The 49,982-nt window shown below is 41.0% G+C and carries 45 protein-coding genes, 1 rRNA gene, 1 pseudogene and 2 other annotated features; of the genes and pseudogenes, 22 read left to right on the top strand and 25 right to left on the bottom strand.

Annotated elements, in window-relative coordinates:
* Positions 1-145, top strand: a sequence feature (23S ribosomal RNA rRNA prediction is too short).
* A gap of 102 nt (positions 146-247) precedes the next feature.
* Positions 248-2,608 (top strand) — a sequence feature (most likely nonfunctional fraction of RNA operon).
* A gap of 192 nt (positions 2,609-2,800) precedes the next feature.
* Together rrf and HMPREF0014_RS21015 are read left to right on the top strand one after the other, a co-directional pair.
* A 5S ribosomal RNA gene (gene rrf, locus HMPREF0014_RS21020) occupies positions 2,801-2,915 on the top strand.
* Between the two features lie 105 nt (positions 2,916-3,020).
* Positions 3,021-3,434 (top strand): SRPBCC domain-containing protein, encoded by a 414-nt coding sequence (locus HMPREF0014_RS21015; RefSeq protein ID WP_004711284.1) that lies wholly within the window; start codon positions 3,021-3,023, stop codon positions 3,432-3,434.
* 28 nt (positions 3,435-3,462) lie between these two features.
* Here HMPREF0014_RS21015 and HMPREF0014_RS21010 read toward each other — a convergent pair whose 3' ends face one another.
* The gene (locus HMPREF0014_RS21010; protein WP_020992341.1) at positions 3,463-4,155 is read right to left on the bottom strand and encodes a TIGR04219 family outer membrane beta-barrel protein; all 693 of its coding nucleotides are present in this window, start codon (positions 4,153-4,155) and stop codon (positions 3,463-3,465) included.
* A gap of 629 nt (positions 4,156-4,784) precedes the next feature.
* Here HMPREF0014_RS21010 and HMPREF0014_RS21005 point away from each other — a divergent pair.
* Positions 4,785-6,263, top strand: coding sequence for a sodium-dependent transporter (locus HMPREF0014_RS21005; RefSeq protein WP_002053942.1), 1,479 nt, complete (start codon positions 4,785-4,787; stop codon positions 6,261-6,263).
* Between the two features lie 12 nt (positions 6,264-6,275).
* Positions 6,276-6,419 (top strand): methionine/alanine import family NSS transporter small subunit, encoded by a 144-nt coding sequence (locus tag HMPREF0014_RS21000; protein WP_002053803.1) that lies wholly within the window; start codon positions 6,276-6,278, stop codon positions 6,417-6,419.
* 40 nt (positions 6,420-6,459) lie between these two features.
* On the opposite strand, the gene rsmB is transcribed toward HMPREF0014_RS21000, so the two are convergent.
* Positions 6,460-7,764 carry a 16S rRNA (cytosine(967)-C(5))-methyltransferase RsmB gene (rsmB, locus tag HMPREF0014_RS20995; RefSeq protein ID WP_006581522.1) on the bottom strand — a complete coding sequence of 435 codons (1,305 nt, stop codon included), beginning with the start codon at positions 7,762-7,764 and terminating at the stop codon, positions 6,460-6,462.
* A complete protein-coding gene (fmt, locus tag HMPREF0014_RS20990) occupies positions 7,761-8,723 on the bottom strand; it encodes a methionyl-tRNA formyltransferase (RefSeq protein WP_006581523.1) in 963 nt (320 codons plus the stop codon). The genes rsmB and fmt overlap by 4 nt, the downstream gene beginning before the upstream one ends.
* 348 nt (positions 8,724-9,071) lie before the next feature.
* Between fmt and ilvD the strand changes: the two genes are divergently transcribed.
* The 3 genes from ilvD to HMPREF0014_RS20975 all read left to right on the top strand — a co-directional run bounded on the left by ilvD (position 9,072) and on the right by HMPREF0014_RS20975 (position 13,314).
* A complete protein-coding gene (gene ilvD, locus HMPREF0014_RS20985) occupies positions 9,072-10,901 on the top strand; it encodes a dihydroxy-acid dehydratase (protein WP_004885081.1) in 1,830 nt (609 codons plus the stop codon).
* Positions 10,902-11,214: 313 nt separating this feature from the next.
* Positions 11,215-12,504, top strand: a complete 1,290-nt coding sequence (locus tag HMPREF0014_RS20980) for a hypothetical protein (protein ID WP_006581524.1) — start codon at positions 11,215-11,217, stop codon at positions 12,502-12,504.
* A 78-nt stretch (positions 12,505-12,582) separates the two neighbouring features.
* Entirely contained in the window at positions 12,583-13,314 is a 732-nt protein-coding gene (locus HMPREF0014_RS20975; RefSeq protein WP_006581525.1) for a sulfite exporter TauE/SafE family protein, read from the top strand.
* A 9-nt stretch (positions 13,315-13,323) separates the two neighbouring features.
* On the opposite strand, the gene HMPREF0014_RS20970 is transcribed toward HMPREF0014_RS20975, so the two are convergent.
* The 4 genes from HMPREF0014_RS20970 to HMPREF0014_RS20955 form a co-directional block, all read right to left on the bottom strand.
* A complete protein-coding gene (locus HMPREF0014_RS20970; RefSeq protein ID WP_006581526.1) occupies positions 13,324-14,214 on the bottom strand; it encodes a LysR family transcriptional regulator in 891 nt (296 codons plus the stop codon).
* A gap of 79 nt (positions 14,215-14,293) precedes the next feature.
* The gene (locus tag HMPREF0014_RS20965; protein WP_006581527.1) at positions 14,294-15,589 is read right to left on the bottom strand and encodes a solute carrier family 23 protein; all 1,296 of its coding nucleotides are present in this window, start codon (positions 15,587-15,589) and stop codon (positions 14,294-14,296) included.
* A gap of 298 nt (positions 15,590-15,887) precedes the next feature.
* On the bottom strand, positions 15,888-18,572 hold the full coding sequence (gene ppc, locus HMPREF0014_RS20960) for a phosphoenolpyruvate carboxylase (RefSeq protein ID WP_006581528.1): 2,685 nt from the start codon (positions 18,570-18,572) through the stop codon (positions 15,888-15,890).
* A gap of 170 nt (positions 18,573-18,742) precedes the next feature.
* Positions 18,743-19,366 (bottom strand): TetR/AcrR family transcriptional regulator, encoded by a 624-nt coding sequence (locus HMPREF0014_RS20955; protein WP_004885068.1) that lies wholly within the window; start codon positions 19,364-19,366, stop codon positions 18,743-18,745.
* Between the two features lie 148 nt (positions 19,367-19,514).
* Here HMPREF0014_RS20955 and HMPREF0014_RS20950 point away from each other — a divergent pair, with 148 nt between their 5' ends.
* The 4 genes from HMPREF0014_RS20950 (at position 19,515) to dnaJ (ending at position 25,477) form a co-directional block, all read left to right on the top strand.
* Positions 19,515-20,621: an efflux RND transporter periplasmic adaptor subunit gene (locus HMPREF0014_RS20950; protein ID WP_004885065.1), complete on the top strand. Its 1,107-nt coding sequence runs from the start codon at positions 19,515-19,517 to the stop codon at positions 20,619-20,621.
* Positions 20,618-23,743 (top strand): efflux RND transporter permease subunit, encoded by a 3,126-nt coding sequence (locus HMPREF0014_RS20945; protein ID WP_006581529.1) that lies wholly within the window; start codon positions 20,618-20,620, stop codon positions 23,741-23,743. Before HMPREF0014_RS20950 ends, HMPREF0014_RS20945 begins: the two co-directional genes overlap by 4 nt.
* A 139-nt stretch (positions 23,744-23,882) precedes the next feature.
* Complete coding sequence (locus HMPREF0014_RS20940) at positions 23,883-24,260, top strand: hypothetical protein (protein ID WP_002053984.1); 378 nt, start codon at positions 23,883-23,885, stop codon at positions 24,258-24,260.
* A gap of 104 nt (positions 24,261-24,364) precedes the next feature.
* Positions 24,365-25,477, top strand: a complete 1,113-nt coding sequence (dnaJ, locus tag HMPREF0014_RS20935) for a molecular chaperone DnaJ (protein ID WP_001119029.1) — start codon at positions 24,365-24,367, stop codon at positions 25,475-25,477.
* Between the two features lie 113 nt (positions 25,478-25,590).
* Here dnaJ and HMPREF0014_RS20930 read toward each other — a convergent pair whose 3' ends face one another.
* Positions 25,591-25,956, bottom strand: coding sequence for a hypothetical protein (locus HMPREF0014_RS20930; RefSeq protein ID WP_006581530.1), 366 nt, complete (start codon positions 25,954-25,956; stop codon positions 25,591-25,593).
* Positions 25,957-26,140: 184 nt separating this feature from the next.
* Here HMPREF0014_RS20930 and dapB point away from each other — a divergent pair, with 184 nt between their 5' ends.
* Both dapB and HMPREF0014_RS20920 read left to right on the top strand, forming a co-directional pair.
* A complete protein-coding gene (dapB, locus tag HMPREF0014_RS20925; RefSeq protein ID WP_002053870.1) occupies positions 26,141-26,962 on the top strand; it encodes a 4-hydroxy-tetrahydrodipicolinate reductase in 822 nt (273 codons plus the stop codon).
* A gap of 51 nt (positions 26,963-27,013) precedes the next feature.
* Positions 27,014-27,667 (top strand): START domain-containing protein, encoded by a 654-nt coding sequence (locus tag HMPREF0014_RS20920; protein ID WP_002054056.1) that lies wholly within the window; start codon positions 27,014-27,016, stop codon positions 27,665-27,667.
* 40 nt (positions 27,668-27,707) lie between these two features.
* On the opposite strand, the gene HMPREF0014_RS20915 is transcribed toward HMPREF0014_RS20920, so the two are convergent.
* Together HMPREF0014_RS20915 and dkgB are read right to left on the bottom strand one after the other, a co-directional pair.
* Complete coding sequence (locus HMPREF0014_RS20915; protein WP_016804288.1) at positions 27,708-28,898, bottom strand: MFS transporter; 1,191 nt, start codon at positions 28,896-28,898, stop codon at positions 27,708-27,710.
* Positions 28,899-28,902: 4 nt separating this feature from the next.
* Positions 28,903-29,706 (bottom strand): 2,5-didehydrogluconate reductase DkgB, encoded by an 804-nt coding sequence (gene dkgB / locus HMPREF0014_RS20910; protein WP_020992340.1) that lies wholly within the window; start codon positions 29,704-29,706, stop codon positions 28,903-28,905.
* 120 nt (positions 29,707-29,826) lie between these two features.
* On the opposite strand from dkgB, the gene HMPREF0014_RS20905 reads away from it, so the two are divergent.
* Positions 29,827-30,729: a LysR family transcriptional regulator gene (locus tag HMPREF0014_RS20905; RefSeq protein WP_006581533.1), complete on the top strand. Its 903-nt coding sequence runs from the start codon at positions 29,827-29,829 to the stop codon at positions 30,727-30,729.
* Here the strand turns inward: HMPREF0014_RS20905 and HMPREF0014_RS20900 are convergent.
* Positions 30,713-31,087: a hypothetical protein gene (locus HMPREF0014_RS20900; protein WP_004711322.1), complete on the bottom strand. Its 375-nt coding sequence runs from the start codon at positions 31,085-31,087 to the stop codon at positions 30,713-30,715. The two genes, HMPREF0014_RS20905 and HMPREF0014_RS20900, sit on opposite strands and share 17 nt — an antisense overlap.
* Before the next feature lie 90 nt (positions 31,088-31,177).
* Between HMPREF0014_RS20900 and HMPREF0014_RS20895 the strand changes: the two genes are divergently transcribed.
* Entirely contained in the window at positions 31,178-32,602 is a 1,425-nt protein-coding gene (locus HMPREF0014_RS20895) for a PLP-dependent aminotransferase family protein (RefSeq protein WP_006581535.1), read from the top strand.
* 2 nt (positions 32,603-32,604) lie between these two features.
* On the opposite strand, the gene HMPREF0014_RS20890 is transcribed toward HMPREF0014_RS20895, so the two are convergent.
* From HMPREF0014_RS20890 to HMPREF0014_RS20855, 8 genes are all read right to left on the bottom strand, one after another.
* Complete coding sequence (locus tag HMPREF0014_RS20890) at positions 32,605-33,633, bottom strand: NAD(P)-dependent alcohol dehydrogenase (protein WP_004885048.1); 1,029 nt, start codon at positions 33,631-33,633, stop codon at positions 32,605-32,607.
* A 38-nt stretch (positions 33,634-33,671) separates the two neighbouring features.
* Positions 33,672-34,232 (bottom strand): DNA-3-methyladenine glycosylase I, encoded by a 561-nt coding sequence (locus HMPREF0014_RS20885; protein WP_006581536.1) that lies wholly within the window; start codon positions 34,230-34,232, stop codon positions 33,672-33,674.
* A gap of 30 nt (positions 34,233-34,262) precedes the next feature.
* On the bottom strand, positions 34,263-34,508 hold the full coding sequence (locus HMPREF0014_RS20880) for a hypothetical protein (RefSeq protein WP_001287365.1): 246 nt from the start codon (positions 34,506-34,508) through the stop codon (positions 34,263-34,265).
* A gap of 9 nt (positions 34,509-34,517) precedes the next feature.
* Positions 34,518-35,054 (bottom strand): M23 family metallopeptidase, encoded by a 537-nt coding sequence (locus HMPREF0014_RS20875; protein WP_006581537.1) that lies wholly within the window; start codon positions 35,052-35,054, stop codon positions 34,518-34,520.
* A 47-nt stretch (positions 35,055-35,101) separates the two neighbouring features.
* On the bottom strand, positions 35,102-36,136 hold the full coding sequence (gene mutY, locus HMPREF0014_RS20870; protein ID WP_006581538.1) for an A/G-specific adenine glycosylase: 1,035 nt from the start codon (positions 36,134-36,136) through the stop codon (positions 35,102-35,104).
* Positions 36,137-36,278: 142 nt separating this feature from the next.
* A complete protein-coding gene (locus tag HMPREF0014_RS20865; RefSeq protein ID WP_002053765.1) occupies positions 36,279-36,641 on the bottom strand; it encodes an HIT family protein in 363 nt (120 codons plus the stop codon).
* A 187-nt stretch (positions 36,642-36,828) separates the two neighbouring features.
* Complete coding sequence (locus HMPREF0014_RS20860; protein WP_000100775.1) at positions 36,829-37,566, bottom strand: dienelactone hydrolase family protein; 738 nt, start codon at positions 37,564-37,566, stop codon at positions 36,829-36,831.
* A gap of 170 nt (positions 37,567-37,736) precedes the next feature.
* A complete protein-coding gene (locus tag HMPREF0014_RS20855) occupies positions 37,737-37,895 on the bottom strand; it encodes a DUF1328 domain-containing protein (RefSeq protein ID WP_002053759.1) in 159 nt (52 codons plus the stop codon).
* 193 nt (positions 37,896-38,088) lie between these two features.
* On the opposite strand from HMPREF0014_RS20855, the gene HMPREF0014_RS20850 reads away from it, so the two are divergent.
* The 3 genes from HMPREF0014_RS20850 (at position 38,089) to HMPREF0014_RS20840 (ending at position 41,200) form a co-directional block, all read left to right on the top strand.
* Entirely contained in the window at positions 38,089-38,547 is a 459-nt protein-coding gene (locus HMPREF0014_RS20850) for a YcgN family cysteine cluster protein (RefSeq protein WP_006581539.1), read from the top strand.
* 109 nt (positions 38,548-38,656) lie between these two features.
* Complete coding sequence (locus tag HMPREF0014_RS20845; protein ID WP_020992339.1) at positions 38,657-39,829, top strand: PQQ-dependent sugar dehydrogenase; 1,173 nt, start codon at positions 38,657-38,659, stop codon at positions 39,827-39,829.
* A 105-nt stretch (positions 39,830-39,934) separates the two neighbouring features.
* Positions 39,935-41,200, top strand: coding sequence for a replication-associated recombination protein A (locus tag HMPREF0014_RS20840; protein WP_006581541.1), 1,266 nt, complete (start codon positions 39,935-39,937; stop codon positions 41,198-41,200).
* A 17-nt stretch (positions 41,201-41,217) separates the two neighbouring features.
* Here the strand turns inward: HMPREF0014_RS20840 and HMPREF0014_RS20835 are convergent, their stop codons facing one another.
* From HMPREF0014_RS20835 to dapA, 5 genes are all read right to left on the bottom strand, one after another.
* Positions 41,218-42,054 carry a formate/nitrite transporter family protein gene (locus tag HMPREF0014_RS20835; protein WP_002054022.1) on the bottom strand — a complete coding sequence of 279 codons (837 nt, stop codon included), beginning with the start codon at positions 42,052-42,054 and terminating at the stop codon, positions 41,218-41,220.
* A 298-nt stretch (positions 42,055-42,352) separates the two neighbouring features.
* A complete protein-coding gene (locus HMPREF0014_RS20830) occupies positions 42,353-42,556 on the bottom strand; it encodes a hypothetical protein (protein WP_002053827.1) in 204 nt (67 codons plus the stop codon).
* Between the two features lie 193 nt (positions 42,557-42,749).
* Positions 42,750-43,469 (bottom strand): phosphoribosylaminoimidazolesuccinocarboxamide synthase, encoded by a 720-nt coding sequence (gene purC, locus HMPREF0014_RS20825; RefSeq protein WP_000917863.1) that lies wholly within the window; start codon positions 43,467-43,469, stop codon positions 42,750-42,752.
* Positions 43,470-43,505: 36 nt separating this feature from the next.
* Positions 43,506-44,105 carry a hypothetical protein gene (locus HMPREF0014_RS20820; RefSeq protein ID WP_002053789.1) on the bottom strand — a complete coding sequence of 200 codons (600 nt, stop codon included), beginning with the start codon at positions 44,103-44,105 and terminating at the stop codon, positions 43,506-43,508.
* 15 nt (positions 44,106-44,120) lie between these two features.
* Positions 44,121-45,014 (bottom strand): 4-hydroxy-tetrahydrodipicolinate synthase, encoded by an 894-nt coding sequence (gene dapA, locus HMPREF0014_RS20815; RefSeq protein ID WP_006581543.1) that lies wholly within the window; start codon positions 45,012-45,014, stop codon positions 44,121-44,123.
* Positions 45,015-45,343: 329 nt separating this feature from the next.
* Between dapA and pncA the strand changes: the two genes are divergently transcribed.
* From pncA to HMPREF0014_RS20800, 3 genes are all read left to right on the top strand, one after another.
* Positions 45,344-45,988, top strand: coding sequence for a bifunctional nicotinamidase/pyrazinamidase (gene pncA / locus HMPREF0014_RS20810; RefSeq protein WP_006581544.1), 645 nt, complete (start codon positions 45,344-45,346; stop codon positions 45,986-45,988).
* Positions 45,989-46,042: 54 nt separating this feature from the next.
* Positions 46,043-46,981, top strand: coding sequence for a bile acid:sodium symporter family protein (locus HMPREF0014_RS20805; protein WP_020992338.1), 939 nt, complete (start codon positions 46,043-46,045; stop codon positions 46,979-46,981).
* A gap of 174 nt (positions 46,982-47,155) precedes the next feature.
* Positions 47,156-48,499, top strand: a complete 1,344-nt coding sequence (locus HMPREF0014_RS20800) for an MATE family efflux transporter (protein ID WP_020992337.1) — start codon at positions 47,156-47,158, stop codon at positions 48,497-48,499.
* A 20-nt stretch (positions 48,500-48,519) separates the two neighbouring features.
* On the opposite strand, the gene HMPREF0014_RS20795 is transcribed toward HMPREF0014_RS20800, so the two are convergent.
* Positions 48,520-48,990 carry a DUF523 domain-containing protein gene (locus tag HMPREF0014_RS20795; protein WP_006581547.1) on the bottom strand — a complete coding sequence of 157 codons (471 nt, stop codon included), beginning with the start codon at positions 48,988-48,990 and terminating at the stop codon, positions 48,520-48,522.
* A 521-nt stretch (positions 48,991-49,511) separates the two neighbouring features.
* Between HMPREF0014_RS20795 and HMPREF0014_RS20790 the strand changes: the two are divergent.
* Positions 49,512-49,907, top strand: a pseudogene (locus HMPREF0014_RS20790) (4-hydroxyphenylpyruvate dioxygenase); the annotation flags it as partial.
* Positions 49,908-49,982: the final 75 nt, after the last annotated feature.

Here is a 49,982-nt window from a genome sequence, read left to right as displayed (position 1 = left end):
TTAAGTTATGTGTGTTTTAGTGGAACGCTCTGGGAAGTGCGAACGTAGAGGGTGATATTCCCGTACACGAAAGGGCACACATAATGATGACGAGTAGGGCGAGGCACGTGAAACCTTGTCTGAATATGGGGGGACCATCCTCCAAGGCTAAATACTCCTGACTGACCGATAGTGAACCAGTACCGTGAGGGAAAGGCGAAAAGAACCCCTGTGAGGGGAGTGAAATAGATCCTGAAACCGCATGCATACAAGCAGTGGGAGCACCTTCGTGGTGTGACTGCGTACCTTTTGTATAATGGGTCAGCGACTTATATTCAGTAGCGAGGTTAACCGTATAGGGGAGCCGTAGAGAAATCGAGTCTTAATAGGGCGTTTAGTTGCTGGGTATAGACCCGAAACCAGGCGATCTATCCATGAGCAGGTTGAAGGTTGGGTAACACTAACTGGAGGACCGAACCCACTGTCGTTGAAAAGCCAGGGGATGACTTGTGGATAGGGGTGAAAGGCTAATCAAGCCTGGTGATAGCTGGTTCTCCCCGAAAGCTATTTAGGTAGCGCCTCGGACGAATACCATAGGGGGTAGAGCACTGTTTCGGCTAGGGGGTCATCCCGACTTACCAAACCGATGCAAACTCCGAATACCTATGAGTACTATCCGGGAGACAGACTGCGGGTGCTAACGTCCGTAGTCAAGAGGAAAACAATCCAGACCGCCAGCTAAGGCCCCAAAATCATAGTTAAGTGGGAAACGATGTGGGAAGGCATAGACAGCTAGGAGGTTGGCTTAGAAGCAGCCACCCTTTAAAGAAAGCGTAATAGCTCACTAGTCGAGTCGGCCTGCGCGGAAGATGTAACGGGGCTAAAACTATGTGCCGAAGCTGCGGATTTGACATTAGTCAAGTGGTAGGGGAGCGTTCTGTAAGCCGATGAAGGTGTATTGAGAAGTATGCTGGAGGTATCAGAAGTGCGAATGCTGACGTGAGTAACGACAAAACGGGTGAAAAACCCGTTCGCCGAAAGACCAAGGGTTCCAGTCCAACGTTAATCGGGGCTGGGTGAGTCGACCCCTAAGGCGAGGCCGAAAGGCGTAGTCGATGGGAAATTGGTTAATATTCCAATACTTCTGTGTAATGCGATGAGAGGACGGAGAAGGTTAAGTCAGCCTGGCGTTGGTTGTCCAGGTGGAAGGATGTAGGTATGTATCTTAGGCAAATCCGGGGTACTCTATACTGAGATCCGATAGCAAGCTGTACTTGTACAGCGAAGTGGCTGATACCATGCTTCCAGGAAAAGTCTCTAAGCTTCAGTTACACAGGAATCGTACCCGAAACCGACACAGGTGGTCAGGTCGAGTAGACCAAGGCGCTTGAGAGAACTCTGCTGAAGGAACTAGGCAAAATGGTACCGTAACTTCGGGAGAAGGTACGCTGTTGTTGGTGATGGAACTTGCTTCCTGAGCTGATGACAGCCGCAGAAACCAGGCCGCTGCAACTGTTTATTAAAAACATAGCACTCTGCAAACACGAAAGTGGACGTATAGGGTGTGATGCCTGCCCGGTGCTGGAAGGTTAATTGATGGGGTTAGCGTAAGCGAAGCTCTTGATCGAAGCCCCAGTAAACGGCGGCCGTAACTATAACGGTCCTAAGGTAGCGAAATTCCTTGTCGGGTAAGTTCCGACCTGCACGAATGGCATAATGATGGCGGCGCTGTCTCCAGCAGAGGCTCAGTGAAATCGAAATCGCTGTGAAGATGCAGTGTACCCGCGGCTAGACGGAAAGACCCCGTGAACCTTTACTGCAGCTTGACACTGAACTTTGACCTTACTTGTGTAGGATAGGTGGGAGGCTTTGAAGTTGGAACGCTAGTTCCAATGGAGCCGTCCTTGAAATACCACCCTGGTAATGTTGAGGTTCTAACTCTGTCCCGTTATCCGGGACGAGGACCGTGTCTGGTGGGTAGTTTGACTGGGGCGGTCTCCTCCTAAAGAGTAACGGAGGAGTACGAAGGTGCGCTCAGCGTGGTCGGAAATCACGCGTAGAGTATAAAGGCAAAAGCGCGCTTAACTGCGAGACCCACAAGTCGAGCAGGTACGAAAGTAGGTCTTAGTGATCCGGTGGTTCTGTATGGAAGGGCCATCGCTCAACGGATAAAAGGTACTCTGGGGATAACAGGCTGATACCGCCCAAGAGTTCATATCGACGGCGGTGTTTGGCACCTCGATGTCGGCTCATCTCATCCTGGGGCTGAAGCAGGTCCCAAGGGTATGGCTGTTCGCCATTTAAAGAGGTACGCGAGCTGGGTTTAGAACGTCGTGAGACAGTTCGGTCCCTATCTACCGTGGGCGCTGGAAATTTGAGAGGATCTGCTCCTAGTACGAGAGGACCAGAGTGGACGAACCTCTGGTGTACCGGTTGTGACGCCAGTCGCATCGCCGGGTAGCTATGTTCGGAAGGGATAACCGCTGAAAGCATCTAAGCGGGAAGCCTACCTCAAGATAAGATTTCCCTAGGAATTTATTCCTCTAAAGAGCCGTTCGAGACTAGGACGTTGATAGGTTGGATGTGGAAGCATAGTGATATGTGAAGCTGACCAATACTAATTGCTCGTGAGGCTTGACTATACAACACCCAAGCAGTTGTATACAAAGCATCAATCGATTCATAAATCTACAAAGCAACTTGATTTAGTTAAACGCTTAGCTAAAATGAACACAATCAGATTCAATCAGCCCAGTCTGTAAAGATTTGGAAAACGCTTCGGCAAACAATAAGACCAAAGCAAGTATCCATAAACAGTTGTGCTGGCGACCATAGCAAGAGTGAACCACCTGATCCCTTCCCGAACTCAGAAGTGAAACCTCTTAGCGCTGATGGTAGTGTGGGGTTACCCATGTGAGAGTAAGTCATCGCCAGCTCATTATTCTAAACACCCCCATTCTAAAGAGTGGGGGTGTTTTTTTATTTGTCAGATGATTACTTCAAGAATAATATAAATTCGATAAAATATGGAAAAATACAAAATGATGAAGGCAATTGAGTTATCTCAATATATTCCGTATCCACCTAAGAAAGTATGGGAAGCATTGACCACACCTGAACTCATTCAACAATGGTGGGCTAAAGGAGATATTCAGCCTAAAGCTGGTCATCAATTTACTTTAGATATGGGTAGTTTTGGAGTACAACATTGCCTAGTTAAGGTGGCTGATAAAGAAATTTTATTTGAATATGACTTTGCAATTGGTGTACTTGATACAACTCTAAGATGGCAATTAATTCCTCAAGGAGAGGGCACACTTTTGCAGCTTAAACATTCGGGATTTAATGAGAATTCTTCTTTGGGACAACAAGCTTTTATGGGTATGAGAAAAGGTTGGCCACAAATTTTAAGTCGAATTGAGACGGTAATTTCTAATTATAAAAAAATAGGGTGAAAGAATATTTCTCTCACCCTCGTTGAGTCTAAAAATGTGCTTCTAAGCCTACATATGGTCCTTTAAACTCAAATTTAAGGTCAGTGTTATCATAATCATCTAAGTCAATATTGAGTACACGATAGCCTGCTTTAAGGCCTAAATCGACTACTAAATTATCGACAAATTTATACTTTACTTCTGCTAATGCATCTGTGATTTTTGCATCATTAAAGTTTGTATAAGTTGCTTCACCTTTAGCACTTAGACCTGTAAATGGAAGTTTTACTTCTCCCGACAAATAAGCAATAGGATATGTTTTATCAATATCTACACGTTTACCTGTATAGGCGGTGATATCACCATTTAATACGGTTGCACCTAGACCCGCATCCACACTCACAATATTATCTAGTAATTCATAATAAAGAATAAAATCACTATGATCTAAATTAATCTTATAGTTAGTTTGACCTAAGGACTCTGATTTAGTTTGTGTATCTAGATTGACGTAACGAATTTTTGCATTTGGAATAAATGGGATTGGGTGCTCAAATGCTAATGAAAGTTGTGCACTGCCTTTTCGATCTAAGTCTTGGTCATCTGGCAATTGTGTAGACATGTTTGCTTTACCATCGTAAAACCAATAGCCCACGTCCCCTTTAACTCCTATAAAATCCGCTTGAGCAAATCCGCTAAGACTCATCCCGAGTGCCAAAAAAGACATTTTTAATATCTTCATCATCATATCCTAAGAAAAGAAATCTTTGAGCGCATGATATAGACATCTGAGAAGTTATGCATTGATGAAAAATGGTGAATATAAAACTTTTAGAATTATAATTATTTTTATTAATTTATGTTTTTGATTTTATTATTAAAATATAGATTTTAAGTGGAGCTTGTTAGGAAAAATTTTAGTATAAATTTTGTGTAATACATCGGTAAGATTCTGTGATTTTACTCATCTAAAATTGGTTGATATATCTACTTTATAAAGTAGAAAATAATTTAAATGGTAGAAAATATCATTGCTTATATTCTCTAATAATATGTTTTAGAACATGAATATTAGCTAAAAAATAACCAATCTAAATCAAAATCTCTAAAAAAACGTAAAATTTCAGACGGAAATTACAGTAAAAATAAATAAAAACGGGTATTGTTCAACTATATAGGGGCAAAAAATGGACAAAAATCTTTAAGGAAGAATTTTCTATTTTTGCTTGTTTGAAATGAAAATAAAAATACTCAAAAGGTGCCTTTTATTCTCTATCAAACACAAAAGTATTCTTTGGTTCTTTTTTTGCGTGCGGAATAACAATCAACAAAAGCAGTAAAAATAAGTAATCTTTTAACATTAGGTGTTCTATGACAGATTCTCGTGAAAACTGGACGTCACGATCTGGTTTTATTATCGCAGCCGTTGGTTCGGCTGTTGGTTTAGGTAATATTTGGCGTTTCCCCTACGTTGCTTATGAAAATGGTGGTGGTGCGTTCCTTATTCCTTACTTACTTGCACTTATTACGGCAGGTTTACCATTACTATTTTTAGATTATGCAGTAGGTCATCGTAGTACAGGATCGCCTCCTAAAGCGTATAGAGCTTTGTTTAAAGGCGGAGAAACTCTAGGATGGTGGCAGGTTTGCGTCTGTATCATTATTGGTTTGTATTACGCAAGTGTTCTGACTTGGGCTGGTAGCTACATTTATTTTTCTATTGGCCAAATGTGGGGAAGTGACCCGGAAGGCTTCTTCTTCAATACCTATTTACAAACCACAAAAGCGACTGGCTTTGATTTGCAGTTTGTAGGCCATTTATTCTGGCCAATTGTTGGAATTTGGGCACTGACTTTAATCATTTTATATGGTGGAGTGAAAAAAGGTGTTGAATTATCTAATAAGATTTTCATGCCTTTATTATTCATCTTATTTACGATTTTAGTGATTCAGTCATTACGTTTACCGGGTGCAGTACAAGGTTTAAATGCTTTCTTTACTCCAAACTGGTCTGCCATGATGGACTATAAAGTTTGGTTAGCAGCCTATGGTCATACTTTCTTCTCACTCTCTGTTGGTTTCGGGATTATGGTGACCTATGCATCTTACTTAAAACCAAAAACCAATTTAACTGGCTCCGGTCTTATCGTTGGTTTCGCGAATGCATCGACAGAGATTTTGGCGGGTATCGGTATTTTTGCAGCGCTTGGCTTTATGGCACATGCTGCAGGTACTGAAGTTAAAGATGTGGTGAGTGGTGGTATTGGTCTCGCATTTATTGCCTTCCCTAAAATTATTTCAAGTTTAGGTTCTGGTGCTGATCTATTCGGCCTTTTATTCTTCTCTTCATTATTTGTAGCTGGTATTTCTTCAATGGTTAGTATTTTGGAAGTACCTATTGCAGCGATGCAAGATAAGTTGAAGTGGAGTCGTAAGAAAGCGGTAACCATTATTGGTGGCGGTAGTGCTCTAGTCTCAATTATTTTATTCTCAAGTGTTAATGCAATTAAGCTCGTTGATATTGTCGACCATTTTATCAATAACATTGGCATTATTGGGGGAGCATTGATATCAATTATTAGCGTAGCTTGGTTTAAGCGCTCAGCTCTTAGAGAGCTTCGTGATCATGTCAACCGTATCTCAACCATTCAATTGGGTAAGGGATGGGATTTCACCTTAACCGTGATTACTACTTTTATCCTATTAACAACACTCACTATGACTGTTTTTAATTTGATCAAAAATGGCTATGATACTTATAGTATGAGCTTACAAGGTGTATTTGGCTGGGGCAGTGTGATTTTCTGTGCAGTCGTTGCTATCGTGTTAAGTAAAATGAAAGATCGCTAGGAGGATAAAATAATGAATACTTCGGCAATCGTGATGATGATAATTTCAATGGTATTTGTATGGGGTGGACTAGCTTTATCCATTTTACATTTATCAAGACATCCTGAAGAGTTAGATGAAGTCTTAGAAGAAGTCAAAGACCAGCACACTCTTTAATACTGATCTAGTAAAAAAGCAGGCTTAAAAGCCTGCTTTTTTATGCAATTTTTTGAATTTTACAATAATAAAATCCATCACCAGATTGTGCTTCTGGCAACAGTTGTCTGCCATGAGCTTGTTCAATTCCCCAATCTGCTTCAATTTTTACTTCTTTTGCATCGGTATGCTTTGCAAAGAAGCTAATCATCTGCTGTTCATTTTCAGCTTTTAAAATTGAACAGGTGATGTAAAGCAGGGAGCCTCCAACTTTAAGTTGCTGCCACATGTGCTCTAAGATCTGCTTTTGTAGCTCAATGGTTTGGGCTATGTCACTAGATTGGCGCAATAGACGTATGTCAGGATGGCGTCGAATTACACCTGTCGCAGAACAAGGTGCATCAAGCACGATACAATCCACAGGTTGGGCTGGAGTCCACTTGGTTGCATCTGCTGCCAGAATTTCAGTATGGCTTTGATCTAGTGCTAGTCGGTTTAGGTTTTCAGTTACACGGACTAAACGACTTGGATCCTGATCAATGGCGATGAGCTGTGCTGGTTTAAATTTTTCAAGCAAATGAGCCGTTTTTCCACCTGGAGCCGCACACGCATCAATAACTGTTTTATTGTTTAAATCAGGCAATAAGGTTGCACATAGCTGTGCATGTTCATCTTGTACAGAAAACCAGCCCTGTTCAAAACCCGGTAACTGTGTAATTTGTACAGATTGTTCAAGAATAATACCCGCGTCAGATAGAGTACACGCACGTGCCTGAATATCTAAACTTTGTAGTTTTGCTAAATAAGCATCGCGACCAATATGGCGTTGGTTTACTCGTAAAGTTAAAGGTGCGGCTTGCTTTAACGATTGGCAGAGAGCTTCTGTTTGTTCTCCCCAATCCTTTTTTAAACGCTTAAAAAGCCAACTTGGTAAGCCATGGGCTTGCTGTAAACCTTGTTGAAAGTCCTCAGTTTCGCGAGTTGCTCGGCGCAAAATTGCATTCACAATACCGCTGAGTGCAGGGAAACCAAGTTGTTTAGTCGCATCTACTGTTTCTGAGATGGCAGCGTGCGCTGCAATACGCGTGCATAAAACTTGATAAAGACCAACGTATAGACAGGTTTCTACTGTCTCATTGTTTAAAGGTTTGCTGAGCAAAGGCAGACTAATTGACTTAAGTGCGAACCATTGGCGTAAAGTACCTAGAACAAGTTCATGAAATAACGCACGATCACGCTCTGCGACTTGATTCAGCTGTGTATTTAAAATACTAGCCAATGATTGGCCCTGCTGAACTTTGAGTAACGTTTGGACGACTTGAGCGCGCAGGTTAAAACGTGATGAGTTTGAAGTAACCTGACTCATGGCAGAATCTGTCCTACATGAAGTTTTTGAGTTTGTGCAATTTGTTGAGCATTTAATGCTTTACCACCTGGCCACTGTACACTCGTTAGACAAATAAATGTATTTTCACCACAAGCAACATGTACGCCTTGTTTATCAATTGCAATAATTTCACCAGCTTGAGCATGTGCTTTGCTTTGGCTAGAAACTAGAGAATTCCAAACACGCAGTGCATTATTTTCATCAAGTTGAACAAAAGCGACTGGCCAAGGGTTGAATGCACGGATATTGCGGTCTACTTGAACTGCATTTATAGACCAATCAATACGAGCTTCTGACTTTACGAGTTTATGAGCATAGACCGTTAAGCTTTCGTCTTGGACTTCGCGTTCTGCCAAATATTTTTGCAGAGTTTCTTCTGACTCGAGTACCGCACAAATTGCTGTTGCTCCTTGTGCTGCCAACTTGTCATGTAAAGTCGCAGAAGTATCTTCGGCAGTGATCGGACAATAGGTTTTATACATCATATCGCCTGTATCTAAACCTGCCGCCATTTGCATGATGGTAATGCCGGTTTCTTCATCACCTGTTGCAATCGCGCGTTGAATTGGCGCTGCACCACGCCAACGTGGTAATAGCGAGCCGTGAATATTTAAACAGCCATATTTAGGTGTATCGAGCACAGCTTGTGGAAGAATTAAACCATATGCTGCAACCACCATGACATCAGCGCCTAAAGCAGCAAGTTCTTGTTGAGCTGCCAAGCCTTCTTCAGTTGAAGCCTTGAAGTGAAGTGGTTGATAAACAGGAATATTATGTTCCAGTGCAAGCTGTTTTACAGGAGACGGTGTTAGTTTTTGTCCACGGCCTGCTTTACGGTCTGGTTGAGTATAAACCGCGATAATTTCATGGGAAGTTTTTAATAAAGCCGCCAATGCTGTTGCAGCAAATTCGGGGGTGCCAGCAAAAATAATTTTCACAAATGCAATCCAAAAAGAGTTTATGAGTAGTATACGTGAAAAACGTTTGAAGCCCTAAACTCATGGCGATTGAGCATTTTAGTTTTTAAATAGTGAACAAAAAATTATTGAAAAAATTTTATTGATAAAAAAAGGTTATAAAAAAATAAAAAATTATTCATGTAAGTTTTGCTAAATATTGACTGAGTATTATCGTTCTTGGCTTTCCCTATATTATTTGCTTCTATAGAATGGAGAATGATCAAATTATGATGATGAGTCAATATTCCGACTGATCTAACGCTATATCAGTATCATTCAGCCAGAGTGGAAGTCATTTCACTCAAGCACAACTTGTTGGAAATACAAATGCCTGACTATCGTTCAAAAACATCGACACACGGAAGAAATATGGCTGGCGCACGTGGCTTATGGCGTGCAACAGGAATGAAAGATGAAGATTTCGGCAAACCAATTATTGCTGTGGTCAATTCATTTACTCAATTTGTTCCGGGCCATGTCCATCTAAAAGATTTAGGGCAGCTTGTCGCAGCAGAAATTCAGGCAGCAGGTGGTGTTGCTAAAGAGTTCAATACAATTGCGGTGGATGATGGTATCGCGATGGGGCATGACGGCATGCTTTATTCATTACCATCACGTGATTTAATTGCGGATTCAGTTGAATATATGGTGAATGCTCATTGCGCCGATGCGATGGTATGTATTTCGAACTGTGACAAAATTACTCCGGGAATGTTGATGGCCGCTATGCGTCTAAATATTCCTGTGGTGTTTGTGTCTGGCGGACCAATGGAAGCAGGTAAGGTTAAATTCCGTGGTGATGAAAAGGCCATTGACCTTGTAGATGCGATGGTTGTTGCTGCTGATGATAGTTATACCGACGAAGAAGTTGCAGAGTTTGAACGTTCAGCATGTCCAACTTGTGGTTCATGTTCAGGTATGTTTACTGCAAACTCAATGAACTGTTTAACCGAAGCTTTAGGTTTATCTTTACCGGGCAATGGTTCTATCGTTGCAACGCATGCAAACCGTAAAAAATTATTCTTAAAAGCAGGTCAGCTTATTGTTGAATTGGCTAAGCGCTATTACGAACAAGAAGATGCAAGTATTTTGCCTCGTTCAATTGCCACTAAAGCTGCCTTTAAAAATGCGATGACTCTTGATATTGCAATGGGTGGATCAACCAATACAGTTCTCCACTTGTTAGCTGCGGCAAATGAAGCTGAAGTTGATTTTACGATGGACGACATTGATGAGTTGTCACGTCGAGTACCAGTGCTTTCAAAAGTAGCGCCAGCAAAACAAGACGTACATATGGAAGATGTACATCGTGCAGGCGGTATCATGGCCATTTTAGGCGAGCTTGATCGTGCCAATTTATTGGATGTATCTGTACCGACAGTACATGAAAAAACTTTAAAAGATGCTTTAGATAAGTGGGATATTATCCGTACTGAAAATGCAGAGGTTTATGAGTTCTATCGTTCATCTCCGGGTGGTGTTCCGACTCAAGTTGCATTCTCACAAAACCGTTACTACTCAACTTTAGATGGCGACCGTGAAAAGGGCGTAATTCGTAATGCAGAACATGCATTTTCTAAAGATGGTGGTTTAGCTGTTTTATACGGCAACATCGCACTTGATGGTTGTATCGTAAAAACTGCGGGTGTAGATGAATCTATTTTAAAATTCACTGGTACAGCACGCGTTTTTGAGAGCCAAGATGCAGCTGTAGAAGCAATTTTAGGCAATGAGATTAAAGCTGGCGATGTTGTTGTTATTCGCTACGAAGGTCCACGTGGTGGTCCAGGCATGCAAGAAATGCTTTATCCAACCAGCTATCTTAAATCTAAAGGTTTAGGAAAAGACTGTGCCTTGGTTACAGATGGTCGTTTCTCTGGTGGTTCATCAGGTCTTTCAATTGGTCACGTTTCGCCAGAAGCTGCTGAAGGCGGTGCAATTGGTTTAGTTGAAGATGGCGATACCATCGAAATTGATATTCCAAACCGTACCATTCACTTGAATATTGATGATGCGACTTTGGCACACCGTCGTACAGTTCAGGAAGCGAAAGGTTGGCATCCGAAGGAAGAACGTAAACGTAAGGTATCAAAAGCGTTAAAAGTTTATGCAATGCATACCACAAGTGCAGCAAAAGGAGCTGTACGCGTTCTATAAAATATTCAATTTTAATAATTGAGTAGGAAACATGCACCCATTAACACGATGAATTGTTATCATGTTAAGGGTGCATTTTTTATGTCTGGTAAAAAAAATCCGCTTGTAGGAAAAGGTGTTTTCAGATCATTCTATGGGTTTGCCATAAAATGGTGATAAAATCTTCACCTACGCAGAAACTCGCGAAATAACATGACATATTTTCTGCGCGAACTTAGGTAGTCATTTTTCCATCTCGACTACTGTTTCACCTTGCACTATGATCAAAATAACTTTTGATCTCGCTTAGGATTTATTTTTAGAGGCACTACTCATGTCACTGCTACGCCGTTGGTTTGACCCTATCCGATCGAGCTGGTTTTACCAAAAACCTTCTCGTCAAGCGGTGTTACCCACGGAAAATGGTTTAAGTATTTATTTACGACTTGATGATGTGTATAGCTATCTGGCTGTTCAGCAATTGTCTCAGCTAGATGAAATTTTAAGTGATGAGCTTAAACCTTTAAAAATTATTATTTCTCATACAGCTTCTGAACCTCCGAACAGCATGACGCATGAGGAATGGCAGCATTATTGTTTAAATGATGCCAAGATTTTAGCAAATCAGCATCGTTTTGCTTTTGATGAGTTCCCAGAAATCCCAAGCCAAGAAGCTTTAAAACAAGCCGCTGTCATACTAAAAAGAACCCCATTACAAGGTCAGAACTTCTTCCATTTACTTGAAGATATCTTTCACATGCTTTGGCAACAGCAATATGGAAAGTTACGTACTTTACATGCCATGGCGGTGAAGCATCAGATACCACAGCATTTTCCAGAACGTATTTTTACAGATGAACCTGTACAGGCAGCGTACTTTGAATTTGGTGGACGTAAATATCACGCAGTGGATGATTTATTACGTCTAACTCGTCGTTTAAAACAACAAAAGTTACTGACAGGTATTCCAATTTTTTTAATTAATCATATCGAATGGCGTGAACATTTGATTAATGATGCTGAAGCACTCAATGAAATTCAGGCTCTTCATCCTGAGCTTGATGTATTTATCGCTTTAGAAGACCCGATGAGCTGGTTGCTGCTTGCTTATATTAAAGAAGAGCTCGCAGACTATTATGATATTCAGCTAAAAGTTTATCCGCTGAGTTATCGAGGCCGAGACTGGTTTGACTGGAGCTTGGCAACGCGAGTTTCTAAACGGACAGAGGTTGCTTTTACACCTTTTTGCCGCCCTACAGAAGAAAGTACACTTGAGATGGCGAAACTTTTCTATAGTGTGCCGGAAAATCAGCAACTTGATACAATTTTTACTATTTTGCAGGCCGTTTGGACGAAAGGAAAAGATCCCTCTTTCCAGAAGCATTTCCAACAGTTACAGCAACAACTTGGCATTGAGCATTTAACCGAACAGGATGTACCGTCTGTTTTGGAGCAAAATGATGCGCTTTGCAAGAATAAACATCAGCCTGATTTACCAGTTTTAGAGTTGCGTATTGATGGGCAAAGTTATGTATTTAATAGCTTGTATCGGGTTTGGATGATTGAAAGCATTTTTAGCAATGTTTTAGAAGAAAAATATAAAACAGCCTCAACTTCTAATTGAGGCCTACTCCCAAAAACAAGAATAGGGCAAAACCTGTTTTTTCCGTAGCATAACCATGTAGGGAATCGGAGATAAACAGTGACATTTCTAGCTATTATTATGATGGTATTTGTCTTTGCGGGCATGATTAAAGGCATGATCGGCTTAGGATTGCCCGCGGTCTCAATGGGCTTACTTACCATCGCAATGAGTCCTTTTCAGGCAGCATCCCTACTCATTGTTCCTTCAATGGTCACCAATGTCTGGCAGCTTTTTGCTGAGGGGCATGTTTGGTCTTTTATTCGCCGTTTCTGGACTTTGCTTATAGGCATTGTTGCTGGTTCAATATGGAGCTTTTTGCCGACTTTAAGTCAAAGCCATGGGCACAGTAGTGAGATTTTATTAGGAAGTATGTTGGCCTTATATGGGCTTTATGGATTATGCGTCAAGAAACTTCCACACTTAGGTAAACATGAGCGCTGGTTATCGCCGATTATTGGATATATTGGTGGGGCAGTGACAGTAGCAACAGGCGTTATTATTATTCCTATCGTGCCATATTTGCAGTCTTTACATTTAAAACGTGACGAACTGGTACAAGCCTTGGGATTAACATTTACCGTCTCTACCATTTGCCTTGCAGTGTTTTTACATCATAACCCGATGTCGGGAGTAACACTGGACTATCGTTTATCTTTTGCTGCTTTGTTGGCGGCACTCGTTGGAATGTGGATCGGTAAAAGAATTCGTTATCGACTCAATGAGCAGTTATTTCGCCGTATCTTTTTTATAGGTTTAGTGTCATTAGGGCTTTATATGATTTTGCACTAAGCCAAATTTCTAAGGGCGATGCTCTAATAGGAAATCTGCAAATTGCTTATAACTACTAGACAGTTGGCTGAAATTTTGTGTTGCCAAAAGTAGTTTTCGGTTTGCCCATGCGCCGAGTAATTGGATGGAATGAAAATCATAATCCGATTGCAAGCGCTGCGCCGCACGGGCAGGCATAATCGCAATACCCACGCCTTTGGCAACAACCTCAGCAATTGCACTAAAGTTAGGTAGGCGCAAACGATACTGTATGTTAAAGCCTAATAATTTCGCTTGAGTTTCAATGGACTGTTGCAAAGAGTGATGGGCTTTAAGGCCAATAAAACCATAGCTTAAAGCCTCTACCAAATTTAGCTTTTGATATTGAGCTAACTCATGTGTAGCAGGACAAATCAAAACTAAAGGATCACTTGCAAATTCTTTCGTTTGCAAATGTCGAGTATCAAAAAAGCTTGAGACCAAACCAAGGCTCGCAATTCCTTGGGTTAATGCATCTACAATTTCTGAACTTTCTGCTTCGTGCAAATCGATACTCATTTCGGGATGAAGCACCAGATATTGCGGTAATAAAGGAGGCAAATATTCGCTTTGAGCAGAAGAGTTACACCAAAGTGTTAATGCTTGAGTTGTAGAAGACTTAAAGCGCTGCATTTCTTGTTCGAGTTGATCTTTTTGAGCTAAAAGCTGACGAGCATGCTCTACAAATGCATGTCCAGCTGTGGTGAGTTCTACGCCTGTGGTTTGGCGAATAAATAAGGGTGTTTCAAAATACTGTTCGAGTTTTTTTATACGCTCACTCGCTGCTTGAAGTGAAATTGCAGAACGGTCAGCACCTTTGGTTAGACTACCAGTCGAGACAATATGAAGAACTAGCTGTAAATCAAAAAAATCAAAACGCATGATAGGAACGTATTGAAACGCAAAAATTCATCATACTAAATCGGAATGAAAAAAGGCAGCTTACGCTGCCTTTTTGAATTTAAGTTTTATCTTTTAAACTAAACAACCAGTTTAAAATAATGGCTGCAAAAGTTGCGGTACCGATACCGCCTAAATTGAAATTACCGAACAATAATTCAAAGTTACCAGCACCTAAAATAATCGTCACAGAAGCAACAATCAGGTTTTTATTGTTAGAAAAATCAACTTTGTTTTCGATCCAGATTTTTGCACCAGCAATAGTAATTAAACCAAATACCACAATAGATGCACCTGTGAGGACTGCACTTGGAATAGTGCTAATGACAGCACCAAATTTTGGGGATAGCCCTAAGAAAATAGCGAAGATACCTGCAATCACAAATACAATCGTTGAGTACACACGAGTAACCGCCATCACACCAATGTTTTCACCGTAAGTGGTCATGCCAGGTGCGCCAACACTACCAGAAAGTGTAGTCGCTAAACCATCTGCAACAAATGCTTTGCCTAATTGTGGCGTCAGGTTTTCACCTGTCATAGCGCCTACTGCTTTGATATGGCCTAAGTTTTCTGCCACTAAAATCAGTGCAACTGGTGCAATAATTAAAATAGCCTTGGTATCAAAATTAGGATGTGAAAAGCTTGGAATACCGAACCATGCAGCTTGTGAGATCTGGCTAAAATCGATTGGTTTACCTAAACCTAACCCATTAGTCGTAATGGCATAAATTGCATAAGCCAAAATCAAACCAACTAATAGAAGTAAACGTTGTAATAAACCACGCGTAAAGACCGCAATACTGCCCATACAAAGTACGGTAATTAAAGCCATCCACATTTCAAAGGGTTGGCCTGCAACACCTTTAATGGTGACAGGCGCAAGGTTTAGACCAATAATCATCACGATTGCGCCAGTCACCACAGGTGGCATAAGTTTTTCAATCCAGCGTGTACCAGTAAGCATCACAATAAAACCGATGAGTGCGTAAAAGATACCGCAGGCTACGATTCCGCCTAACGCAATTGAAAGATTTGGATTGGCCCCTGAACCTGTGATATGTCCCGTAGCTGCTGCAACAACACCAATAAAGGCAAAACTTGATCCTAAATAACTTGGAACACGTCCACCTGTAATTAAGAAGAACAGGATGGTACAGATACCAGACATTAAAATAGCAAGGTTAGGATTAAAGCCCATGAGTAATGGTGCTAAAACGGTGGCTCCGAACATGGCAAATGCATGTTGGATGCCTAAAATGGCACTTTGAACTGGGGGGAGATATTCATTGGTAGAGACCGGTCGATGGTCAACATCACCTTGGTAAGGCTGCCATTTTGGAAACCAGTTGGACATAAAATGAGCTCGTTATTCTTTAATTGGTGCAATGATACTCTTTCTTGGGAATGCATTTAATCTCTAGAGAGCAGTATGTGAGTGAAAAGTAATTATTTTTTAACGATTGGTATAATTTAAAGAATTCTAAATATAAGGAATTAGTTATTTTTTTATTATAAAAATTAATTTTATGATTTTTAAAAAATATTTAAAAAAATAAAAAATCGTGGAAAATTTATAAAAAATGGGGAACTTTGCAAGTAAAAAGCAGCACATCACCGATGTACTGCTTTGTCAAACAATTGGTAAAAACAGCTTAGCCCGTATTACGTAAACCAGCAGCAATACCTGCAATACTCACCATCAGTGCATGGTCAACAGGGGTATGTTCTGCCTGACGCTCCGCGAGATAATCACGGCGGCGTTTCATGAGTTCAGCTTGTAAAAGATGCAAAGGAAGTAAATATGGTTTACGGACCTGCATAGATTGATCCAGAACCTCGTTATTGCTAAGAAGCTTTGATTCATCTTTTAATTTAAGTAACGTTTCAACAGCATCTTTTAAGCGCTGACGTAATTGGTTACCGAGCACTTTTAAATCTTCATCTTCAGTTAAATGAGACTCGTAGTAGAGTGCAATGTTGGCATCGGCTTTAGACAATACCATTTCCAACATATCAATGAGCGTTTGGAAATAAGGCCATTGCTGAAGCATTTCATCAAGCGTTGCTTTTTGCTGATCGGCAATCACTTCATTAATGGCTGCGCCTGTACCTAACCATGCAGGCAACATCAAGCGGATTTGTGTCCAAGCAAATACCCATGGAATAGCACGTAAAGATTCGATGCCACCACTCACTTTACGTTTTGCCGGACGCGAGCCTAGTGGCAACATTTGTAACTCAAGCTCAGGCGTGACGGTACGTAAATACTTCACAAAATGTGGGTTTTCACGCACTGTTTGACGATAAACCTTCACGGAATGATCTGTCATACGGTTCATGAGTTCACGCCATTCGACTTTAGGTTCTGGCGGCGGTAACAATGTCGCTTCAAGCGTTGCTGCGGTATAGATTTCAAGGTTTTGCATGGCAATACCTTCTAGACCGAATTTGAAGCGGATCATTTCACCTTGTTCTGTCACACGAATTGCACCAGAGATCGAACCCGGTGGTTGCGAAAAGAGTGCCTGTTGGGTTGGAGCACCACCACGGCTAATTGAGCCGCCACGACCGTGGAACAGAGTCAACTGTACGCCGTGTTTACGAGCAATTGCAGTCAACTCTTCTTGAGCACGGTATTGGGCCCAGTTAGCAGACATGAAGCCAGCATCTTTTGCAGAGTCAGAGTAACCGATCATAACTTCGTGTTTGCCCTGAATGTGCTGCTTATACCAATGCATATTGAACAGCGTATTCATGGTAGTTGCAGCGCCATCTAAATCTTTTAAAGTTTCAAATAGAGGCACCACACGTAAAGGGTGCTGAATACCTGCTTCTTTTTGCAATAACAATACAGCTAAAACATCACTCGGATATTCAGCCATCGAAATAATATAAGCTCCTAACGACTCTGGTGGTTGGTCTGCCAAAGTACGCATAGTTGCAAATACTTCCTGTACATCTGGGTGACCAATCAAACTACCTTCAGGCTCATTAATATATTTCGGTAGCAACGGACGTTTGCTTTGGAGCTCCTGAATCAGGAAGTTTTGACGGGCTTGTTCAGTCCATGACTCAAAATTACCCAAACCTAAGTATTCGGTAATGGCTGAAATGGCTTGGCGATGACGGCCTGATTCTTGGCGAATATCAAGTTTAAGTAGTTCAATACCAAAACAGTTCACACGGTAGATAAAGTCGAGAAGTTGACCATTTGCGATTTCAGGCAGATTACTATCAATTAAAGAGCGATAGCACAGCAATAATGGTTGTAATAGCTCATCTTTACTTTTAATGACATTGCTATCGTCTGCTTCTAAACCTTGTAGGCGCTGAGCTAACCAATGACGAGTTGCTTTTAAACGCTCTCGTGTTGCACGTAAATACTCGCGATAAGGTTCTGGGTGTGGACTACCAATCGCTTGGATCATCTCTTCAGAACAAGCCTGAATTGAAAGCTCCCAACGTAAATTCTCAATATCTCTTAGGTAAAGGTCGGCAGCTTGCCAGCGTGATAACCATAATACTTCTTGAGTGATTTGATGAGTAACGTTCGGGTTACCATCACGGTCGCCGCCCATCCAAGATGCGAAGCGGACTGGTGCAATATTGAGTGGTAAGTTTTGTTGGCAATTGTCTTGAACTAACTCATTTAATTCACGAATAAACTTAGGTACGGCATTCCAAAGCGTTTGCTCAATGGTTGCAAAGCCCCATTTTGCTTCATCGACAGGAGTCGGGCGGTGCTGTCTGATTTCATCTGTCTGCCAAGCTGAACTAATTTGTTGTTTTAAGTTGGCAAGCGCATTTTGACGTTCGCGTGGAGTAAGTTTTTGCTGATCGAGTTGTGAAAGACAAGCATTAATATCGTCATATTTTTGAATGAGGGTACGACGGCTTACTTCGGTTGGGTGTGCTGTAAGTACCAATTCGATCTTAAGATCACAAATTTGCTGGAATAGTTTTTCTGTCGAAATACTTTTATCTTTAAACTTTTGAAATAAGTGAACAAGTGGATTTGGAGAATTAGCCTCCGAATCAAACTCTGCCTGTCTGCGGCTACGTACCACATGATATTGCTCGGCAATATTGGCAAAATTCAGAAAATGAGAGAAAGCGCGGGTAAGAGGTAATAGCTCTTCATCGGGCAGTTCTAAAAATAATTGTTCTAATTGCTTTTCGGCTTCAGCTTGACCATCACGTGCACCTTTGGCAAGAGCACGGATTTGCTCGATCTGATTAAACAGTTCTTGTCCTGCATGTTGTTTTAGGGTTTCACCTAACAAATTGCCAAGTAAGCGGACATCCTCACGCAGTGGCGCATTGATTTGCTGAACCATGCTATTTTCTCCTGTTCTTATTCTTATCGAATATAGCGCGATTAACGAACATTCCAAGCTTTGAGCGTAAGAAAATGTGAATTTTTGCTTAAAAAATAACATTTAAATCGCTTATAACGCTTCAAAAGATGGCATGCACCTGATGCAAATTTTGGCAATCGGACTTTGGTTTAATTCCGATATTTGAGGAAAAATAAGTCAAGAGCATCTCGAATAATCTGATTTAGTTCTTGAGCATTGGGTACAGTAATAATTCCAAGTAAAACCTTATGGTGGCGTACACCAAGCAATAAAGTTAAAAGAAGTTCTGTTTGATAAATCGGATCATCGGATTGAATAAAGCCTAATTCGGCTGCCTTTTGGAAGAACGCAGCTAACTCATTTTGCAGGCGAGTATGAGATGCCGTAAAAAATTGTTCAGCTAATGGGCTTTGTTCCGCTGCGAGTTCAAATAATACATGTTCAAGTTTTAGTGCCTCAGGTGAATAAATAATTTGTAAGGCGCGTGAACACACACTAAAAAGTGCTTGATAAAAGTCTACGGAAGCATCTAATTCAAATTGTTTAGTGCCGAGTGTCTCTTCACATGTTTCCGTAATCGCACAGATAAATAGATTGGCTTTATCTTGAAAGTGGTTATAAACCGTAAGTTTGGTAACGCCTGCTTCCTGCGCAATCTGGTTCATGCTGGTACCGTGATAACCAGATTTTAAAAAAATAGCTTTAGCAGCTTGTAGGATACGAGCACGCTTTTCTAGATCTTTGGGGCGACCACTTTGATTAACTGTTTGCACAAAACCCTCTAATAAAAGATTAAAAAAATAAATATTTATAAGTTTTTTTTAATTAATGTACCCATGGGTATATTAATTAAAAAACAAACAAACTATGATGCAAGCATATTGTGCCTTAAAAAATCAGTTTGAATAAGAGCGATAAGATATGAATCTGTTAAAACCTCTCATCATGAGTATGGTGATTGTTTGCACGGTCACATTAATGGGGTGTAGTAAAGAGGCACCCAAAACAGAAGAAATACCCTACGTGATGGTAACGCAGCCTTCGACCACACTAAACGAATTAAAAAGCTATGCAGGAGATGTACAGGCTCGACAACAAACTGCCTTGGCATTTCGAGTAGGTGGACAAGTTACGGCTCGCTATGTCGATGTAGGTGACCGAGTTAAAGTTGGACAAGTATTAGCGAAACTCGATGTAGCAGATGCACAGTTACAATTAAATGCGGCCAAAGCTCAATTACAAAATGCACAGGCAGCAGCGAAAACAGCATCAGATGAACTTAAACGTTTCCAACAATTATTACCTGTAAATGCTGTTAGCCGTTCACAATTTGATACGGTAAAAAATCAATACGACGCAGCGCAAGCAGCGTTACAACAAGCCCGCTCTAACTATGAAGTTTCTGCAAATCAAACTGGTTATAACCAACTTATTTCTAATAAAAACGGGGTAATTACCGCGCGTAATATTGAAATTGGACAAGTCGTTTCAGCTGGACAAGCAGCTTATCAATTGGCTATTGATGGCGAACGTGAAGTGGTTATAGGCGTACCAGAACAAGCAGTTACCGAGATCAAGGTTGGTCAAGCAGCTTGGATTACCTTGTGGTCTAAACCGAATGAAAAATTTGCCGGATATGTACGTGAAGTTTCTCCAGCGGCTGACCAGTCTCGTACTTTTACAGTCAAAGTAGCACTCAAAGAAGGCCAATCTGCTATTCAGCTTGGACAAAGTGCTCGGGTATTTTTTAGCTCGACTCAAACCAATGTGATGAGTGTGCCACTTTCGAGTGTTTCTGCCACAGATAATCAGCCCTATGTATGGGTCGTAAATGCAAATCAAACTTTACGCAAAGTACCTGTAACAGTGGGAGCTTATGGCCGAGATAGTGTGCCTGTATTAACGGGGTTGACACCAAATGATTGGGTTGTGATTGGTGGTGTTCATTTACTACGTGATAAGCAGAAGATCCATCCGATTGACCGTGAAAACCGCGCGGTGAAAATTCAGGGGGCAACAAAGCCATGAAATTCAATCTCTCGGAATGGGCACTGAACAATAAAGGTATCGTCCTTTATTTTATGTTGTTGCTTGCCATTATCGGTGCAATTTCCTATTCCAAATTATCTCAAAGTGAAGATCCGCCATTTACCTTTAAAGTGATGGTTGTCAAAACATTCTGGCCTGGAGCAACTGCCAAAGAAGTTTCAACGTTAGTGACTGATCGTATTGAAAAGGAACTGATGACAACTGGGCAGTATGAAAAGATTATGGCTTACTCCCGTCCAGGTGAGTCGATGGTTACATTTGTTGCTAAGGACTCGCTCACTTCTGCACAAATTCCTGATGTTTGGTACAACGTCCGTAAAAAGGTCAATGACATTCGTACTGAACTGCCAAGTGGTGTACAGGGTCCTTTTTTCAATGATGAGTTCGGGGATACTTTCGGTAATATTTATGTACTGACAGGCAAAGACTTTGACTATGCACTTCTCAAAGAATATGCAGATCGTTTGCAATTACAACTACAAAGAGTCAAGGATGTTAGTAAAGTTGAATTGATTGGCTTACAAGATCAAAAAATCTGGATTGAGATTTCAAATACAAAAGCAGTCCAACTCGGTATTCCTCTTTCTGCAATTCAAGAAGCCTTACAAAAGCAAAATAGTATGGCAAGCGCAGGTTTCTTTGAAACCGGTACAGACCGTATTCAAATACGTGTAAGTGGGCATTTAAACAGCGTTGATGAAATTAAAAAAATTCCTTTATTAGTCGGCAATAAAACCATCCAGCTTGGTGATGTTGCTGATGTCTACCGTGGTTTTAGTCAACCGGCTCAGCCACGTATGCGTTTTATGGGGGAAAATGGTATTGGTCTCGCCGTGTCTATGCGTAAAGGCGGGGATATTATTGCCTTGGGCAAAAATCTAGAGTCCGAATTTGCCCAGCTCCAAAAAACCTTACCTTTAGGCATGAAACTACAGAAGGTATCTGATCAACCTGTAGCAGTACAACGTAGTATTCATGAATTTGTAAAAGTACTCGCTGAAGCAATCATTATTGTCTTGTTAGTAAGCTTTTTCTCTTTAGGTTTCCGTACCGGATTGGTAGTCGCTTTTTCCATTCCTTTGGTTTTAGCAATGACTTTTGCCGGCATGAATGTATTCGATGTCGGGTTACATAAAATTTCTCTCGGTGCTCTGATTCTAGCTTTAGGTCTACTGGTTGATGACGCCATTATTGCAGTCGAGATGATGGCAATTAAGATGGAACAGGGCTATAGCCGAATTAAGGCTGCTGGATTTGCATGGAAAACAACGGCCTTTCCAATGCTGACAGGAACATTGATTACCGCGGCAGGTTTTTTACCTATCGCTACGGCACAGTCCAGTACGGGTGAATATACACGTTCAATCTTTCAGGTGGTGACGATTGCCTTATTGGTGTCTTGGGTTGCTGCAGTTTTATTTGTGCCTTATTTGGGTGAAAAACTACTGCCTGATTTTACCAAGACTGGTCATCAAGCACCTTGGTATGTTCGTTTATGGGCAAGATTAACGAAAAAACCACAATCACAAACGATCGAGATTTCACAGGACCATCATTACGATCCTTATCAATCTAATTTCTATTTACGTTTTAGGAAAATGGTTGAGTTTTGTGTGACCTATCGTAAGACTGTAATTGCAACGACGGTCGGGATTTTCGTGCTGTCTGTACTGATGTTTAAAATGGTTCCTCAGCAGTTTTTCCCGCCATCAAACCGTACCGAAATTTTAGTTGATCTAAAACTTGAAGAAGGCGCTTCTTTAACTGCTACAGAACAAGCGGTGAAAAAGGTTGAACAGTTCCTGTCTAAACAAAAAGGTATTGATAACTATGTGGCCTATGTGGGTACAGGCTCACCACGTTTTTATTTACCGTTAGACCAGCAATTACCACAAGCGAGCTTTGCACAGTTTGTTGTTTTAGCGACCTCACTTGATGACCGTGATGAAATTCGTCGCTCGCTAGAAACTCAAATTAAACAGTTGCTCCCACAAGTTCGTACCCGTGTGTCATTACTGGAAAATGGTCCGCCTGTAGGTTATCCATTGCAGTATCGTGTGTCAGGTGAAGATCTCAATCTGGTACGTAAAGAAGCACAGCAGGTTGCGAAGGTGATTGGTGAAAACCCAAATACTACCAATGTACATTTGGACTGGGGTGAGCCGAGCAAAATCATTGCGATTCAGATTGATCAAGATCGTGCTCGACAAATGGGTGTCTCAAGTGTGGATTTGGCAAACTTCCTGAATGCTTCAATTACAGGTAGTGCGATTGAACAGTATCGTGAAAAGCGTGAGCTGATCGAAATCCGTTTACGTGGTGATCAAGCTGAGCGTGTTGAAGTCGCTTCTCTTGCAAGTTTAGCAGTCCCAACCGCAAATGGTACGACAGTGCCTTTAGCTCAGATTGCTAAAATTGAATATAAATTTGAAGATGGCCTGATCTGGCATCGTAACCGCTTACCAACAATTACCGTACGTGCAGATATTCGTACCAAATTACAGCCAGCGACTGTTGTTGGCGAGTTAGCCGAATCAATGGATAAGTTACGTGCTGAGTTACCAAGTGGTTACCTCATTGAAGTGGGGGGAACTGTCGAAGAGTCAGCACGAGGACAAAGTTCGGTCAATGCTGGTATGCCACTATTTTTGGCAGTGGTCATGACATTACTCATGATTCAGCTTAAGAGTCTATCGAGAGCAACTATTGTATTTTTGACTGCACCATTAGGCTTAATAGGAGTAGTTCTGTTCTTACTTTTATTTAATAAGCCATTTGGTTTTGTGGCTATGCTGGGAACCATTGCTTTATCCGGAATGATTATGCGTAACTCGCTCATTTTGATTGATCAGATTGAACAAGACCGGCAAGCAGGGCATCCAACATGGGAAGCGATTATTGACGCAACGGTACGCCGTTTCCGTCCAATTATTCTGACAGCCTTGGCAGCGGTATTAGCAATGATCCCACTTTCACGAAGTATTTTCTTCGGTCCAATGGCCGTTGCAATTATGGGTGGACTGATTGTAGCCACCTTGCTGACATTATTTTTCCTGCCTGCATTGTATGCTGCGTGGTTTAAGGTGAAAAAAACAGCATAAAATACATAAATTTTTTGTGAATAAAGGTGCGAAATATTGAAAACTCCAATATAGTAGCACCTGTCTTTACACAAAAAATACAGGATTATTTCACTGCATAAAAAATAGGCACAGTGCAGTGAATTGAGGTGAAATACAGATGGGGCAAGACCATATCGAACAGCATCGCCGTTATATTGTGATTTCTTATGCGTTCATGTTTCTTGCATTGTTTACGGTTATTTTTGCGGCCTTTGCTTATCTGGTCGCTCGTAAAGTAGCTGTTGTGGATGATGCGGAAGTTTGGATTCATGCTCATGCGCTCTGGATTATGCGCAATGGTATTCTATTCCTCTTCATGTCAGTTTTTGCTGTTGTTTGGTTTATTCCTCTTTTCTTTTTTGCATGGAACAGTAACCTTTGGGTAACGGCATCAACAGTTGCTGGTGTTGTTTTTAGCGCTATTGCTTGGTTATTTTTATTAAATGCATGGTTAAAAGGCTTGTCTAAATATTTAAAAAATAAGGCAGTTTTTTAATATATCTGTTTTTTGAAAGTTTTCCCCTTGTAAATTCGGCTAAAGCCCCCCATTTAGTCGGCAATAGAGTATTGATAAAATTTCCGTGAGGAGCACCGCCAAACATGGCTAAACGTGATTATTATGAGGTTTTAGGCGTTTCAAAAACCGCAAGTGATGATGAGATCAAAAAAGCCTATCGTAAATTGGCGATGAAATATCATCCTGACAGAAACCCTGACAATGCCGAGGCTGAAGAAAAATTTAAAGAAGCTTCAGAAGCTTATGAGATTTTATCGGACAGCGAAAAACGCAGCATGTATGACCGTATGGGACATAATGCGTTTGAAGGCGGCTTTGGTGGCGCTGGTGGTGGCTTTGGCGGTTTCAGTGCAGAAGATATTTTTAGCCAGTTCGGTGATATCTTTGGTGGAGCGTTTGGTGGCGGTGGACGTCAGCAACGCCAACGTCGCGGTTCAGATTTACGCTATGTAATGGAACTTACCCTTGAGGAAGCTGTAAAAGGGGTTAAGAAAACAATTACCTTTACTGCTCCGGCACCATGTGACGTGTGTGATGGTAAAGGCTCTAAAAATCCAAAAGATGTGGAAACTTGTAAAACTTGTCATGGTTCAGGACAAGTGCGTATGCAGCAAGGTTTCTTCTCTGTACAACAAACTTGTGGCACATGTCGTGGCCAAGGCAAAATTATTAAGAACCCATGCCATGCATGTCATGGTTCAGGTGTAGCAGATCGTCAGCAAACATTAGAAGTCACTATTCCAGCGGGTGTCGACAACGGTGACCGCGTTCGTTTAAGTGGTAAAGGCGAGGCGATCCGTGATGGCCAAGCTGGTGACTTATACGTTGAAGTGGTTGTTCGTGAACACGAAATTTTCCAACGTGATGGTGCCGATTTATATATGGACGTACCAGTAAGCATTGCGGATGCTGCACTTGGTAAAGAAATTGAAATTCCGACTTTGGAAGGCCGAGTTAGCTTGAAGATTCCTGAGGGAACTCAAACAGGTAAATTATTCCGTTTACGTGGTAAAGGTGTGCGCCCTGTACGTAGCAGTATGGTGGGTGATTTACTTTGCCGTATCGTGGTGGAAACACCAGTCAACTTAACCTCTCGTCAACGTGAATTGCTTAAAGAATTACAAGCATCTTTTGATGGCGAAGACAGTGCCTCTTCACCAAAGAAAAAATCATTCTTTGATCGCTTATTCGATTAATGATTGATTAGATCAGAAATTAAAAAGAAGGCGGATATTCAAAAATATCCGCCTTTTTATTGCGCTGATTTATCTTATTATTGTTATTCTGCTTAAAAGAAAATGACTAGCGATTACTCTGTAGGATGAGCGACATCAATATCGTCAACACTTACAATAAGTTCGTTTGATGCAACTGGAGTTACTACAGCCTCGACAGTAGCTTGAGTCACTGGTTGTACAGCTACTTTTACTGCTTCTACTTCTGCGGTTTTTTCTTCAATGATCGGGTCGATATCCTCGACTTTAACTTCAGCATTAGTATTGCTTGCCACACTTGTTTGAGGTGTAGGTGTTGCTGCCTGAGAATTTACATTTGTGGTAATGCGTGCTTTAGATAAGCTTTCTAGTGTGTCCCCAGGTTGGATTGCAGGCTCTGCAAATGCCATTGAACTCATCATCCCCATAACGGCTATTAAGCCCATAATTTTCGAATGCATGCTGAACTCCTTATAGTCATCTTTTTTTCATTCGTGGCTCAGTAGTGTGCAGATCAATTCTTTAACTTTTGTGAAAACTGTTTAAATTTCGGTTCATCTTAAAAAATATTTTTTACTTTTTATTGTGAGCAAAGAGTTTTGATATAGTAAGCCAATTACGTAAAACACAAGATTGGGAAGGATTATGTCAGCAGCTCCACGCATTGGTATTTTGGGTGCAGGCGGCCGTATGGGTCGTATACTTATTCAGGCAGTTCAACAAGCAGGTTATCAATTGGGAGCTGCTGTTGTACGCCCAGAAAGTACTTTAATCGGTGCTGATGCTGGTGAACTTGCAGGAATTGGTTCAATTGGAGTAAAGCTTACCGGAAGCTTGGCTGAGGTTCTTAAAGACTGTGACGTTGTAATTGACTTTTCGACTCCTGCTGCGACATCTGAGCATCTAAAGTTATGTCGTGAAGCTGGGGTAGCTATAGTGATTGGAACAACAGGTATGTCCGATGAACAAAAAGCTGAGCTTGATGAAACGGCAAAACACATACCTGTTGTATATGCGGCAAACTATTCTGTTGGCGTAAATGTATCAATCAAGTTACTTGAGCTTGCAGCAAAAGTATTTGGCGATACAGTAGATATTGAAGTGATTGAGGCTCATCACCGTCATAAAGTAGATGCACCATCTGGTACAGCACTCATGATGGGTGAGGCGATTGCTGATACTTTAGGCCGTAACTTAAAAGAAGTTGCTGTTTATGGTCGTGAAGGGCATACCGGTCCACGTGATCGCCAAACCATTGGTTTTGAGACCATCCGTGGTGGCGATATTGTTGGTGAACATACTGTCATGTTTATTGGTGAGGGTGAGCGCGTTGAAGTGACTCATAAAGCCACTAACCGTATGAACTTTGCTGCTGGTGCAGTACGAGCTGCTGCATGGGTTGTAGGTCGTGAAGCGCACAAATACGACATGAAAGATGTGTTAGGGTTGAACGACGTACAGGTGTAAACCATCTGTACACGTCCTATATGTGGCGAGAAAAACAAGATAGAGCAGAACATGAATAAAAAACAAATTGCTTTGACCACTCTTCTTTGCTTAAGCAGCCTCTGTGCAGGGGCTGCCTCTACAGACAAGGCGAAACTCAGCCTTGACCGTAATCATATTAAAGTCTGGACCTATCAAAAGGCCGATAATCCAGTCTTTCAATACAAAGCTGAAACAACCTTTGATGTACCCATTGAGCGTGCTGTTGCAGTAATTTTAGATGTAAATCGCGCAGCGCAATGGGTTCCTTATATGGGTAAAGTTGAAATGCTCTCTCAAGATGAGAAGAAGGGTGAATTTACTTTATATATGGTATTAGATTTTCCTTTTCCCCTAAAAGATCGCGATGTAGTTGTTAAAGGAAAAATGAGTAAAGCCGCTAATGGTGTTATTACGATTAAGAACACAGCGATTAATAGTAATTATCCGACTCAACCCGATGTGGTTCGTTTAACCCGTTATGAAGGTGAATGGACGTTCCAGAAATTAGCGAATAACAAAGTTAAAGTAACCACCAGTGGCTACGCTGACCCAGCTGGTTCAATTCCTTTAAGCTTCGTAAATATGTTTGTTCAGCAGCAACCGTATCAGATGCTGCTTAAAATGAAGCGGGAAGTAATGAACCCGATTTATGAGCAACCTAAATTACCCGATATTTTAAAATAAGTAAGTGAAAAAAAGCGCCTGATCTCAGGCGCTTTTTTTATTAATCTGAACACTGTTGCAAAGCTTGTGTCGGGCTGCTTTCACGTTTGATTTGGAATAGAACCAATAACAAACCTAACCCCGCCAATAATGCACCAGCAAATGATACTGCGCTATAACCCCAACCTAAATCGAGTACTAACGCACCTGCTGCGGCACCGACTGCATTACCTAGGTTAAACGCACCGATATTTACTGAAGAGGCAAGCCCTGGAGCTTCGTGAGCCACTGACATGACACGCATTTGTAAGGGTGGTACTAAAGCAAAGGTTGCTGCACCCCAAATCACCAACGCAATGGCTGCTCCAATCTGGCTTTGGGCAAGAATTGGGAAAGTCACCATCATCACGATCAACAGCACCAAGAAACCAATCAGAGTTTTGTTGATAGATAAGTCTGCAAAACGACCACCTAAATGGTTACCAATTGAGAAACCGACACCAATCAACACCAACATGAACGTAATGAAGGTCGGTGAAGCATGGGTAAACTCAGTCAAACTTGGCGCAATATAGGTATAGAGCGTAAACATTGCTCCTGCACCAAGTACGGTGGTGAGTAATGCAAGCACCACAGGAGTACGCGTTAATACCTTCAACTCGGCCTTTACATTAGGTTTTTGGGCAACCATACCTTGCGGTAGTGCTTTCCATAAAGCGAGCATAGTAATAACGCCGAGCACGGAGATTGCAAGGAAAGACATACGCCAGCCAATATTTTGCCCAACCCATGTTGCCAAAGGTACACCACCAATATTGGCAATGGTTAAACCCATAAACATGGTTGCTACAGCACTGGCTTGTTTGTGCGCAGGTACAATACTCGCTGCCACAACAGAGCCAATCCCGAAAAAGGCACCGTGGTTCAGGCTTGTAATGAGACGTGCACCTAATAAGCTCATATAGCTTGGTGAAAACGCTGCAATCAGGTTACCCACCGTAAAGATCGCCATCAAAAAAATAAGCGCATTACGTCGTGCAAAACCACCAAACCATAGGGTCATGAAGGGGGCACCGAGCATTACACCAAGTGCATAGCCTGTAATTAACATTCCGGCTGTTGGAATTGAAATACCTAAATCATGAGCGATATTCGGTAGCAATCCCATTGGAGAAAATTCCGTGGTACCAATGGCAAAGGCACCAATTGCCAAGGCCAATAACGAGAACGCCGTATTTGATTGAGTGTTCATGAGTTTAGTCCCAAACAGGTGCCCATGGCTCTGGGCTAACTTCACGGCCATTACGGTCGAGCTCAGCAATCATTTGCATTTCAGCTGAAGTTAACTCGATATCCTGTGCTTTTAAGTTGCTAATCAGGTTTTCACGTTTAGTCGAAGATGGAATAACTGCAAAACCACGTTGCAATGCCCATGCCAGTGCAATTTGTGCTGTTGACGCTTTATTTGCTGCCGCAATTTCAGCTAAAACAGGATCGTGAAGCACTTTGCCATATGCAAGCGTCATGTATGAAGTGACATCAATATTCTTCTCTTGTAAGAAATTTACAAGTTTATGGTTTTGAAGATAAGGACTCAGCTCAATCTGGTTCGTTGCAATATGCTCTACACCAATTGTGTCAATTGCTTGTTGGGTAAGTGCAATATTGAAGTTCGAAATACCAATTTGTTTGGTTAAGCCTTGTTGTTTTGCTTCAAGTAAAAGCTGCATGATTTCAGGAATCGAAACACCTAAGTCCGGTGCTGGCCAGTGAATCAAAGTTAAATCGACATGTTCAGTACGAAGCTTTTGTAAGCTCTCTTTTAAGCTTGGAATAAACTTCTCTTGGGCAAAATTATCTACCCAGATTTTTGTAGTTAAAAATAAGTCCTGACGTGATACGCCACTTTCAGCAATCGCTTGACCAATTGCTGCTTCATTTTCATAAATTTGAGCAGTATCAATTGCACGATAACCGACATCTAGCGCATTTTTAACAGAATCAATCACAGCTTGTTCTTTAAGGCGGAAAGTTCCTAGACCAAAACGTGGGATATTCATGTATTCACCTGAAATTAAATAATTGTTTAACTTGAGGTGCATTTTGCTTTTTTTATTGTTGCGAAAAAATAGATGAATAAGCAAAATATCTTTGAAGTTTAGTCAATAATAGAATAAACCATGAAATCAACAATTGAAGAACTTATTGCCTTTATCACAATTGTTGATACAGGTTCATTTGTGGCGGCAGCAGAACATTTAAAGCAAACACCTTCAGGGGTGAGTCGATCTCTTACACGTTTGGAAGCGAAGTTAGATGTGACTTTGATAGAGAGAACAACGCGTAAACTGAAACTCACTCAAGAAGGGCAACAGTTCCTTACGAAGGCTCGAAAAATTTTAAATGAACTGAATGCGGCCGAAGAAGAACTACAAAAGTCTGATCAAGGTACTGCCGGTCTTATTCGGGTTGATTCTGCCACACCGTTTGTTTTGCACGTGATTGCACCATTAATGCATAAGTTCCGTGAGTATTACCCCGATATTGAAATCGAGTTAAATAGTAATGATCAGGTGATTGACTTACTTCAGCATAAAACCGATGTCGCATTTCGATTTGGGGAGCTTAATGACTCTAGTCTGCACGCCAAATTGGTATGTAAGAGCCGTTTATATATTGTGGCAAGTCCTGACTATCTAGCTCTTAAGGGAACACCAACACAACCTGAAGAACTTAAGCAGCATGATTTGATTGGTTTTACCAGACCGACATATATCAATAGCTGGCCAATTAAAATCGGTGACGAATATTTTTTCGCACAAGCAAACATTAAAGCTTCTAGTGGTGAGACTGTGCGCCAGCTGACGATTAGAGGACATGGTATTGCACGGCTATCTGAATTTGAAATTTGGAAAGATATGGAAGAAGGGAGATTGATTGCATTATTTGAAGATCAAATTGAACATCAATATCAAAGCATCCATGCTGTGTATTATCAACAAGAGCATCTACCAAAACGAATACGCTTATTTATTGAGTTTTTGGCAGAACAGTTAAAAGATGATTTTAAAACCTGTCTCTAAAAGTTCCATAGATATCACTTGGAAAATGAACTTCTAAAATGGGAATTGTTTGTCCTTCTGCTGAATGTTGGAAAAGAAAATAGCTTTTTTGCTGGTCTCGGCAGCTAAAATATAAGTTTGAATAAACTGAATTCACCATGACAACTTCATTTGAGCTATTTCGTTTATATTGATAATGAGAAATCGCACTGGTCTCGTCATCAGTTCGCTGTTCCATTTTGTAGTCTTGTTGGTTGGTCATTTTTAAATAACCTTCAATCAAACTTTGGCAAATCGTGTGTCTGTGCTGCTCATTTTTGGGCTGTGGTTGGCAACCTGCTAAAACAATAGTAAATAACAATATAGCTTTTAATTTCATTAGATTGCTACTCTTTGAGTTGATTTCCATAGCCTAAAGGTGTTCTATAAACCAGTACAGATACAGAAATTTTTAAAAAAGCAGCACAGAATGACTTTCCAATATCAGGTTCTTGCTAACCAATTAGCACACCGTATTTATCAAGATGAACTGAAACCTCATCAGAAGCTTATTTCCTTACGAGATTTTGCCCGTCAACATGGTATTAGCTTAAGTACCGCAAAAAGTTGCTATGAATTGCTTGAGGCGAGGGGGCTTATTTATGTAAAGCCGAAGTCAGGTTATTTTGTGGTTGCTCGCACCCCATCTAGCCCTATTCCGGATAGTCCGGATTTCTTATCTTTACCTCGGCATGTCTCAAATCTGGAATTGCATAACCAAATTCAGGAAGCTGCCTTACAAAGCCATCTTGTACCTTTAGGATCGATTCAGTTAACGCCGCACTTTATTCCTGTAGAGGGTTTACGTCGTTCTATTCAACGGGCTTTAAAAAATTGTCAGCCTCAAGATTTTCTTTATTGTAATAAACAAGGCCATGAACAATTAAGAAAAGCGCTATCTGATCATTGGCGTGAAGATGGTATTTATATCGCTCCAGAAGATATTTTTATTACCAATGGCTGTATGCCGGCTTTGTCTTTAGTAATTCAGAAACTCACTGAAGTGGGCGATAGTATTCTTATTCCTACACCCACCTACAATGGTCATTTACAGTTATTAGCAAGTTTAAAACGACAAATTGTTGAGATTCCGGCAGATCATCGTGGCATTGATCTTGAGCGCTTAGAATCCTTAATGCAGCAAGGTTTAGCAAAAGTTTGCTTAATGACAGCCAATTATCAAAATCCATTGGGATATTGTTTTAGTAATGCAGAGAAACAGAAGATTGCTGAATTAGCTGCAAAGTATCAGTGTTTTATTATTGAAGACGATATTTTTGGTGAGTGTGGCTACAGTAGTGAACGGCCATTACCCATTCGATATTGGGACCGCGAAGGTTATGTCATTTGGTGTGGTTCAGTGTCTAAGTCTTTGTCGAGTGCGTATCGAGTAGGATGGTTTTGTTTAACGACAAAGCTAGAACATTTAAAACTTGAACTGCTGGTAAGTAATATTGGCGTGAATACACCCTTGCAGTTAGGTTTAGCTGATTTTATTTATAGTCGTGGTTATCGAGAGCATTTAGAGCAGTTAAGACCCAACTTGATGCGACAAGTCGAAGAATACCGTAGCTGTATTTTAAAAGCTTTTGAAGGTATACCAATTGCATTGAGCCAGCCCGAAGGCGGATATGCATTATGGATACAGTTACCTAAGAGTGTAGATAGTTTAGCGCTCTATTACACTGCCCAAGCTCAGGGAATTACGGTGGTACCGGGTCATGTTTTTGGTGAGGATGAACGCTATCGACATTTCATTCGTTTAAACGCAGGCCATGAGTTAACTGCCGATGTCCGCCAAGCAATTATGAGCTTGGCAGACTGGTCGCGACAACAGATGAAAACGGTGAGTTAGTTTTATTCTGCAAAGTCTGCCTTAAGCACAATGCGATAGCGTGCCTGACCTGAGTGTAGACGTTCAATTGCTTCATTGAGCTGTGACATTGGAAATAGCTCAATTTGAGGTGCAATTTTTTTGCGTGCGGCAAACTTTAAAAGTTGGCGTAGAGCAGCAGGTGAACCAGTAGGTGAGCCTGTTACTGATTTGGCACCATCAATAAGTGAGCCGACAGAAACAGGAACAGGTTCTAAAGTCAGCCCTAAGAAGTGCAACGAACCGTTTGGTGCTAGCGTAGAAATAAAAGCTCGCCAATTTAAAGTCACATTTACGGTACTCAGCAATAAATCAAATTTACCTTTTTGAGCTTTTACCGCTTCTGTATCGCGACTATTTACTACATGGTCGGCTCCCATTGCTTTGAGTTCTTCGGTTTTATCTGGGTTAGAACTAAAAGCAGTGATTTCACAGCCCCAGGCTTTGAGTAGCTTAATGGCTATATGACCTAAACCGCCAATACCAATCACACCCACATGATGGGTTGCCTGAATCTTGTGTTTGAGGAGTGGATCAAAAACGGTAATTCCGCCGCAAAGTAGGGGCCCAGCACTTTCAGCGTCTAAATCATCTGGAAGGGGAATGGCCCATTGCCAACCTGCACGAACTTTATCGGCAAAGCCACCTGCATGACCCACGATTGTTGCGACATTTTCGCCCGTACAAAGTACTTGCTGACCACCAATACATTCATCACACGCTTGGCAACTTTCAGCAGTCCAGCCAATACCAACACGTTGCCCAATTTGTAAACCTTTGGCTTCTGAACCCAAAGCTACAATTCTTCCAATAATTTCATGGCCTGCAACTACGGGGTAGACGGTTGAGCGCCACTCATTGTTCAGAACTGAAATATCGGAATGACACAAACCACAGTATTCAACTTTTACTTCAACCTGATGTGGTTGTAATTCACCTGCATCAAATTGGTAAGGAACCAGTTTTTCACCTGCCTGCATTGCTGCATAAGCCTGAATCGTATTATTGCTCATCGGAAACTCCTTAAGCGGATTTGAACCGTTCTGGTGGGTTATGAAGCTTTAAATTGACAATCGTTTTCATGATCATTGACCATACCCACTGCCTGCATAAACGCATAGCAGGTGGTTGGACCAACAAATTTGAAACCATTTTTTTTAAGCGTTTTAGATAGCTTTACACTGAGCTCAGTTTGAGCAGGGGCCTTACGATAATCTATAACATCATTGTGCTGAGGAGTAGCATCTACAAACTGCCAAAGCCATTTAGAAACATCACCAACTTGGGCTTTAAGGGCTTGCCATGCAATCGCATTATCGCGAATGGCTTTGAGTTTGCCTAAGTGACGGATTAAGCCTGCATCGGACAGTTTTGTTTCTAAAAAGTCATCTGTAAATGCGGCAATGTCAGCAATAGAATGATTAAAAAAGTGCTGGCGGTAGCTTTCTCTTTTTTTGAGTACGGTAATCCACGATAAGCCAGCTTGTTGGCCTTCAAGACAGAGCATTTCAAATAATCGGGCTTCGTCGTGTTCTGGTTTGCCCCATTCTTCATCATGGTAAGCAATATAGAGTGGATCGTTGGAACACCATCCGCAGCGTTGAATTTTCATGATGATGCTCCTTATATTTATCTTGGTATTTTAGAGTTTGAATGGTACCCATTCATTTGGGCGAGTATCCCAATAATATAGTTCGGCTTGGGTTAAGTCTTCAAACTTTAGCCAAAAATCTTTGCCGACTTTATCTGAAAAACCGGTACTGATCAGTAGGGCATCATCGCTGATTTCCATGATCCAGCCTTGATAGCTATTGCCATTTAGAATGATCTTTTGCTGGTTGCCAGACTCGGCAAACTCTACTAAGCGATTGATCAGCGCTTCCGACATAAAATGTTCCTAGCGTAAATATGAATAAGGATTAACAGCACCACGACCTTTACCATCTAAGTAAAGGCCATAATGAAGATGAGGTGAAGTATAACGTGCATTTCCCGTATTGCCGACATAGCCAATCAGATCGCCCTTTTTGACATAGTCACCCACGTTTAAGCCACGTTTATGTCCATCAAGATGAGCATAATAATGCCATGTTCCTGCCGGGCCTAAAATCCAGATGACTTTGCCACCGAGGTTATTATTACGAAGATCTGCCACTAGCCCTTCGGTTGTACTGTACACTTTGGTTCCACGTGGAGCCAAAATATCAATTCCTTCGTGGCTACGACCCTGACTCCGAGCAGTGCCCCATGTGTCTTTTAACTCATCTCGATCGACTCCTTTTACCGGAACGGGAAGTCGACTTGGAAGCTGCATACTCTTGAGTTTGCTGACTTGAGTTGGTGAAAGCGGAGCAGGCTTTTTAGGTGCACTGGCACAGGCTGCCAAGAGAATAATGAGAAAACCAAGTGAGAGATGGGAAACTAAACGTCGCACAAAATACTCCCTGTCATAGCCATATCAAAATTATTTTGCCCACTATGTCATGAACGGCTTGTCGAGATCAATTTTTTCATAGCGGTTGGAACACCTTTAGCGACAGCTTGTTCCGGACTTAGCCATTGGCCTTCAAGTTCAATCGCCAGATGTTCTTTTTGATCAGGTTCCACGTGGAACACATGAGCATTAAGTAACCATGTGAAGTGGGTGAAGCTATGACTAATCTGAAAGGTTTGTGCTTGAGGTTGTAGTTTAAATTGCTGGCTTAGGCTCAGACGCTCATTTTCATTTTCTAAAATAGGTAAACAAAATAAACCGCCCCATAGTCCATGAGCTTGGCGTTGCTGCCAGAACCATTCATCTTCACACTGAATAATAAGAACATCTGCCGTTTTAACAGGCGGTGTTTTTTTCGGTTTTTTAAAAGGTAATTCTTGTTCTAAACCTTGCTGATAAGCCTGACAATGAGATTGCATTGGACAATATAAACAAAGAGGCTTTTTAGGTGTGCAGATGGTTGCACCCAAGTCCATAATCGCTTGTGTGTAATCATGGTTGCGTTGGGTTGGGCATAGCTCTTCAGCGAGTTTCCACATTTCACGTTCGTGTTGTGGCTTGCTTAAGTCATCCTCAATGGCAAAGAAACGAGCTAAAACGCGCTTCACGTTGCCGTCCATAATTACGCCGTACTGACGTAAACCTAAAGACATAAGCGCGCCTGCGGTCGAGCGACCAATGCCAGGTAGCGCAATCCATTCTTCTAAGGTTTCTGGAAATTTACCTTGCTGTGCTACAAGGCCAGCAGCTTTATGCAAATTGCGTGCACGAGCGTAATAGCCAAGACCTGCCCAATAAGGGGCTACTTCATCCCAAGTTGCATGGCCTAAAGCTTCTACAGTTGGGAAGCGCTCCATAAAGCGGTCAAAATATTGAAGAACTGTTTTTACCTGAGTTTGCTGTAACATAATTTCAGAAACCCAGACTTTGTATGGATCATCTGCGACTTGCCAAGGCAAATCATGACGACCATGTTGATCGAACCAGTTTAAGAGGGCATCAGAAAAAGAAAATTCAGGCATGAACAGCTATAGAAGAAAAGTAAGGGTTAAATTATAGCTGAAATTTGGGTTAAGTTTTGTTTAAAGCAAGCAATCAGAACGAGCCTGTTAAAACAGAGACTACTTTAAAACGAGTAGTCTCTGCTTCAAGCATAAAAAAGGATTAATCCTCTTTTACGCCCCAACGTTGATCAAGTTTCAACGGCTGGTTTTTATAGTAAGGAATGACATGAATATGGAAATGGTCAGAAGTTTGTCCAAACACTTCACCATCATTAAAGCCAATATGGAAACCAGCTGGTTGATGACGAAGCTGTGTTTCATGACGGGCAATTTCAAGAAGTGTCAGTAAACTTTCATGCTCTTTAGAGGTAATGTCAAAAAACGAACTTACATGGCGCAGTGGAGTCACTACACAGTGGCCTTTAGACAACGGATTTGGGTCAGGTAAAATTACAGCAAATTCATTCTTATCAATGATGTCATATTCATCAAAATTGCAATACGGACATTTCTTGTCAGTCATTGTTGTATCCTCTCATGTTATTCCATTAAACCCCGAGTGCGGGAAATAAGACTAGGCTTTGCTCTAGCTCAACGGGAGTATAGTTATTGAAGTATGGTTTAAAAAATACAGGAAAAATATTGCAAAGTCATAAAGATTTAAGGGAGCAAATGCGAAAAAAGAACCATTTGCTCCAAATTTGCTTCTTTTATTTTAAAGTACGTTCTAATAAAGCGTACATTTTAGCAAGGCCTTGTTTTTCCGCTTCGCTGTTGTAGCCAAGATCTACGCCGTTCGCTTTAGCTCTTTCATCTGCAAGCGGGTTACTAAAGCCATGTTTAGCATCCTTTAAAACCACTACTTCATGTTTAACCTCAGCAGCTTGCATCTCTTTTTCAAAATTAGCAACATCTTCTAAGGTGACCATGCTGTCTAGTTCACCATGTAGAACCAATACCTCACCTTGAATGTTGCCTTTTTGAGCAGGTGCCTTAGGAGTTAATGTACCATGGAATGTCGCTGTTGCTTTGAGGGGAGCACCTGAGCGAGCTAAATCGAGTACCACTTTGCCGCCATAGCAAAAACCTACTGCTGCAAGTTTTTCACTATTCACTTCCGGTTGAGCAGCTAAAGTTTGAAGCCCTGCATTAGCGCGGTCAGTCACCGTGTCTAACTCTTCAAATGTCTGCATCATCCATTCGTAAGCTTGAGCAGCAGTCGTCGTCACTTTTTTATCGCCATACATATCAATTGCAAGTGCAGCATAGCCGTGTTCAGCAAGTTCACGCGCACGTTGTTCAGTGTATTCGTTACGTCCCCACCACTCAGGACCAATAATGACACCAGGTACAGGGGTCTCACTTTCTGGAGCTGCAAAGTAACCAATTAAATGGCTGCCATCTGGTGCAGTGTATTGAATTTCACGGGTTTTAATTGCTGTACTCATGACATTAATCCTGAAATTTAACTTGGTTTAAATACACTTGATTAAAGCATAAAAAATAAAAGCTATATAAATAACTATGTAAAAATCTACATCAAAAGAAAAACATAGAAACATTTGGGCAATAAAAAAGAAGGAACAGGTTCCTTCTTTTTTATATGGTCATAATTAAATTAGGTTCGGCCTCGCGAAATAAAACCAATAACAGCGAGAATTACAGCCACAACTAATAAAATCACGGCAAAGTCTTTAGATAACCCTGCAACACCACCAAACCCTAATAGACTGGCAATGAGTGCAATCACTGCAAAAATTATTGCCCAACGGAACATATGCTGTCCTCCTTATTTTTCATTGTGTTTTTACTATATAGCGTGTTTTTTACACGGAATGTGTCGTTTATGTGGTTGAAATGTATATTAAACAATCATTTTGTGATGCTAAAAATACGGTTTCTTTCCTTAAGCAGAGATTACTTCAATGCTATAATCTGAGTTTGCTTTATGTATATAGCTGTTAAAACCTATGTCTACCGAGACCTCACTTCGTCCATTGTTTTGGAAAAATTATACGCTTGAGCAGCTTACACAGCCTGAGTGGGAAGCTTTGTGTGATGGGTGTGGTTTATGTTGTCTGGTCAAGCTAGAAGATGAAGATACCCATGAAGTAGCTTACACCAAGGTAGCGTGTAAATTGCTGGATTGCTCTACCGGACGTTGTTCAGACTATTCAAATCGTCAGCAGCAAGTTCCTGACTGTTTACAGTTGACGCCGGAAAGCTTAAAAACCATACACTGGTTACCATCGAGCTGTGCCTATAAACGGTTGAATGAAGGTAAGAATTTACCTTCTTGGCACTATTTAAATACGGGTACGAGACAAAGCGTGGTTAAGGCGAAAAAGTCGGTTGCAGGACGATGTATTCCTGAAACTGATGTACATGAAGATGACCTAGAAGATTATGTGGTGCGTTGGGTGCGTTAATATGCTCCCGATGGGCATTTTTAATTACAGCGTATAATAAAGTAACATTTTAATCGTAAAGTTTTTAACTATCTCCGTTATATAAAAATAAAAGCAAAAGGAGATAAAAATGATGAAACGACTAGCAGCCCCCTTATTATGTAGTAGTTTCTTCTTGTTAATGGCCTGCGGGTCTAATAATACTAATTCAAAAAGTCCTGAACAAAATACAACTGCAAAAACAGAGCAAACTAGGGGTGCCAAACAAGTTTATCAGGTCGAGGCAGTCGCACATTTTAATGAGCCTTGGGCAATTACCACTTTGCCGGACCAACGTTTATTAGTCACTGAACGGCAAGGTAAATTAAAAATTTTTAATCCCCAAAATAAAAAAGTACAAGATGTTCAGGATGTTCCAGCGGTGAACTATGGTGGCCAAGGTGGTTTAGGAGATGTCGCTTTGCATCCAGATTTTACCGAAAATCACTGGATATATCTCAGTTATGCGGCCAAAGGGCAGGGTGGATCTGGTGCGGTGATTTCACGTGCAAAATTAGATTTATCTAACCCTAATCAGCCAAAACTTAAGTATATAAAGCAGATTTGGCAGCAAGTACCTAAAGTTTCAGGACAGGGCCATTATGGGCATCGTATGCTTTTTGGCGCAGATGGTAAGCTTTGGGTCAGTTCAGGTGAGCGCCAAAAGTTTGACCCTGCCCAAGACATGAAAAGTAATTTGGGTAAAATTCTACGTTTAAATGATGACGGTTCAGCAGCTGTAGGTAACCCTTTTTATAAGCAAGGCGGTGTTACTGCTGAAATATGGTCACTTGGACACCGTAATCCCTTAGGCATGGCCTTTGACCGCCAAGGACAGCTATGGGTGGTTGAGATGGGGCCTAAAGGTGGTGATGAGCTTAATATTATTACCAAAGGTGAAAACTATGGGTATCCGGTTGTTTCAAATGGCGACCATTATTCAGGTCAGCCTATTCCAGACCATAACACTCGCCCAGAGTTTAAAGCACCCGAGATAGACTGGACTCCTGTAATCTCACCGTCGAGTTTGATTATTTATCGCGGACAACAATTTCCGGCATGGCAAAATAAAGCCTTAATTGGTGGGTTGTCTTCACAAGCCATTGTAGTTGTAGATTTAGAGCATAAGCCCATAAAAGAAGTGCAAAGACTAGAGATGAAGCAACGTATTCGTGGGTTACATGAAGCACAAGACGGTTCAATTTGGGTAATTGAAGATGGCCCCAATGCTCGTTTACTCAAGCTGAGTAAGAAACTCTCTTAAGGCCTTGAGTTAGCCTGTAAATAAAGGATGGGTCTCATAGATTCAAATTGTAGATTTCTGTGAGACACAATAGACTATAGTGAAAAGACGATAAAGCTATTTGAGATGTCAGACACCCATATTCCACTTCCTGAACGCCTGCGCCCGAGAGACTTGTCTGAAATTATTGGGCAAGATCATTTGTTAGGCGAACATGCACCCTTACGTCAAATGATTGATCAGGGACATTTGCCTTCTATTATTTTTTGGGGACCTCCAGGCGTTGGTAAAACGACAATTGCTTTGCTTTTAGCTCAGGCAATAGATCGTCCGTTTGTGAGCTTATCTGCGCTGAATACGGGCGTAAAAGAATTACGTGAAGTGATTGCAGAAAGTGGTGATTTACTCACACCTGTAGTTTTTATTGACGAAATCCATCGCTTTAATAAATCACAGCAAGATGCATTATTAGGTGCTGTTGAAAAAGGTAAAATCACCTTAATTGGCGCGACCACTGAAAACCCGTCTTTTGAAGTCAATAGTGCACTTTTATCGCGCTGTCAGGTCTATACCTTAAACAGTTTAGACAGTGAGGCAATTCAGACTTTACTTAACAATGCACTTCAAAACGATAAATTCTTAAAAGAACGCTACATTCATATTGAAGAGTATGATGCTCTTTTACAGTTTGCAGCAGGTGATGCCCGTAAAGCACTAAATTTACTAGACTTAATTGCAAGTACTTTTGAGCCAGAAGTTGAAAATACCATTACCAATGCTGTGGTTGTAAAAGTCGCTCAGCAAAATATTGCGCGTTATGACAAATCGGGTGAACAGCATTACGACCTCGTTTCTGCTTTTATTAAATCGATTCGTGGTAGTGATCCAGATGCTGCTCTGTACTGGATGGCTCGTATGCTCAAAGGCGGGGAAGATCCGGTTTTTATTGCAAGACGTATGTTGATTGCTGCCTCAGAAGATATTGGGAACTCGAATCCAAATGCACTATTGCTTGCAGGTGAATGTTTCCGTTCTGTACAGGCGGTGGGTATGCCTGAGGCGCGAATTATTTTGGGTCAAACTGCGGTTTACCTAGCAACCAGCGCAAAAAGTAATAGTACTTACCTCGCGATTAATAAGGCTTTAGATCTTGCTGAGAAAACGGCAAATTTACCAGTGCCTTTACACTTGAGAAATGCACCGACCAAACTGATGAAACAGCAAGGTTATGGAATTAATTATCTCTATCCTCATGACTACCCAGAGCACTTTGTGCTGCAAGACTACTTACCACCTGAGTTGAAGGGAATCAAACTTTATGAGTCGGCGAGAAACAAGCGTGAAGTTGAAGGTGAGCGCCTCCAGCAACGCCGATGGCAGCAGGAGCAATAGTTCTCTATTGCTTCTTGCTAATCCAATTCTTCAGTGACCTGACCGTAAATCAGTAGCGTGAATACGCCTGTACCACCAATAATGTTTCCAATGGTAGTTGGAATTAGAAAATTAAATAGATATTCGCCAATAGAAGCCTCTCCTTGCCAGACCAGATAGGACATTTCGGTAGAACCAACCACAACGTGGGTAAAGTCGCCTAGTCCTATCAGATAAGTCATGAAAAAGATGACTAGGAATTTATTGCTGACCGAAGGCAGCATCCACACCAATGCGGCAATTAAAAGTCCCGACATAACCCCTTTAAGCAGGTTCTGGATTGCAGAAAAAGATGCAACATGATGCGCCAGCTCATCTAGTGCTTTATCAATGTCTGGAGTAAACAGGTCTGTGGTCAGGAAAAATAAACTCGCCAAAGCTGTTCCAATGATATTGCATAGAATCACAATTCCCCATAAACGGCCCACAGCTCGTAATTTGTCCAAACTAAAAGGCTTAAATAAGGGCACAACTGTAGTAATGGTATTTTCGGTAAAAAGTTGCATGTGGCCCAAAATAGCAATCAGGAACCCAATGGTATAACCAAAATTGGTGATTAAATCGGTCCAGATGGCATCAGTTGGGATATAAGAAGCAATAATCGCTTTAAATACAAATGAGAAGCTAATGACCAAACCAGCAGCAATTCCTGAAAAGATCAGTGCAGCTGTTGGGCGATCCAGTTCTTCCGCACCATCACGGCGGATAATTTCATAGACTAAACGGGGTGACAGTTTCTCGTGTTCTTCTACTGCCATTTTTTCACGCCAGCTTAAGGTTTGCTCGACCTTTTTTTCCTCTATTTCATGATCCATCAGATTTGCTCCTCACTGAATAAATATTTTTTACTTATTATTTTTATTCATTGTTAAGGCAGCATTCGGGATAAATCCAGTTTATTCCTACCAGCTTTATGTGTCTTTTTATAAATTGAAGAGTACGGCAGTAAGCAAAATAATATACGGATGAACGTAATTAACCAGATAAGACCATTAAGTATAAAAAGAGATTAAGAGTATCGTATGGCAAGACTATTTACCGCCCGAGTGAAAGGCGAGCGTTTTCTATAAACTAGTTAGGTTTGAGATTGAGCGCTTACAGCAACGCAGAGAATTAAAGTAATGTATATGTTCTCAATGTACGTATGAGTTTCATATAGTCACCTTGAGAAGCTTCAGAAATAACGGTTTCTACCTCAGCTTGGCTCCAACCTTGTTTCAAAGCAGAGTCGCTAAAATTAGATAAAATCACTAATGGGTTTTCACCAAAATGTATCGAGTGATTCATTAATTTCTTTTCAGGCTTAAATAGTTTCATTGGATTCACCATACTTTAAATTTAATTATTGTGATGCAATTAATGTTTTTTTAGATTTTAGTGCTTTGTTTTTAGATTGTGCAAGTCATAATTTAATTAAATATACAAATCTGTCTACTTTCCTTAAATTCTAGGGTACTGCAAATAAAAAAACCGAGCTGAAATGCCCGGTTTTTTTAATGAAGCTGACGAATTAGATGTCAGATAAATCTACGCCTAAACGAGCAGCAACTTCTTCATAAGCTTCAACAACACCACCTAAACCTTGACGGAAACGGTCTTTGTCGAGTTTCTTCTTAGTGTCTTTATCCCATAAACGGCAACCGTCTGGAGAGAATTCATCACCAAGTACGATGCGGTCATGGAAAACACCAAATTCAAGTTTGAAGTCCACCAAAATCATGTTGCCTTCAGCAAATAATGCTTTTAATACATCATTTACTTTATAAGTTAACACTTTCATTTGTTCTAACTGTTCAGCAGTCGCCCAACCTAAAGCAATCGCTTGAGATTCGTTAACCATTGGATCGCCTAGGCCATCATCTTTGTAGAACAATTCAAATGTAGGAGGAGTAAGCTCTTTACCTTCTTCTACACCTAAACGACGGCATAAAGAACCAGCTGCGTAGTTACGGATTACACATTCAACAGGAATCATTTGAAGTTTTTTAACAAGAACTTCAGTCGGAGAAAGCAATTTTTCAAAATGCGTTTCGATACCCGCTTCAGCAAGCTTTTCCATGATGAAGGCGTTAAAACGGTTGTTCACCTTGCCTTTACGATCTAGTTGTTCGATTTTTTCGCCATTGAACGCAGAGGCATCATCACGAAAGACTAAAATCAGATGGTCGGCATTGTCTGTTTCATATACAGATTTTGCTTTACCAGTATAGAGCAAGGTTTGTTTTAACATGAGGGAACCTTTTAAAAAAAAATGCCTAGTAAACGACTAGGCTGGCCAATTTTGGTAAATCTGGTTTAACACTTCCGCAGCAACATCAGGGCTTGCAAAAGTGTTGTCTGGATTAAAGAGAGCAAGGCTATGACTAGAGCCAACACCAGTCAGTTTAAGCACATAAGTTTTGTCATTTACTTTGATCGTCGCTTGATTACTGCCTTGAGCGATAACATTGTAATTTAACGTGCTCAAGGTTGCTTTGGTGTATTGCCAAATCTCGGCAGTACTTCCATCAATTTTTAACAGTGGATTCTTATTACCATCTGTTACAAGTTGAGGGCGACTAAGCGCGCTACCTGATTGAGCAGATGTGTCTGCTGTATCAGCTTGGGTTTGTTCAGGACGTGGCAATGCAAAACGGTTGCCGCGCTTGTTTTCAAACTTCGGCGCATGATCGATAGCGAGCTGGTCTACTGTTGGTGCAGGATACAAAGGAGTCGCTGGTCGTACAGTTGCATCGGCAGGGTACTCAAGCGGGGCGAGTTGCTTTGCTTTTTTATAATCTAAAGAGTGATTATTGAGTGCGAAGCGACCACAGCCAGCTAAACTTAAGGCTGAAACTGCAAGGACTAAACCAAGACGTAATTGCATCATAAATTGCTCTTATTAAATAATTCCCGCATCTTTTAGGGCATTGCGGAGAGGTTCGCGATATTGCTCAGCGAGAGGAGTGAGTGGTAAACGAATACCAGTATCAATCAGTCCCATCTCATGTAGTGCCCATTTCACAGGAATTGGGTTTGATTCGCAAAATAGAATATTGTGTAAATTTGCAATCTTATTGTTAAGCGTCTTCGCTTGTGGCTCATCTTTAGCAATAGCAACCGCACATACTTCGCTCATTGCTTTAGGTGCAATGTTTGCAGTAACCGAGATATTACCGTCTGCGCCAAGAAGCATAAGTTCCCATGCAGTTTCATCGTCACCCGAGTAAACAGCCATCTTGCCGTTTAAAGCATCGATTAAAGCTTTACCACGAGGTACATCACCTGTTGCGTCTTTGATACCTACAATATTAGGAATTTCTGCTAAACGTACCGCTGTATCGTTTGACAAATCTACGCCAGTACGACCTGGTACGTTATAAAGAATAAGAGGTAATTCAACAGCTTCAGCAACCGCTTTATAGTGCTGGTAAAGGCCTTCTTGGGTTGGTTTGTTATAGTATGGTGTTACAAGTAAAGCTGCATCAGCACCGAGGTCTTTAGCTGCTTTAGTTAATTCGATTGCTTCACGGGTTGAGTTTGCACCAGTACCGGCAATAATTGGAATACGTTTATTGGCTACACGAATAATTTCTTTAATAACCTGTGTGTGCTCTTCCATGCTCAATGTTGAGGCTTCGCCGGTTGTACCGACGGCTACAATACTGTTTGTACCTTGTTCTATGTGCCACTCAACCAGCTTCTCAAGACTCTTCCAATCTACACCGCCATCTTTCAACATGGGAGTGACAATTGCGACGATTGAGCCTTGAATGGTCTGTGCTTGCTGAGTCATTTTAAAAAATATCCTATTTATCCATCCGAATCTGAGGTAAGAAAAACAAAATGTGGGATGGTTGCAGTATTTTGATTGTCCAGTTCTAACAATAACAGATTGTTGAATGACAATTATGCAAATTATGACTGATCAGACGCATAAGAACAATATGCTTAACTGATAAACCCTATGTAAACTTGAGCAAAACATAGAATGCCAATTTGATCATTTCAAGTAAAAGACAGTAAATATGACAATATGGTGCAATTCTGCGAATCCCTACTTGATACAGTCTTTTTTATGGCAAGATAAAATGCATATTTTTCCCGAATGGGACTTAAGATGGCATGAAAATGAAGAAACAACCACAAAATTCGGCTTTAGTCGTAGTTGATGTACAAAATGGTTTTACGCCGGGCGGAAACCTGGCAGTTGTCGACGCCGATACTATTATTCCAACCATTAACCAACTTGCTGGTTGTTTTGAAAATGTCGTCCTGACTCAGGACTGGCATCCAGATAATCATATTTCTTTTGCAGTCAACCATGTGGGCAAGCAGCCATTTGAAACCATTGAACTCGAGTATGGACTACAAGTGCTTTGGCCTAAGCATTGTGTACAAGGCACGCATGATGCTGAGTTTCATCCAGATTTAAATATTCCGACAGCTCAGCTGATTATCCGAAAAGGTTTTCATGCTCATATTGATAGCTACTCGGCTTTTATGGAAGCAGACCACACCACAATGACGGGTTTAACGGGTTACTTAAAAGAGCGTGGCATTGATACGGTTTATGTGGTTGGTATTGCCACGGACTTTTGTGTCGCATGGACTGCTTTAGATGCAATTCAACTCGGCTTTAAAACTCTAGTGATTGAAGATGCGTGCAAAGGTATTAATCTCAACGGTTCGTTAGAACAGGCATGGCAAACCATGCAGCAACAAGGGGTTATCCGTATTCAATCGACTGACTTGTTAAGTGAATGCTAGAGATAGTGCCCATGATGTTTGGGCTTTAATTGCGATTTGATATGGATGAACAGCATGTCTGCATTATTACGTTTTACTCAATTTGTTCAAAAAACGTTTGCTTTATGGGTCATCGTTTTTGCGGCATTGGCACTCTGGCAACCTGAATTTTTTGTCTGGCTTAAAGCTTATATTCCATGGATCTTGGGCATTATTATGCTCGGCATGGGAATGACCATGACCGTTGATGATTTTAAAGGGGTACTACAAAGCCCTAAAGCGGTGTTGATTGGGGTGGTAGCACAGTTTGTGGTGATGCCGGGTTTGGCATTTGTTCTGTGTAAATTATTTAATTTACCTCCTGAAATCGCAGTTGGGGTTATTTTGGTGGGGTGTTGCCCAGGCGGAACAGCTTCAAACGTGATTACCTACATGGCCAAAGGTAATGTGGCTTTATCGGTCGCTTGTACATCGGTATCAACACTTTTAGCACCTGTATTAACACCTGCTATTTTCTATCTACTTGCTAGCCAATGGTTAAAGATAGATGCAGCTTCGATGTTTATTTCGATTTTACAGGTGGTGTTGCTTCCTATTGTGGTTGGTCTGATTTTAAGAACATGGCTTAAACGTCAAGTCGAATCGTATATTCAAGTCATGCCTTTAGTTTCAGTGATTGCAATTGTTGCTATTGTGGCAGCCATTATTGGCGGCAGTAAAGCAGCTATTTTTCAATCGGGTTTGCTCATTTTGGCGGTAGTGGTATTACATAACGGGCTTGGTTATTTATTAGGTTTTACCGCAGCGCGTTTCTTCAAATTGCCTTATGCAGACAGTAAAGCAATTGCGGTAGAAGTCGGTATGCAAAACTCAGGCTTAGGCGTAGCGCTTGCGGCAGTACATTTTGCGGCTTCTCCGATTACAGCAGTACCGAGTGCTATTTTCAGTCTTTGGCATAATATTTCGGGCCCGGCGCTTGCAACTTATTGGGCAAGTAAACACAAACAGGAATAACTGTATACAACACACATTAAAAAAAGGCCAAACGAATAGTTTGGCTTTTTTATTTAAAGAACATTTTAGGGAGAGCTGAATTTAGAACTGGTATGTCTTTTGCTTTGAATTGATGCATTAAAAATAACGTGAATATCAACATAAATCGCAAAGAAAAAGATAAGGCTTTTTTTGATGAACCAGATTTTTAAATTATTTATACCCATGCTTTCTAGCAATTTAATTGTAGTTTTAAGTGGATTGGTTGATATTGCGTATGTAGGGCATTTTAGCAATGATCATGTCGCCGCATTATCGGTAACCTTATCTTTATATACAGTGATTTATGTCATTGGGATGGGGATTCTGCAAGGTGTGATACTCAAGCTTTCAGAAGCCTATGGTTGCCATGATTTACCGCGTATACGTCAGATTTTTATTCAAGGCATTTGGCTAATGTTATGTTCGGCATTGATCAGTATTGGCCTGCTTTACGTATTCCGTGATTTACCAAAATTATTTGGTGCATCTGAACATGTGGTTTCAATTACTAAAAACTGTATTTGGGCTTTGGTATTTATTTTACCTGCGCATTTACTGATGCGTTTATTTACAGCTTTGTCTCAGGTTACTGAAAATGCACACAAGGTTTTATTATCAGATAGTCTTTTCTTCATTCTTAAAATTATTTTGTCCTATCTTTTAATTTATGGTGTTGCTTCATTTTCAATTCCGCCACTCGGTGCGATAGGAGCTTTATTAGCCACTATTATTGTTCGGTGGTTTATGTTGGCTGTTTATTACCTGTTTTTCTTGGAGAAAGGATACATCTTTATTGAACATCCAGAGCGGTCAGTTGAAGATAGCCGACAAAGTCTGCGTATGATTTTAAAAATAGGGATACCTACCGCGATCATGGCGTTGATGGATGTTGTTGCATTTTGTTCGGTTGCTATTTTAATTTTGCCTTTCGGGAGTGTGGTGTCTGCAGCCCATCAAATTGTCGCGAGTACGGGCGGCTTCATGTTTATTTTTCCTTCCTCAATTGCCTCGGCTTATAGCATTTTGGTGTCGAGGTCTATGGGCAGCGGGAACATGGACGAAGCAAACAAAATTGCCAGACAAAGTATATGGGTAATTATGGCAGTGAGTGGCAGTCTGTCCCTGTGTTTATGGTTGGAGCGGGACTTAATTGTCACGTTCTATTCAGATGATTTGGCTGTACAGATTTTGGCAGCATCACTGCTGTTGATTGTCTGCATGTCTCATTTTCTAGATGGCTTAATGTCTTTACTAACCTCTTTGCTGCGTTGTTGGGATGTGTCGATTTTACCCATGCTGATTTTTTTAGTCGTGGTGCTATGTTTCGGATTGGGTGGTGGTTGGTGGATGGCTTATAAAGGGCTGCATTGGGGGAGTCACTCGATTTCTGCAATGGGAATTTATGGTTTTTGGAGTATGGCAGCCATAAGCTATTTAGTAGCTTGTGTATTGAGTGCTTTCTGTTTCCGTTTTAGAAAGCAATTAAGAGGTTTTTGATTAGGTAAATCAACACAACCTTAAAGAGGATGTGTTGCTAACCATTCTTCAATCTCATTTTCAGAAATTACTTTAAAGCCATGGCGCTGTAACAGTGCTGTGGTAATCCCCACACCTGTAATTCTCTCACCTTGAAAAGTACCGTTATAAATTTTTTGGCTACCGCAAGACGGACTATTTTCTTTTAAAACCACGCAAGTTGCTTGTATTTGCCGTGCAATTTCTAAAGTACGGTAGGCGCCTTTTAAATATAGCTCAGTTACATCTAAACTAGATGAATCCGCGATTTTTGCCTTGCCATCAAGTACATCTTGACCTGTTCCTCCCACAATTTCTGCGGGTAGACGAGGGGTGCTAAATCCACCTAATAACTCTGGGCAAAGTGCATGAGCTTTTTTATTTAAAAATAACTGCTGAAGCGTAGTGTGCAAGCAAGAGCGCCCATCGTAGCGTACAGGCTCCCCAATTAAACAGGCACTGATTAAAAGCATGGGTTTTCCGTCATTAGAACTTTAAAAGCCATGTGAGTGTACCCAATGATTTATAAAATATGAAATCTAAAACAAGCAGAAACAAATGGCGTAATTTGATTAATAAATTACACAATTCATAATTAAATTATGTATTGCATAATTTAATTGTTTTTAGTAGCATCTGTTTTAAGGTAAATGGCCATTGGAGGTCCAACAAGGATGTTGGCCTCCATAAATCTAGGAATGACTTTAGGAAAAGACGATTTTTAAAGGTTTATTGAAAAATCTCAATCGTACTTTTAGATAAGAAAGGACAGTGTGTATGGAAAATAAACACCATATAGAAGGGAAATTAATCATTGGCTTTGCGCTCACTCAATCTTCGTTTTAGTTATTGGTTTTTTTCTCATAGGATGCGTTGGGCTAAGGCATTTGACGGTTCAAACACTCTCCCAGCAAATGCGTATTCTATAGAGAAAGGAGCTGACCAGATCAGCATGAGAAGTAAACGGATCAGGTAATTACCAGAGGGAAACTAGATGGATATTTTAGAGAACCCATTAGAATTATGCGGTTTTGCATTTATTGAGTTTGTTTCAAAAGAAAATGAATTAGATCCAATTTTTGAAACAATCGGCTTTTCAAAAGTAGCCAAGCATAAATCGAAAAAAGCGTACTTATGGCGTCAAGGAAATATCAATATTATCCTGAATTATCAGCCAGAATCTTATGCTTCATTCTTTTTTAATGAGCATGGTCCATCTGCTTGCGCAATGGGATTCAAAACTCGTGATGCGGCAAAAGCTTTTAAAAAGGCTGTTGAACTTGGTGCAGAACCAATGTATTCGAATGTTGGGCCAATGGAGCTTAACATTCCGGCAATTAAAGGTATTGGTGGTATGCCAATCTTCTTAGTTGACCGCGACATTTATGATGATCCTAGACAGTATCGTGGACAACAAATCCCTCTAAATTCTTAAAATATTTCTTCTCAAAGGCTTCAGGGCTTA

Source organism: Acinetobacter sp. RUH 2624 (genome assembly GCF_000162375.2).
GTDB lineage: Bacteria > Pseudomonadota > Gammaproteobacteria > Pseudomonadales > Moraxellaceae > Acinetobacter > Acinetobacter nosocomialis.
The sequence above is the reverse complement of the archived record's forward strand: the minus strand, read 5'-3'. Positions and strand labels throughout refer to the sequence as shown.

What these genes read in the sequence shown, in the direction of transcription:
- HMPREF0014_RS20980 (WP_006581524.1), top strand. Translation starts at nt 11,215, where the DNA reads ATGTCACTGCTACGCCGTTGGTTTGACCCTATCCGATCGAGCTGGTTT.
- dapA (WP_006581543.1), bottom strand. Translation starts at nt 45,014, where the DNA reads ATGACTCAGCAAGCACAGACCATTCAAGGCTCAATCGTCGCAATTGTC.
- HMPREF0014_RS20880 (WP_001287365.1), bottom strand. Translation starts at nt 34,508, where the DNA reads ATGTCGGAAGCGCTGATCAATCGCTTAGTAGAGTTTGCCGAGTCTGGC.
- ppc (WP_006581528.1), bottom strand. Translation starts at nt 18,572, where the DNA reads ATGGTTCAGCAAATCAATGCGCCACTGCGTGAGGATGTCCGCTTACTT.
- HMPREF0014_RS20850 (WP_006581539.1), top strand. Translation starts at nt 38,089, where the DNA reads ATGTCTACCGAGACCTCACTTCGTCCATTGTTTTGGAAAAATTATACG.
- HMPREF0014_RS20865 (WP_002053765.1), bottom strand. Translation starts at nt 36,641, where the DNA reads ATGACTGACAAGAAATGTCCGTATTGCAATTTTGATGAATATGACATC.
- HMPREF0014_RS20830 (WP_002053827.1), bottom strand. Translation starts at nt 42,556, where the DNA reads ATGAAACTATTTAAGCCTGAAAAGAAATTAATGAATCACTCGATACAT.
- HMPREF0014_RS20930 (WP_006581530.1), bottom strand. Translation starts at nt 25,956, where the DNA reads ATGCATTCGAAAATTATGGGCTTAATAGCCGTTATGGGGATGATGAGT.
- HMPREF0014_RS20970 (WP_006581526.1), bottom strand. Translation starts at nt 14,214, where the DNA reads ATGCGTTTTGATTTTTTTGATTTACAGCTAGTTCTTCATATTGTCTCG.
- HMPREF0014_RS20835 (WP_002054022.1), bottom strand. Translation starts at nt 42,054, where the DNA reads ATGGATCATGAAATAGAGGAAAAAAAGGTCGAGCAAACCTTAAGCTGG.
- HMPREF0014_RS20920 (WP_002054056.1), top strand. Translation starts at nt 27,014, where the DNA reads ATGAATAAAAAACAAATTGCTTTGACCACTCTTCTTTGCTTAAGCAGC.
- HMPREF0014_RS20965 (WP_006581527.1), bottom strand. Translation starts at nt 15,589, where the DNA reads ATGTCCAACTGGTTTCCAAAATGGCAGCCTTACCAAGGTGATGTTGAC.
- HMPREF0014_RS20860 (WP_000100775.1), bottom strand. Translation starts at nt 37,566, where the DNA reads ATGAGTACAGCAATTAAAACCCGTGAAATTCAATACACTGCACCAGAT.
- HMPREF0014_RS20885 (WP_006581536.1), bottom strand. Translation starts at nt 34,232, where the DNA reads ATGAAAATTCAACGCTGCGGATGGTGTTCCAACGATCCACTCTATATT.
- dnaJ (WP_001119029.1), top strand. Translation starts at nt 24,365, where the DNA reads ATGGCTAAACGTGATTATTATGAGGTTTTAGGCGTTTCAAAAACCGCA.
- HMPREF0014_RS20845 (WP_020992339.1), top strand. Translation starts at nt 38,657, where the DNA reads ATGATGAAACGACTAGCAGCCCCCTTATTATGTAGTAGTTTCTTCTTG.
- HMPREF0014_RS20890 (WP_004885048.1), bottom strand. Translation starts at nt 33,633, where the DNA reads ATGAGCAATAATACGATTCAGGCTTATGCAGCAATGCAGGCAGGTGAA.
- rsmB (WP_006581522.1), bottom strand. Translation starts at nt 7,764, where the DNA reads ATGAGTCAGGTTACTTCAAACTCATCACGTTTTAACCTGCGCGCTCAA.
- HMPREF0014_RS20900 (WP_004711322.1), bottom strand. Translation starts at nt 31,087, where the DNA reads ATGAAATTAAAAGCTATATTGTTATTTACTATTGTTTTAGCAGGTTGC.
- HMPREF0014_RS20905 (WP_006581533.1), top strand. Translation starts at nt 29,827, where the DNA reads ATGAAATCAACAATTGAAGAACTTATTGCCTTTATCACAATTGTTGAT.
- HMPREF0014_RS20915 (WP_016804288.1), bottom strand. Translation starts at nt 28,898, where the DNA reads ATGAACACTCAATCAAATACGGCGTTCTCGTTATTGGCCTTGGCAATT.
- dkgB (WP_020992340.1), bottom strand. Translation starts at nt 29,706, where the DNA reads ATGAATATCCCACGTTTTGGTCTAGGAACTTTCCGCCTTAAAGAACAA.
- HMPREF0014_RS21005 (WP_002053942.1), top strand. Translation starts at nt 4,785, where the DNA reads ATGACAGATTCTCGTGAAAACTGGACGTCACGATCTGGTTTTATTATC.
- HMPREF0014_RS20840 (WP_006581541.1), top strand. Translation starts at nt 39,935, where the DNA reads ATGTCAGACACCCATATTCCACTTCCTGAACGCCTGCGCCCGAGAGAC.
- HMPREF0014_RS20795 (WP_006581547.1), bottom strand. Translation starts at nt 48,990, where the DNA reads ATGCTTTTAATCAGTGCCTGTTTAATTGGGGAGCCTGTACGCTACGAT.
- HMPREF0014_RS21010 (WP_020992341.1), bottom strand. Translation starts at nt 4,155, where the DNA reads ATGAAGATATTAAAAATGTCTTTTTTGGCACTCGGGATGAGTCTTAGC.
- HMPREF0014_RS20940 (WP_002053984.1), top strand. Translation starts at nt 23,883, where the DNA reads ATGGGGCAAGACCATATCGAACAGCATCGCCGTTATATTGTGATTTCT.
- HMPREF0014_RS21000 (WP_002053803.1), top strand. Translation starts at nt 6,276, where the DNA reads ATGAATACTTCGGCAATCGTGATGATGATAATTTCAATGGTATTTGTA.
- HMPREF0014_RS21015 (WP_004711284.1), top strand. Translation starts at nt 3,021, where the DNA reads ATGATGAAGGCAATTGAGTTATCTCAATATATTCCGTATCCACCTAAG.
- pncA (WP_006581544.1), top strand. Translation starts at nt 45,344, where the DNA reads ATGAAAATGAAGAAACAACCACAAAATTCGGCTTTAGTCGTAGTTGAT.
- purC (WP_000917863.1), bottom strand. Translation starts at nt 43,469, where the DNA reads ATGTTAAAACAAACCTTGCTCTATACTGGTAAAGCAAAATCTGTATAT.
- HMPREF0014_RS20945 (WP_006581529.1), top strand. Translation starts at nt 20,618, where the DNA reads ATGAAATTCAATCTCTCGGAATGGGCACTGAACAATAAAGGTATCGTC.
- ilvD (WP_004885081.1), top strand. Translation starts at nt 9,072, where the DNA reads ATGCCTGACTATCGTTCAAAAACATCGACACACGGAAGAAATATGGCT.
- HMPREF0014_RS20820 (WP_002053789.1), bottom strand. Translation starts at nt 44,105, where the DNA reads ATGCAATTACGTCTTGGTTTAGTCCTTGCAGTTTCAGCCTTAAGTTTA.
- HMPREF0014_RS20855 (WP_002053759.1), bottom strand. Translation starts at nt 37,895, where the DNA reads ATGTTCCGTTGGGCAATAATTTTTGCAGTGATTGCACTCATTGCCAGT.
- HMPREF0014_RS20895 (WP_006581535.1), top strand. Translation starts at nt 31,178, where the DNA reads ATGACTTTCCAATATCAGGTTCTTGCTAACCAATTAGCACACCGTATT.
- dapB (WP_002053870.1), top strand. Translation starts at nt 26,141, where the DNA reads ATGTCAGCAGCTCCACGCATTGGTATTTTGGGTGCAGGCGGCCGTATG.
- mutY (WP_006581538.1), bottom strand. Translation starts at nt 36,136, where the DNA reads ATGCCTGAATTTTCTTTTTCTGATGCCCTCTTAAACTGGTTCGATCAA.
- HMPREF0014_RS20950 (WP_004885065.1), top strand. Translation starts at nt 19,515, where the DNA reads ATGAATCTGTTAAAACCTCTCATCATGAGTATGGTGATTGTTTGCACG.
- HMPREF0014_RS20800 (WP_020992337.1), top strand. Translation starts at nt 47,156, where the DNA reads ATGAACCAGATTTTTAAATTATTTATACCCATGCTTTCTAGCAATTTA.
- HMPREF0014_RS20805 (WP_020992338.1), top strand. Translation starts at nt 46,043, where the DNA reads ATGTCTGCATTATTACGTTTTACTCAATTTGTTCAAAAAACGTTTGCT.